Raw genomic sequence first — 47,583 nt, forward strand, 5'->3', positions numbered from 1 at the left:
GCGGGGGGGGCCCCCCCCCCCCCCCCCCCCCCCCCCCCCCCCCCCGGCCCCCCCCCCCCCGGCGCCGGGCGGCCGGGCGGCCCCCCCCCCCCCCCCCCCCCCCACGACAGGCTGCCCCCACTCGGACGAAGCGTGTCTCACGACAAGAAAATCAAGAAGGCGGTTCGACCATGACCACCAGGATCGACGGCACCACCATCGCCCGACGGATCCGCTCGCAGGTCGCACAGGAGGTTGCGGCGGCCGCGGCCACGAGTCCGGGAAGTGTCCCCGGACTGGCGACCGTCCTCGTCGGCGACGATCCGGCCAGCGCCGTGTACGTGGCCGCCAAACGGCGTGCCATCAAGGAAGCCGGCATGCGCGACTTCCACCGCCACCTGCCCCGGCACGCGACCCACGACGAGGTGGCCGCCGTCATCGACGAACTGGCCGCCGACCCGGAAGTCTCCGGCATCCTGCTCCAGCTCCCCTTGCCCCGGCAGCTCGACGAGGCCCGGCTGATCGACCGCATCCCCGTCACCAAGGACGTCGACGGCCTCACCACCGCCAGCCTCGGCCTCCTCGCCCGCGGGGAGCGCGGGTTGCGCCCTTGCACGCCCAGCGGAGTCATCGAACTCCTCGATGCCGAAGGGATACCGCTCAAGGGGGCGAACGTCGCGGTGGCCGGTTGAGGCGAGCTCGTCGGCAAGCCCCTGACCCACCTGCTCCTCCAGCGCGGGGCGACCGTGTCGGTGGCCCACGAGTTCACCGTCGACCTCGCCGCGGTCACCCGCCCCGCCGACATCGTCGTGGTCGCCACAGGCGTCCGCGGGCTCATCGGCCCCGAACATGTCGGACCCGGCGCCGTCGTCATCGACGTCGGCATCCATCGGACACCCTCGGGCCTCGCCGGCGACGTCCGCTCCGGGGAACTCGACGGAATCGCCGGTCGCATCACCCCCGTCCCCGGCGGCGTCGGCCCCATGACCATCGCCATGCTCCTGGCCAACACGCTGCGAGCCGCCCGGTGGAGTTCCGGGCCTGAAGCCGTCGCGGCCTGAGAACCCGCCGGAACGTGGACCCGGCAGTGACGAGCCGCTCGCGGCGAAGGAGGTTCGCCATGGACGAGTTCCCTGCCATGGCACTGCTCGGCGGACATCTCGCCACCGGTCTCGCGGACGTGACCCACGACGCCGCGGCGCTGGACTCCGAGGGCTTCTGGGCTGTAATGGCCGACTTCGAGGGCCGTCTGACGTGCGCCCGCTTCCGCGACGTACGACGGATGGAGGACCACCGATTCTCCACGGTGCCGTGGCGCGGCCCTCGTGCCGACGCGTGGACCTCCTCACTCGACCGCGTCGCCTTCACGAACGGCGTGACTCGTATCCGCGAGCACATCGCCGCCGGTGAGATCTACCAGGCCAACCTGTGCCGAGTCCTGTCCGCCCCGATCGCGCCGGAAGCCGACGTCATGGCACTCTCCGGTCTCCTCGCACACCGCAATCCCGCACCGTACGCAGGTGTCGTCCGCCTGCCGCGGCACGGCATCGAGGTGGCCGCCGCCTCGCCGGAACTCTTCCTGAGGCGCACCGGGACAGATCTGGCGTCGGGGCCCATCAACGGAACCGGCCGTACCGAGGCGGATCTGTTGGAGAAGGACTACGCCGAGAACGTGATGATCGTCGACCTCGTCCGCAACGACTTCGGCCGCGTCTGCGTCCCCGGCACCGTGGCCGTACCCGACCTGTGCGCGGTCGAGAAGCACCCCGGGCTCGTGCACCTGGTGTCCATGGTGCGAGGGCGACTGCGTGACGGTGTGGGCTGGCCCGAGCTGCTGACGGCGACGTTCCCACCCGGTTCGGTCACCGGGGCGCCCAAAGAGAGCGCCCTGGGAATCATCAAGGCCTTGGAGACCTCAGCCCGCGGTCCCTACTGCGGTGGCATCGGCTGGGTAGACGCCGACCACGGTCGCGGTGAACTGGCGGTCGGCATCCGCACCTTCTGGATCGACCGCGGCGAAGGGCTTCTCAAGTTCGGCACCGGAGCGGGCGTCACCTGGGGTTCGGAACCCGAGCGGGAATGGGAGGAGACCGAACTGAAGGCACGTCGGTTGCTGTCCATCGCGAGCGAGGGTGCGGCAGATCGACGTCTCGTCCTGGAGGGCTGAATCGATCTAGCGCGTAGAGTGAAACCCAACGCGCCAAAGGCCGGCCGGAGATCTCTGCCTGCGAGGGCGTGCGGTGTGCACGGCTGACGAGGGGAGTACGCGGGCATGGGCCGTTCGGGCCGAGTGACGTTGACCGACGTGGCCAAGGCGTCCGGTGTGTCGCGGGCGACGGTGAGCTTCGTACTGAACGACGACCCCCGCCAGACGATCTCCGCGGCCACCCGGGAGCGGGTGATGGAGGCCGCCCAGGACCTGGGATACGTCCCGCACGGGATCGCCCGCGCCCTGCGTGAGGGATCTTCGCGCATCGTGGTGCTCAACGTCGACTGGGGCATGGAGGGCAACTTCTCCCGCAGCTATGTCCGAGGCCTGGACGAGGAGCTGGCCGAGCACGACCACATCCTGCTGGTCCGGCACGGGCACTCGATCCCCGAGGCCACGCAGAAGGTCCTGGACACCATCGCGCCGCGGGCGGTGCTCCGGCTCGGCGAGGCCTACATGCGGGGACACGAACCGACCCAGGACGACTGGGAGAACGGGTTCGCCGCCAACGCCGCGCTGCAGATCGGCTACCTCGCCGACCGTGGGCACACCCGGATCGCCCTGGCCATGCCCGACCACGACTTCCCGCTGACCGAGGCCCGGCTCGGATTCGCCCAGGAGGCCGCCCGGCGTCGAGGACTTCCACCCCTGGAGCGCTTCGTCGTGCCGAGGCCGCGGGAGGCCGGCGCGGCCGCCATCGAATCGTTCCTGGCGGCCCACGCCGACGTGACCGCACTGGCGGCCTTCGACGACGACATCGCGCAGCGCAGCCTGGCAGGCCTCCGGGATCTCGGGCTGCGGGTGCCCGAGGACATGGCCGTGATCGGCTTCGACGAGACCGAGCACGGCTCGCTGTCCACGCCCGCGCTCACCACCGTCCACATCGATGCCGAGGTCCTCGGACGGATCGCCGCCCGCAACGCCCTGGGCATCGGCACCGGAGAGCTGGCGCCCGTGCCCGGCCGGATCGTGGCACGCGCGTCAGTGTGACCACCGCGGGCCGTGCGCCGCTCACGGTCCGGTCCGGACCACCGGCCACATCCCCGCGCAGGCGGGATCCTCACCTCCCACGCGAAGAGCAGCGTGCGCAGCTGTCCGATGATCTCGTCCTTCCCTCCGTCACCCAGGATCTCGGCGAGGGCGTCGTCGATGGCGGCGATGCGTGCCCCGGCCGTCCGCGACGCCGGCGAGTCCCGCTTCGGTGAGGTCGTGAAGGATGACGCGCTTGTGCACCGGATGAGGCAGCCGGCGGGGCGATGCGGCTCGGCGAGCCGACCCGGCGCGCACGCGGACGCCCGAGGCCTCCCGGTCGTGGCGCTGGGCACGGACCTGTTGCGTCTGCCGGTACGGCGGCGCGGGCCCCGCCGGTCCTGACCGACCCGGTACCGCACCGAAATTCCGCAGCGCTTGCACCGCGCGACCGATCAACGGTGCGTCATCACTCTCGCCTCGTCCCGAACCGCCTGTTACCGGCCTCCTTAATCGATCTAGCCCCGATGCGGCGCCTCGGACGACGGCCACTCGACTGAGAACGAAATGGACCTTGTCTCACAACAGCGCAGTAGCGGGTGCAGCGGTGCCGACGGAACAGCAGTACGGACGTCCCCGCGTCGCGGTCGTGTCCGTCAGGGGTGTCGTCGGCGGTGACCTCGCCGTGTCCTCCTACCGCTGCTTCACCCCGGGGCCGGTGGCACTGGCGCGACTGGTGTCACCGGCGTGCCGCAGGTGGCGGGCTGAGGACGATTTCCAGGGCGCGAAGGAGATCTGCCACCTCGACAAAGCCCAGGTCACCTGCTGGAACTCCTGGCACCGCTGGAGCGTGATCGCCCTGGTCACCTACGCCTTCCTGGTTGTCACCGTCTGATGGGCTGCACAGAAATCCGCGCCTGATCGCAACGGCCGGCGCTCGCCGCCGCCCGGCTGCCGGTGCCGGCGTGGCGGGAGCGGGGCGGTCGGAACTGATGTACCTGGTGACCCGTCTTGGGCAGGAGGGGCGAGCAGATGGGAAGCCATGGTGGAGGGGAAGGCAGCAGTGGCCCGGTGGACGCGGCGCCGATCTGGGCCGTGGGCTGTGGGGAGAGCGATACGGGAACCGCGGTACCGGCCGGTCTGGCGAGGAGGGCGGGTGCCCGCCGTGCTCGCGGTGCTGACGGCCGGGCTGATGGCCTTCCACCGGGCGGTGCCCAACTCCGTGGGCCGCCTGGGCAGTCTGCTGGAATCGTTCCTCGCGTGGCTGGGCCTGGCGGTCGTGGTGCTGCTCGTCCTGGCCTTGTGCGCCGTTCAGCGACCGCGCTGACGGCGCTGCTGCTGCCGGTGGCGGCCTGGACGCACCTCTTCGGCGGGCTGCTCCTGCCCGGGGCGGAGCCTGGCCCGCACGACCTGGTCGTGGTGCAGCACAACGTGAGCGACGAGAACACCGACCCGGCGGGCACGGCCCGCGCCCTGGCTGACGCCGAGCCCGACCTCATCGCGTTGGAGGAACTGGTGCCCCCGGCGCTGGCGGTGTACGAGAAGACCTTCGCTCCGAGCTACCCGTACCACGCCGTCCGGGGCACCGTCGGACTCTGGTCGAGGCATCCGCTGACCGGCGCCCGGCCGGTGGACATCAAACCCCGAGGAATCGCAGAGACCTGGAGTCGCGGGCTGCGGACCGTGGTCCACACGCCGTACGGCGATATCGCGGCGTACGTCGCGCACCTGCCCTCGGTCCGCATCGGGGCGAGCGGCCTCGCCTCCTCCCGGCGCGACGAGAGCGCCGGCCTGCTGGGCGAGGCCATCACCGCCGAGAAACTGAGAACGGCCCTCCTTCTCGGCGATCTCAACGGCACCGTCGACGACCGTGGGCTGGCCCCGCTGACCTCACGGATGAACACAGCGGAGCAGGGCTTCGCGTTCAGCTTCCCCGCCGCCTTCCCCCTGGCCCGCATCGACCAGGTCATGGCCCGCTCGGCGACCGTCGGCCACATCCGCACCCTGCCCGCCACCCGCAGCGACCACCTGCCGGTCGTCGCTCGGATCACCCTGGGCTGAACCAGTGATCGCGAGGACAACAAGCCTGCCCATGTGACGACTGTCGCGCTTCGGCTCAGGTTGGACCAATCGGGCGGCTCGTGCCGCGCAGGCGGCGGGGCGGCCCTTGCCGGGGCGTCCGGCGGCCCTGCCGACGGCGATCGCCGCACTCAACAGTCGCGTCGATCGACCGGCGCGACCGCGCCCGGCTCACTGCGGCGGTTTCATGCGGAATCCGGGGCCGGGGATGCTTTCGATGTCTTCGGTCTGTACGAGGTGGCCTTGTGCGCAGCGGATCTCGGGGGCGACGTGGGCGCCGCATCCACGGTGTCGCGTCAGCATGGCCGGTCCGTCGGGGTCGGCGCGGTAGCGGTCGCCCCATTGCAGGAGCCCCATCACGGCGGGCACCAGGTCCATGCCCTTGGGGGTGATCACGTACTTGGGCCGGCTGCGCGCGCCGGGTTCCTTGTAGGTCTCGGTGACGAGGATCCCTTCCTCCACGAGCATGCGAAGCCGGGTGGCGAGGAGGTTGCGGGGACAGCCCAGGACGCGTTCGAAGTCACTGAAGCGGGAGGAGCCGTACCAGACCTCGCGCAGGATCAGGATCGTCCACTTCTCGCCCACGACCTCAAGGGTCCGGGCGATCGAACAGTTCGACGTGTCCCTGTCCAGGCGGGGGTCCAAGCCGGTGTCTGCCAGTGCATCACTCAACGCATCCATGCAGTGATACTAACCGCATCTGAGTTTACTTTTCTATACTCAGCCCGTAGCGTCGACACCAGCACACCAACCCCGCCGCGCGCCGAACACGGGCACGGCCCCCTCGCAAGGAGCACCACCATGGCAGTCAGCCAACAGGCGCACGAGTTCGCGGATTTCCTCGCCGGCGTGAGCGCGAAGTCCGGCACGCCGGGTCTCGACCTGGCCGTGATCCGCGACATCGTCGACTCCCATCACAAGGCGTCCACCGAGCCGGAAGGCGTCACCTACGCCGAGGTCGACGCAGGCGGCGTACCCGCCCTGTGGGCCATCCCCGAAGGCGCCGACCCCGACAAGGCGCTGCTCCACTTCCACTTCGGCGGATCCGTCACCGCCTCCATGCACTCCGACCGCAAGGCCGCAGGCCACATCGCCAAGGCAGCCGGCGCCCGCTCCCTTGTCGTCGACTTCCGCCTGGCACCCGAGCACCCGTACCCCGCCCAGCTCGACGACGCGGAGACGGCCTACGGCTGGCTTCTCTCACAGGGCTACGAGCCCCGCAACATCGGCAGCACGGGCCACTCGATCGGCGGCACCCTCGCGGTGATGCTGCCGCTGCGCCTGCTCGCCAAGGGCGAGGCGACCCCGGGCGCGATCGTCAGCATCTCCCCGTGGACCGACCTCACCATCCAAAACCCCTCGGTCGACGAGAACGAGGACAACGACAAGATGCTCAGCAGGGCCACGCTCGAACTCTTCCGCGCCGCCTGGCTGCAGGAACCCGGCGTTGACTTCACCGACCCCGCGATCAGCATCGCGAACGCCGACCTGACCGGCCTGCCCCCTACCACCGTCCACTACGGCGAGTACGAAACCCTCGCCGACGACGGCGCCGACCTCGGCCGCCGACTCGCCGACTTCAAGGTCACCTCCGAAGTCCACGCCATGCCCGAAGGACAGCACTCCTTCATCCTGGGCGCAGGACGCGTGCCCGAGGTGGACCAGGCGATCCAGCAGATGGGCCAGTGGCTCCGCCGGCACCTTGGCAACTGAACGCACCAGCTGCCCGAACAAACGCACCCGCCGTGAAGAAGCCCCCGAAGAAGATCACGCAGAAGGCTGACTGACATGAAGGCATTCGTCGTCGAGAAGTACGGCAAGGACGGCGCACGCGCCGCAGAGGTGCCCGAGCCCGCCGTCGGGGACCGCGACGTACTGGTCAGGGTGAGCGCCACCAGCATCAACCCGCTGGACAAGATGATCCGCGACGGGGAGTTCAAGCAGCTCCTGAAGTACAAGCCTCCGTTCGTGCTCGGCCACGACGTGGCCGGCGTCGTGACGCGGGTCGGCTCAGCCGTACGCGGCTTCAAGGTCGGCGACGAGGTCTACGCCCGTCCGCGCGACCTGCGGATCGGAGGCTTCGCGGAGTTCATCTCGATCGACGAGGACGACGTCGCGCCCAAGCCGGCCTCGCTCACCCTCCAAGAGGCTGCCGCGGTGCCGCTGGTGGCCCTGGCCGCCTGGCAGATCCTCGTCGACCGTGCCGCTGTGAAGCCGGGCCAGAAAGTACTCATCCACGCCGGTGCCGGTGGCCTCGGGTCGACGGCCATCCAGCTGGCCAAGCACCTCGGCGCCACCGTGGCGACGACTGCCGGCACCGCTTCCGAGAAGTTGGTCCGGGGCCTCGGCGCCGACGTGGTCGTCGACTACACCAAGGAGGACTTCTCGAAGGTGCTGTCCGGCTACGACCTGGTGCTGGACTCCCTGGGCGGGGCGAACCTCGAGAAGTCGCTGACCGTGCTGAAGCCCGGCGGCCTGGCCGTCGGTGTCGCCGGCCCGCCGGACGCCGGTTTCGCCAAGCAGCTCGGCGCCCCCTCGTTCATGGGCTTGGTGCTGAACACGCTCAGCCGCAAGGTCCGCAAGCAGGCCAAGGCGCTGGGCGTGCGTTACCAGTTCTTCTTCATGCAGGCCAACGGCTCCCAGCTGCGCGAGCTCGGCGCCCTCTACGACAGCGGAGTTCTCCGCCCCGTCATCGATCGCACCTTCCCGTTCGACCAGACCCTCGAAGCGATGGCGTACGTCGAGCAGGGCCGCACCAAGGCCGGCAAGGTCGTCGTCCAGATGACCTGAGTCGCAGGACCACCTGGCGAGAGTCCGGGCCGAGCCGATGGAAAATCCGGCGACCCGAGGGGACCGCTCGGCTACCGTCGTGCGGGGAGGTGGACGCGTGTCCTGGCCATCTGTGATCATCCTTGTCCCCGCGGAGCGACGCCCGTCGTTTGAAGGGCGAATCCGTTCCCTGGGGCTGGTGCATGATCCCGTGACGGGCGACGAAAAGCTGCACCAGCACGGGTACTCGTACTACATCGACCTCTCGGGCGGCATCCTCTCGGACTACGAGCCGGAGGAACTCGATGAGGTGAGGACCCGGATCGGCGAACCGTACGCGGTCTATGTGTCGTGCCAGTCCATGGACGCGGCCCGGGCCTTCCTCCGCGACGTCCTGCCCGGCGTGGACGGACTTGTCGACACCAACCACCACGAGATCCTGCAGGCGATCGACTTCCTCCCCCTGGTGGACCGTTACCCCGGATGGGACTGGCGTCGCCAACCGAGCACAGACCTCCCATAGCCCGGCTCACGTCGGCGTCCTCTCACCTGCGGGTCCAGATGAGGACGGCGGGCAGGTACGGTACGGCCTGACGGGCGACCTTGATCCGAGCGATGCACCGCTCGACGGCATTCCTGAACCCGAGGTTGCGCCCGCGCAGCGCTCTCCTGCTCGGAAGGCTCGCTGCGGCGGCCGTGGGACTCATCATGTTCGCGCTGCCACCGTCTCCCGACGCATCGCCGGCGCGACTTCGCCGGTCCCGGCGGCCGGTGACCGGCCGGGCCCGGCGAAGTCCCGTGATCAGAAGCTGTTGGATCCCGCGGTGCCGTGCGAGGAGCGGATCCCGACGCAGTCGGGATTGGGGACCGCTACGGAGATGCCGGTGTTCGTGAGGCGCCCGGATCGCGGGTCCACACGGAAGAGGTCGACCGTACTGCTGGCCTCGTTCGCGACGAACAGCCACCGCTCCTCGGGATGCAGGGAGAAACTCCACGGTGTGACGCCGCCACAGGGCAGGCGCTGTGCCTCGGTGAGCAGGCCGGTACCCGGGGCGACCGAGAAGACGACCAGTGAGTTGTCGCCGCGGTTGGAGGTGTAGACGTGGCGGCCGTCCCGGCTGACGGCCAGTTCGGCGGCGCTCGTGGTGCCGGTGTGACCTGGCGCGTTCGTCGTCAGGAGCTGGCGGGACGTCAGCGTGCCCGTTCTCGCGTCCCACCTCAGGACCTCGATGTCGGCGGTCAGCTCGTTGCCCTCGGCGCCATCCGGAGCGCGGCACGTGAGATGCGCGTCGCACCCGACTTCCTGTCACACATCACCCTGACACCTCGGTCAATAGTGTGTATCCGCCACGCGGCAAGGAGATCAGTATGGAATCGCGCCTCGACTACTTCGGCCACCCCCTCGCGGGAAAGGTGTTGAAGCACATCAACTCGGCCGACAGGGTTGTTTCGGACTCGACACTGCCGGCCTCGACCCGGGAACTGGTGAAGATCCGGGTCAGTCAGATCAACGGCTGCGGATTCTGCACCGACATGCACACCAAGGACGCCGGCGCGGCGGGAGAGGCCGTGCAACGCCTCCACCTGGTCGCGGCCTGGCGCGAGGCCAAGGTGTACACCGACTCCGAGCGCGCCGCGTTGGAACTGGCCGAACAGGGCACCCGCATCGCCGATGCGGCCGGGGGTGTCACCGATGAGGCCTGGACGAACGCGGCAAAGTACTTCGACGAGGACCAACTCGTCGCCCTGATCTCCCTCATCGCCGTCATCAACGCCTACAACCGCGTCAACGTCATCAACCGGCAGCCCGCCGGCGACTACCGGCCCGGCCAGTTCGGCTGACCGGCGCTGCCCGGCCCTTGGTCTGCCACGTACGGTCCGACTCCGCTCCGGGCCGTGCGCGGCTCATGTTCCGCCGTGCTGATCCCGGTAGTCCGGTCCCAGTGCCGCGGCGTTGAGGGCTCCGAGCATGCGACGGAGGTGAGTGCGTACCTGTTCCCGCTCCTGGGGCAGGAAGGGTTCCAGGGTCTCCTGCTCGCACGGTTCGAGCGCGGTCTCGCCCCGCAGCGCCAGTGCCTCGCCCGCGGGTGTGACGCACATTTCGATGATCTTCCCGTGAGTGGGGTGGGGACGCCGCTCGACGAGCCCACGCTCGACCAGACTCCGCAGTCCCGCGCCCATGGACTGGGCGGTGACGCCACAGCGGCGGGCGAGTTCGGCACTGGACATCGCCCCGTCCCGGCTCAATCGGACGAGCGCACTGAACTGCGCCTGGGTCAGTCCGAGCGGGCGCAACACCCGTTCGAGGCGCTGCGCGTACGCCTGTGAGAGCTGCCAGATCAGGTAGCCGATGCGCTCACTGGGATCCTTCACCGCCACCGATGCCCTCCACTTGTAAGGTAACTTATAAGCTAGCTTACATGATGAAGGTCGAGGAGCCATGTCCAGCACAGACACCCCAAGTCAAAGTCATCACCCTGACCCCGACCCGGGGCCAGGACGACACCGCCACCATCCAGGAGCACAGTCCGACGCCCCACCAGAACGCCCGGGGCTGACCGGTCCGCAGGCGGTGCTCAAGCCCGTGATCACGGTGCTGACGATCGGTCTCGTCTTCGTCAGCGTCTTCCTCGCGGCCTTCCATACGCCCCAGGCGCACCGCCTGCCGGTGGCCGTCGCCGCATCCGACCGGACGGCGGCGCTTTTCGACGTCCGGCTCCAACGTGTCTCACCGGACGGCTTCCAGGTCGACCGGTACCCGGACAACGCCTCGGCCCGTCGGGCGGTCGAGCATCGCCAGGCCTATGCCGCGCTGTTGGCCGACGACGGCGATCCCAGGATCGTGTACGCGGGTGCCAACGGCCCCGCGGTGTCCGCGCTGGTGGCTCCGCTGGCCAGTCCGTGCGCCCCGGGCTGTCAGCCGGCGGACGGGAAATGGCCCGTGGACGACATCCTTCCGCTCTCGAGCGGGGACAGCCGGGGCCTGTCGGTCTTCTATGCCTCGTTCGGGCTGGTGCTCGCAGGGTTCCTCTTCGGCCAGGTGACCTACCAAGTGGCACCGCGCCTCTCCTTCGGGCAGCGCGTGACCAGTCTGGCGCTGTTCGCGGCCGTCGGCGGCCTGGCGACCGCCCTCATCGCGAGTACGGCCTTCGGGGCCATACCCGGTCCCTTTCTGGGCATCGCGGGCCTTGTGGCGCTGATGGCGGGGGCAGTTGCGGCAGGCACCATCCTCATGATCCGGATCTTCGGTCCGCTCGGGGTTCTGCTCGCGTCGATTTTCATGATCGTGATGGGGAACGCCAGCAGCGGCGGCGTGCTGCCGCCCGAATTTCTGCCTGGTTGGCTGAAGCCCCTCACCTCGGTCATGCCTCCGGGCGTCGGCGTCCGCGCCCTGGACGGGCTTGCCTACTTCCACCACGACGGGCTGGTCAACGGTGTCGTGGTGCTGTCGGTCTGGATCGCTCTGTGCGTCGCGGCGCTGTTCCTGCTCGACCGGATCGCCGCGTCGGCCGCGATCCTGCACGCCGCGCAGCCGTGAGGGCGACCGGGGACGAGTCCGTCGGAACCGCTGAGCGTTCCGGCTGTCCTGATCACACCGTGTTTTCGCGAACTCACACTGCCTGCCCGCGTGCCCTCAATGACAGCTTCAGCTGTCGCGCCCGGACCGACGGTGTCACACATCGGGTGGCTGCCCGGTCCAGTAGGGAGACCCATCCGATGCGGTGCCGTGGTGAGAAAGGTGGATCATGAGGGTTTCCCGTCGCCGAAGACCAGCCTCGTCGGCGCACTTCGGCTTCGACGAGGCGGCGTCGAGCAGGCCGCCCGCCGACCCGGCGTCGGCCGGATTGAGCGCCCTTCCCCGGCCCGTGGCCGTGGTGGTGGGCGCCGGTGGCGTGCTCGGAGCGGCGCATGTCGGTGTCGGATACGCGTTGGAGCAGCGCGGATTCGTCCCCGACCTGATCATCGGAACCTCGGTGGGCGCCCTCAACGGGGCCATCGCGGCCGCCCACCCCGACCGGGCCGCGCCATGGCTGGACCACGTGTGGACCCAGTTGCGTCGCCGTGAGGTGTATCCGCTTGGCTACCTGTCCTCAAGGGCCGGCATCTTCACCGATCGCGGCCTGCGTCGGCTGATCGCGCGGGCTGGGCTGCCCTCACGGATCGAGCAGTTGGCGGTCCCGTTCACCGCGGTGGCCATGGACCTGGCCACCGGGGATCCGGTGCTGCTCGACCACGGAGACCTCGAGTCCGCGCTGCTGGCCAGCGCGGCCATTCCCGGGATGCTGCCCCCCGTGGATCGCGAGGGTCGGACGCTCGTCGACGGCGGGGTGATCGCCTATGTCCCGGTGCTGGCCGCCCAGCAGGCCGGGGCGGCCAGTGTGGTGGTGGTCGCGGCCGGGCCGGAGAGCTCGCCGTTGCGCCCCGCCGATCCGCGCCGACGGGCCGGTGCGGTCGCCGCGCGGGCCGGGCTCCTGCTGTTGCACCACCAGATCGAGCGTGATCTGCGCGAGGTGTCCCGGAACATTCCGACCGTCGTGCTGCCGACCGGCATCGAGACGTGGCCCGCCCCGTGGGACTTCGGCCATTCCCAGCGGCTGATCAGCACCGCCTGCCGCGCGGCGGGGCGCTTTCTGGACGGGCTGAGCATCAACGGGCCGGGGCTGTATCGAGCCGATGATCCTTCGGCGCCGTCCCCCGGCCCGGGCGAGGCGTCAACCTGTTCCACAGTGGGAGTCGACCTGTGAGTACCATCGCGTTCCTCAACATCGGCATGCACGGGCACGTCAACCCGACGCTGCCGGTGGTGGCCGAGCTCGTTCGGCGCGGCCACGCTGTCACCTACCACACCTCGCCCGCGTTCCGTGCGGAGATCGAGGCCACCGGCGCGACCGTGCGCCTCTACCCCGGGGGCGATCAGCCGCTCCCCGATCCGCCCACGCCGGTCACCTGGATGGAGGCGCTCGCGAGCACCGCTGTGCGTTTGCTGCCCGCGGTGCTCACCGATCTGCGCCGCGACCGACCCGACCTGATCGTCCACGACAGTGCCTGTCTGTGGGGCGCGGTCGCCGCCCGCGAGCTGGGGGTGCCGGCGGCCTCGTCGTTCACCACGTTCGCCCTCAACCGACATGTCCCCAGCCCTACCCGTGGCTCCTGGGACCTTCTGACCACGGCAACGGCTCAGCTCCGCGACGTCCGGGGCTACGCGCGGGCTCGCTGGAGACTGCACCGCCGCTTCGACGCGCGTGGGTTGCCCGTGCTCGACTTGGCGAACATCCGCCAGCCGGTCAACCTGGTCTACACCTCACGGGCGTTCCAGCCCGCCGTCGAGGACTTCGACGAGTCGTACCGGTTCGTCGGCCCGAGCATCGGCGCCCGACCGGCCGACCCGTCGTTCCCGGCCGGTCGGTTGCAGGACCCGGTCCTGTACGCCTCGCTGGGCACGGTCTTCAACGCCGACCCACAGTTGCTGCGCAGCCTTGCCACCGCGCTCGCCCCGTTGGGCGGCACCGTGGTCGTCTCCACCGGGCAGACCGATCCCGACACACTCGGGCCACTGCCTTCGAACGTGCTCGCCCGCCGCTTCGTGCCACAGCCGGAGGTGCTGGCCCGCGCGGCGCTGTTCGTCACCCATGGCGGGATGAACAGTGTCAACGAGGCCATGTACGCCGGGGTTCCGCTGCTGGTGATCCCGCAGGGCGCCGACCAGCCGATGGTGGCCCGGCGCGTCGTCGAGCTCGGCGCCGGCCTGTCGATGCCCACCCAGGACGTCGCCAGGGGCTCGGTGCGTGTCCTCGCCCGGCGCCTCCTTCACGAGCCCGGGTTCCGAGCGGCCGCGAGCACCCTGCGGACGTCCCAGCGCGAGGCGGGTGGATATGGGCGCGCCGCGGACGAACTCGAGCGGTACCTGCGGACGGCGGGCCCGGTCGGTCCGCAGACTGCGTCGCTCCGTCACAGCGAGGCCGAGTGATGTCACCCGCCGTCGTCGTCCTGCTCCTGCTCGCCGGGGTGTCGGAGACCGCCGGGCGCATCCTGCCGCTGGTAGCGCGCAGGCCTGGTATGTCGCGGACCTTCGTGGCGGGGTTGCTGCTGCCCGCCGGCCTCGTCGAGGGGGTGGTGTTCGCGCTGTGGCCGCTGACCGCGTGGACGCTGGCCGAGTCGGTCCTCCCCTCTCCGCCACCGGGCACCGGCTTGGTGTGGACACCGGGCCTGGTAGCCCCGCTGGTGCTCGCCGCCGTGCTCGCCTTCCCGTTGCTCGGGCCCCTGCTCCACTTCTTGCTCTTCGTGGGGGTCGGGGCCGGACTGGTCGGCCCGCTGGCCGCGGCGAGCGGACTGGACCGGCCCAGCGCCGCTGGTTGCGTCGCCGTCGCCGGGACCGGGCTCGGTCTCGCCGTAGAGGCCGTTCGGCGTCTTGTCGTGAGGATCAGCGCGAACGCGGCGCGGGAGTCGATCGCGTGAACGCCATCCTGCTCTGGGGCGGCGTGATCGGGCCTGCTCTGCTGGCTGAGGCTCTGCTGGCCCGCTACGAGGTTCTTGCCTACGGCGCCGGCTGGCGGGCCCCGGTCACCGAGCTCCCGGAGGGCGTTCCCTACGCCCGGGGCGCGGCCCCCGACAGTCCCCCCGATGCCTACCTGGTCTACCTCGACGGCATCGGCAAACGCCGCGTCCTGGACAGCCGCGACGGTGGCCAACTGGTCAAGGCCCTGATCGCCGGAGCGCCGGAACTACGGGTGCTGGGACAGGTGCAGCCCTACTCGCCGCTGGCCGACCCCCTTGCCGACCGGCCGGTGTGGGCGTGGCTGCGCCGCCGCATCGGGCTGCTGCTCTTCCTGCACAACGTCGTGCAGACCTTCGTCGCCGCCGACCACCGCTACCGCCCCCTGTACAACCGGGCCGTCGGCTCCCAGATCGCCACCCAGCTCCGGCTCGCCGGCTACCGGCCCGACAGCGGTACACCCGTGGTGCTGCTCAGCTACAGCGGCGGCGCCCAGGTCGCCACCGGTGCGGTCGGAGAGCTGCACACCCAATTGCGCTGCCCGCTCCTGCTGATCACGCTCGGTGGCTTCCACAACGGCGCCAACGACCTCACCCACGCCGAGCACTTGCATCAGCTCACCAGCGCGAGTGACCGGATCGAGCGGGTCGGCACCTGGATCTTCCCGCAGCGCTGGCGGCTGTTCCGGCGTAGTGGATGGAACCGGGCCGTTCGGGCCGGGAAGATCACCGTGCACCGGCTCGACCCGGCCACGCACGTCGGGCCGCGCAGTTACATCAGCCCGACGGCTCGGCTGCCCGACGGCCGCAGCCACCTCGACCGCACCGCCGACACCGTGATCGCGGCCATCCGCGCCCTTCTCCGTGCGACCGCGGCGCCAGGCAAACCGTCGCTTTGAGGAGCCCGGCCAGGGTGCGGGGCGTAGAGCCCGCCACGCTCGGCGACGGAGCCGGGTGGCTGAGGGATCGCGGGCCGCGGATCTCCCGGTGTTCGTCTCCTTCTTGGAGGACGAGCCGACCCGCGCTGATCGCCGTCTCCCGGGTCGGCCTGCCTCAGGAGGCGGCTGCCGAAGCCTTCCCCGACGGGCGGCCGCCCCGGGAGCAGACGACGGCGGCGGCAGGTCAGGTGCCGGCTTTCGCCTGGTGGGCGCCGGCCCGGTCGCCGTCGAGTTCGGCGACCAGGTGGCGCAGGACGGGGCCGTACTCCGGGTGGGCGAGGGCGAACGCCATCTGGGCGACCATGTAGTCGTCCGGGTTGCCGGTGTCGTACCAACGGCCCTGGATGACCTGCCCGTACACCGCGCGGGTGGCGGCGTAGGCATTGATGGCGTGGGTCAGGTAGACCTCGCCGGACCGGTGCTCGTACCAACGGCGGGTCTGCTCACGCAGTTCGTCGATGATGCCGGGGGTGATGACGTAGCCGCCGATGGCCGCGTACGACGACGGTGCGGCAGCGGGCTCGGTTCGTTGTCTCTCGAAGTGAAGACCGCGTGAGTCATGCTGGTGTGACAGATGTCGTCACTCGTGTGACACCTCCCGCTCAGTGTCACAACGATGGTGTGAGTCCTGTCGTATGGAGTGCACATACACGGGGTCGCAGACCCCTCGACGGGAAGGACCAGGATGAGAGTCGTTGTCGCAGGGGCCACAGGGCTGATCGGCGCCAGGACGGTTGCCGGACTCCGTGACCATGGTGTGGACGTCGTGCCCGTCTCACGCCGCCATGGTGTCGACGTGATCACGGGCAGCGGTCTCGACGAGGCCTTGCGCGGTGCCGCGGTGGTGGTGGACGTCACCGACGCGCCCACCCGCACCGAGGAAGCCGGCCTGCGGTTCTTCCGCATCGCGACGGCCAACCTCCTGGCCGCGGCGGTCTCGGCCGGCGTCGAGCATCACGTGGTCCTGTCGGTGGCGGGAGCCGGGCGGCTGCGGTCGGGCTACTTCCTTGCGAAAGAGTTGCAGGAGTATCAGTCAGGGCAGTCCTCGATCCCTCATTCGATCGTGCGTGCCGCGCTCTCCTTCGAGTCCCTCGAGGCCATGGCTGTGGCGGACACCCGCCCGGACGGGGTCCACGTCGCGCCCGCGCTGATCCGACCCCTGGCGACGAACGACGTCGCCGCCGCCGTCGCGCATGTCGCCGTGGGACTGCCTCTGTTGGGCACGCTCGAGGTGGCCGGTCCCGAGGAGTACCGCCTCGACGACCTCACGGCGAAGCTCCTCGCCGCGAAGGGCGACGCCAGAAGTGTCGTCACCGATGTGCGCGCCAGGCTCCTGGCCGCCGAAGTGGGGAGGCGCGCGCTTCTGCCCGGACCGGGCGCACACATCGGTCACACGACCTTCGGCGCGTGGCTCGCGCAGCGCTGACGCGCGCGGGCACGGCGCGGTGGCCCGCGCACATCCCGTCCGGACGGCCGCCGAGGCGCGCTCATGGCCGTGGCCGTGGCCGCCGTCCGCCTGCTCCTCCCGCGCCTCGCCGAAGGGCCACGGGTGCCCCAGGGCTGCCTGAGCCGGCCGAAGCGGGGCGGCGAGACGGTCGAGGCCGACACGCCTCTGCTCGAGGTCTGTGTCGACGAGGGGGGCACCGGGATCCCCTCACCGGTCTCCGGCGTGCCGCTGGAGCCCGGTGAGGGCGGGGACGAGACCGCCGAGGCCGGCGCCGGGCAGGATTGTTTCGGCCGTCACGTGGAGTAGCTCGCACCACACAGGTTGTGCCGGAGCCCGTCCTGCTCACACGACCACCGCAGGCGCACCTGTCCGGAAACGTATTATTATACCGGCCGGAGTGCGCTGAAATGGGAGCTGCCATGGCGAGGAGCGGTTCAAGAGCCGGACTCCTCGGCAGGGACAACGAATGCCGGGCTCTCGAGGACCTCCTGACAGGTGTCAGGGCTGGGCGCAGCGGGGTCCTGGTTCTGCGCGGTGAGGCGGGGATCGGGAAGACCGCACTGCTGAGATACCTCCTCGATCGTGCGGAATGCCGCACGGTCAGGGTTGCCGGCGTCCAGTCCGAGATGGAGCTCTCCTATGCCGGCCTGCACCAGCTCTGCGCTCCTCTGCTGGTCGGCCTCGACCATTTGCCCGAGCCTCAACACGACGCCCTCGGCACTGCGTTCGGGCTCCGGGCCAGCCATGCGCCCGACCGGTTCCTCGTGGGCCTGGCCACTCTGAGCCTCCTGGCCGACGCCGGAGGGAACGAGCCGTTGGTCTGCCTCGTCGACGACGCCCAGTGGCTGGATCGCGCGTCGGCACTGACCTTGGAGTTCGTCGCCCGCCGGCTGCTCGCGGAATCGGTCGTGCTCGTCTTCGCCCTCCGCGAGCCCAGTGCCGACGAGGTCCTCGGCAGCCTTCCCGCGCTGACCGTCACGGGGCTGACCGAGCGCGACTCCCGAACACTCCTCGACTCGGTCGTCACCGGACCGCTCGACCAGCGGGTGCGCGACCGCATCGTCGCCGAGTCGCGCGGTAACCCGCTGGCTCTGCTCGAGCTGCCTCGCGGGTTGCCCGCGGCGGAGCTGGCCGGCGGCTTCGGGCGTCCGGACGCGTCCCCCTTGTCGAGTCAGATCGAGCAGGGATTCCTCCGCCGCGTTCAGTCGCTTCCGGCCGAGACGCGACGTCTGCTGTTCACCGCGGCCGCCGAGCCGGTCGGCGATGTGACGTTGTTGCGGCGTGCGGCCGAGCGGCTGGGTATCGACGCCGACGCAGCCGCGTCGCACGCCGACGCGGCGGAGCTGATCACCCTCGGCACCCGGGTACGGTTCCGGCACCCGCTGGTGCGCTCGGCGGCCTATCGCGCGGCCGGCCCGAGCGACCGGCGAGAGGTGCACAAGGCGCTGGCCGACGCCACCGACGCCCAGCTCGATCCCGATCGTCGGGCCTGGCATCTGGCCGGCGCGGCCTCGGGACCCGACGAGATGGTGGCTGCCGAGTTGGAGCGCTCCGCGGGCCGGGCGCAGGCGCGCGGCGGCATCGCGGCGGCGGCCGCGTTCCTCCAGCGCGCGGCCACGCTGACGCAGGATCCTGCCCGACGCGCGCATCGCGCGGTGGATGCCGCACAGGCCAAGCTCCAAGCCGGGGCGTTCGAGCCGGCGGCTGCCCTCCTTGCCACAGCGGAGGCCGGGCCCCTCGATGAGCGCGGGCGCGCGCGGATCGACGTGCTGCATGCCCAGATCGCGTTCGCCCAGAACCGCGGCAGTGAGGCTCCCCCGCTGCTGCTCGCCGCCGCTCGCCGGTTCGGGCGGCTCGACGTCGCACTCGCCCGTGAGACCTACTTGGACGCCATCGCGGCGGCGATATTCGCCGGCCGCCTGGCGCGCGGCCCAGGCCTGCGGGAGGTGGGCGAGGCTGCCCGCGGCGCGCCGCCGTCGCAGCTTCCGCGGGTGCCCGACATGCTGCTGGATGCCCTCGCCGTGCGTCTCACCGACGGCTATTCGGCTGCGGCGCCGATGATGAAACGAGTCCTCAAAGCGTTCTGTGACGAGGAGATCCCCGCTCAGGAGGCGCGGCGCTGGCTCTGGCTGGCGTCGGTCCTTGCCGCGGATCTGTGGGACGACGAGCGCTGGCACGTGGTCGCGACCCGTCACGTGGCGATCACCCGTGAGGCCGGCGCGCTCAGTGAGCTCCCCGATGCGCTCGATTCCCGCGCCGCCATGCACCTCTTCGCCGGGGAGCTGTCGGCGGCCGCGTCGCTGGTCGAGGAGGTCAAAACCGTGTGTGCGGCGACCGGGAGCAACCCGGTGCGCGTCGGGCCGCTCGGCTTGCCTGTCTGGCGCGGCCGCGAGCGCGAGGCCCGCACGCTGATCGACGCGATATTGAGCGAGGCCGTGCCGCGTGGCCAGGGGGCCGCCGTCACCGTCGCCCACTGGTACCACGCGGTGCTCTGCAACGGTCGCGGCCGATACGCGGAGGCACTGGTCGCGGCGCAGGAGGCAGCCGCCCACCAAAGGGAGTTCAGCACGCCGCGAAGGGCCTTGATCGAGCTGATCGAGGCGGCCGCACGGAGCGGCTCACCCGCTCTGGCGAGCGACGCGCTCCAGCAGCTCTCGGAGACGACACAAGCCAGTGGCACCGACTGGGCACTGGGCGTGGAAGCGCGCTCGCGGGCGCTCCTGAGCGAGGGCGATCGCGCGGAGCAGCTCTACCGTGAGGCGATCGAGCGGCTCGCGCGCACCCGGGTCCGCCTCGAACTCGCCCGCGCACAGCTCCTGTACGGCGAGTGGCTGCGCCGCGAGAACCGCCGTGTCGACGCCCGTGCCCAACTTGGCGTCGCACACGAGATGTTCAGTCAGATGGGGGCCGAGGCGTTCGCCGAACGCGCGCGAAGCGAGCTGCAGGCCACGGGAGCGAAGGTGCGCAGACACACTGTCGCCACGCCCGCGGCCCTCACCCCCCAGGAAGCGCAGATCGCTCGTCTCGCCGGCGAAGGGCTCACGAACCCCGAGATCGGCGCCCGGTTGTTCCTCAGCCCCCACACGGTCGAATGGCACCTCCGCAAGGTGTTCTCGAAGCTCGGCATCTCCTCCCGCAAGGAGATCCACACCACGCAGCTCGAAGGCGAGGCGACCTCCGCCTAGGAGCGAGTGCTGTCTGCGGGGCCTGCTGCTCGACGGGCGGCGCAGGTCGGTTCAGCCGATGGCCGAGCGGCTGCCGGAAGGGAACACGCAGGCTCTGCGGCAGTTCGTGAGCCAGTCGGCGTGGGATCTTTCCAGGGTCAACCGGGGAGGGGACACCTTCACGTCCCGGTGCGGCGGTGTCTACGGTTTGTGGGTTACCCAGAGTATTTCTGCCGGCCAGCGGTATGCCCAGTCGGGCGGGTCGGTCTGGTTGTAGCCGTTGGCTGTTCCGGGTTCGGGCCGCGGCTCGATGAGGTCGTCGATGACGAGACCCGCGCCGCGCAGGACCCTGATCCAGTCGCCGTAGGTGAGCTGATAGCTGACCGCGCCCTGGTCTTCAGCGATGGTGTCCAGCCCGAAGTAGTCCTGGTGCAGCGTCGTGGTCGCGCGGGCGGCGGCTTCGTCGTAGCAGGCTTCGAACCATGGGCTGGCGACGTTGAACACCAGGCGCCCACCGCGGCGCAGGATGCGTGCGGCCTGCGGGACGGCCAGGTGCGGGGGCGCCCAGCTGAGCCCGCCGTAGTCACAGAACACCAGGTCGAAGCTGTCGGCGGCGAACGGGAGGTGTTCGGCGGCGCCTTGCACCAGCGGGTAGCGGGCCGCTCCCATCGCGCTCGCTGCCGCGGCGAGCTGGGCTTCGGACAGGTCGAACCCGACCACGGTGGCGCCCTCGGCGGCGAGCGCCCTGGACCACTGGCCGGCGCCGCAGCCGAGTTCGAGGACCCGCTTGCCGGTGACGTCGCCCAGGGCGTGCAGGTGCGCGTCGGGGATGGCGTACGTGCCCCACAGCCGGGGCGTTGCGCCGATCTGCGGGTCGTGCTCGTGCTGGTAGGCGCTGCTGATCTGGTTCCAGAACCGCCGGTTGGCAGAAATGCTGTCCACGCGCCGACTCAAGCACTGCCTTGCGGGGGCGGTCAACACGGTTGTGGCGCGACCGGGAAGGTTCACCGGTTCACGGGTGCCCTGTCCGGCCGGCGAGGCGATCGGGGGTGGGATCGATCGACCGATCCAGCGTCAGGAGACGAACCCCGGCCCATCGCCGGGCGCTGTCCTGTGCACCGTCTCCTGACCTCACGAGCCGCAGCCGATCGCGGTGACGGCTCCTGAAGCGGCAGGGCAAGCTCCGGCGACTCCCAGCGCCTGTGGCTTGTACTACGTTGTGGACGAGTCCTCCGACACGATCCACGCGGCGCGCACGGCTGCTGTCCGGCGCGCCGGCAGTGACGGTTGCGTACGTCGGGCAGCGGCGCGTCCGTGTCAGTGCCGGTGTTCGCCGGTGATCTCCTTGTACTCCCGCGCGGTCGGCTTGGTTATCTGCGTGCCTTCGCCGTAGAAGCTGCGACTGAGTCTGGCACGCAGGAGCTGCGCAAGGCGCGATCCCGTATCCGGTCCTCCCCCGTTGCCCGAAGGGCCGGGACCGATCGGCTTGTACTGCTCGTGTTGTGTGAGAACGCGCAGTTGTTCCTGGCTGAGCGGCTCGTGCACCTCGACGAACTCGCCGTGCGGCAAACGCTTGATCATGCCGGTCTCGCGGCCGTGCAGCACTTTGTCGCGGTCTTGGCGTTGGAGCCCGAGCGCGCACCGCTTCGTCACGGCGTAAGCGGTGACGGGCACGGCGAAGAGACCGACGCGAACCGCCCACGTCACTGATTCGACCGAGACATGGAAGCGGATGGCGATGATGTCGTTCGCGGCGCCCATCAGCGCCACCAGATAGAAACTGATCCATGCGACACCACATGCCGTTCGCACCGGTCGGTTGCGCGGACGGTCGAGAAGGTGCTGATCGCGGTCGTCATCGGTCACCCAGGACTCGATGAACGGGTATGCGCCCATGGCAAGGAGGAGACCGACGCCGGCCGTGAGCGGGATCAGGTTGTCCAGAGCCAGGGTGTGGCCCCAGAAGTCGATCTCCCAGCCGGGCATGACCCGCAGCAGCCCGTCGGCTATGCCCATGTACCAGTCGGGTTGCGATCCGGCGGAAACCTGGTCGGCACGGTAGGGGCCGTACACCCACACAGGGTTGATCTGTGCGATGGAAGCGATGACGAAGATGACACCGGCGACGAGGAAGAAGAACCCCGCGGACTTCACGGCGCGCACTTTGGGCGGCAGACCCACCACCTTCTTGTCGCTCCGGCCCGGACCTGGATATTGCGTGTGTCGGTGACGAAGGACCAGGAAGAGATGGACGACAAGCAGTCCCACCATCAGGGCAGGAATGAGCAGAACGTGGATGGTATTGAAGCGCGCCACCAGATCGTTTCCTGGGAACTCACCTCCGAAGAGGAACATGGAGAGGTAGGTTCCGACGATCGGGACGGAGAGGATCGTTCCGTTCACGACCGCGAGTCCGGTTCCGGACAGGAGGTCGTCCGGGAGGTCGTATCCCGTCAGCCCTCCGAACATTCCGAGGACCAGCAGCAGGAAACCGAAAACCCAGTTGAGCTCGCGAGGCCTACGGAAGGCGCCAGTGAAGAACACGCGCATCATGTGGACGAGCACGGCGGCGACAAAGACCAGTGCCGCCCAGTGGTGGGCCTGCCGGATCAACAGGCCGCCACGGACGTCGAACGATATGTGCATGGTCGAGTTGAACGCCTCCGACACCAGTTGCCCCTGTAGCGGCGCGTAGCTGCCCTGATACTCCACTTCCTTCATGGACGGGTGGAAGTAGAACGTCAGATAGACACCCGTGACGACGATGATGAGGAAGCTGTAGAGGCAGATCTCTCCCAGCATGAACGACCAATGGTCCGGAAAGGCTCTTCGCGATTTCGCCCTGAGCGGGTTGTGGAGGCCCAGGCGGCCGCCGGCCCATTCGGCAACCCTTTCGCCCTTGGTCACTCCGCGCACATCGTTTTCCTGGCTGCCGTCACCCATCCCTACCACCATTCATGATTCGTTCACGGGGCCCGGCCCGGACGGCCCCGCCCGCGTCGTTCACAGCACGTCCTGGGCGGTGTGCGCCCCATCCGGACCGAGCGGCACGGGGACGGCAGGTCGACCGTCGCCGCCGCGGGCTCATGGACTGCTTCCACCCGTATGACCGGGTACGACGCACGGCTGTGACACGTCTCCCGGTGAGAAGGCATCGGCGTGCTGCGCATCCTCGTCACACTGTTTGACTACGGTCGGCGACGGAACGCATCGTGCGGTGTGTCATGGCAGGTGTAGCCTGTCCCGGGCCGGATGTTGTGAACGCCCTGACACCGGGCGGTCTCAGGACCCGGCCACGGGCTCAGCCGCGGGTGCCGGGACCGTCACGCCACCGTGCCGATCCTGATTCTGGCCGTCCGTCGGGCCTCGAGTCGCCTGATCGCACGACGTTCGCTCTCCGTGGTGCCGCCCCAGATGCCCTCCACCTGCTCCACCCGCACGGCCCAGTCGAGGCACTGCTCCATGACGGGGCAACGGCCGCAGATCGCCTTGGCTTCCTCGATCTGTTCGAGCGTCGGCCCGCTGTGTCCTATCGGGAAGAACAGATCGGGATCTTCCACGTGCAGGCAAGCTGCCCGTTCGCGCCAGTACATGACATGGTCTCCTCGTTCAACAACCATGGGAGAACCTCCAAGATTCGCCGTTCGGCGTGGAGGCCCCGGAACGCGGTCATGGTCCTTCCGGTCCCGGTGAGGGGTACCGGGGCTGTCAGATGAGACCGGGCAACCGGCCCATGTGTGACATACAGCCGCGTTCCGCAGGGCGCGGCGGCGCCCTCACCCTCGTGATCACTGAGGCTGGTGTCACAAGATCCGCGTGAACACGGTCTAACGGATTGAGCCGAGAAACACGTGAGGTGTGGTGCGCGAGAGCTGAGCCATCGACTGTTCTCACCCCCCTTCGGGAGCAGGGGCACGGAAGGTGGCACCCCGCCCGGGCAGAGGGAGGATGCCGTATGGATCACGCTGACGCGGTGCCGATCGCCGAGTTGTTCGAGGAACGTCGGTATCTGCTGGATGTCGCCTCCTGGATGCTGGGCACTCCCGGTGAGGCGGAACGTGTTGTCGATGAGGCCTACCGTCGGTGGTACGGGCAGTCAGAGGCGGCACGTGGGCTGATCACGGCGCCGCGGGCCTGGCTCGCGGAGACCGCGGGCGGGATCTGTCTGAGCCGACTCGCCCTCCCCGACCGGGGTTCGGCCCTCCGGGGGAAGGGCTCCCCCATCGAGGCGGGCGACGCCGAGGAGGCGCAGGCATCGCCGGCGGAGGAGGTGAGCCGGGTTCTGCTGGACGCGCCGGACTCCCTGTCACCGGCCGAACGGGCGGCGTTCGTACTCCATGACGTCTTCGGGATGAGCGCCGACACGGTCGCCGACATCGTGGGACGCACCGAGCCGGAGTGCGCCGAACTCACCGACAGGGCCCGCCGCTGCCTCCGGCTGCAGCGCTCACACCCCACGACACCGCAAGAGCACGACGCGCTCACCCGCACCGTCCGCCGGGCCTGCCTGACCCAGGACGCCTGCCTCCTGGCCTCGGCTCTGTGCCCCGACGCCACCGCGTTCTTCGACGGCGGCGGCAAAGTCAGGGCGCTGACCGGGCCCGTCCACGGCAGCCGGTCCGTCGCCCACAGCCTGCTGACACTCCTGGCCGGCCGCCCCCGCACCACCCTGACCACCCACTCCGTCAACGGCCGCACCGGCCTCGTCGCCCGCTACGACCACCAGGTCGCCTCCGTCATCAGCCTCGACATCGCCGACCACCACGTCACCCAGGTGTGGGTCACCCTCAACCCCGACAAACTGCGCCCCTGGAACCAACCCCCGCGCCCGGTGGCAACAGATCCGGCCAAAGCCCGTCCCAGCGGGACGACGGCCGGTCCTGATCACCTGTGAGAGGCGCTGTCGAAGGCGTGGAGCACACAGCGGTTGGCCGCCGATCCTCCGGTGGCGGCCCGGTGGACCGGTCGGCGGGTGTGCGGCGCCCACTCGCCGTGCGGGCCCTCACACTGCCACCGTCGCACGCCCGCCGATGCCGGGCGGAAAGGCAGTGGAGAAGCGGGAACGTGAAGCGGTGAACGCGGCGATCTTGCTCGGGTTGAACACCCACATCACCTGGTGGATGCCCTCCTTGGAGGCGGCGATGTGCAGCAACGCGATGGGCTCGCCGTGCCGGTGGAGCAGCGCACCCGTACGGCCGTTGGCGTCGACCAACCCGACGTCCACGTCCGGCCACAGTCGCCGATAGACCGCCAGTCGAGCGACGCGTGCACGGCCCAGCACCGGTATACGAGCGCAGGCCCGCATGCCGTTGCCGTCGGACAGACTGACGGCATCGGGGGCGAGAAGGGCTTCCAACGAAGCCACGTTCCCCGTTCGAGCCGCTGAGACGAAGGCGTTCAGAAGCCGCGTGTGCTCCGCGGTGTCCACGCTCTCGCGCTGCTCGTCCGACAGGTGCTTGCGGGCACGGCTCACGATCTTCCGCACATTGACGAGGCTGAGCCGGAGGATCTCAGCGATCTCGGGATAGGCGTAGTCGAAGGCCTCGCGCAGTACGTATGCCGCCCGCTCTGTGGGACTCAGCCTCTCCAACACCAGCAGCAGGGCCATTTCCAGGGCTTCCGCGCGCTGCGCGCCCACCTCCGGGTCCGAGCTCGTGTCGACGGGCTCGGGCAGCCATGGCCCGATGTAGGTCTCCCGGCGCGCCCGCGCCGATTGTGCGACGTTGATGGCCAAGCGCGTCGTGGCACTCGACAGGAAGGCCACCGGGCTCACCACCGCGGAGCGGTCGGTCTTCTGCCACCGCAACCACACTTCCTGGACCACGTCCTCCGCCTCGACCGCACTGCCGAGCACGCGGTAGGCGATTCCGAAGAGACGTCTCCGGTGCTGGACGAAGACAGAGACAGCCTCTTCGAGGTCGCCTGCCATAGGGGACGGTTCGAGGTGCATGATCGTGAGGTCTCCGTTTCTCCGGTTGCGGCTGCCAAGGGGCGCAACCACACTGCTTCCGCGTGGTTGCGGGCGCTCCGACCAACGGCACGGCCTGTTCGGGTACTGCAGCAACTCTGGTCACTGAAAGTCACGTCCGACCCCATCGCATGTGCTTCATAGACCGGGCGGGGCTCGCTCCTGTGACAGAAACCGGAGCAGAAAGGTGTCGTGGGCCATCGTTGGGGAGTCGGCCTCCGGAAAACACACTGTTGTCGTGTGCGCGCGGGCCCGAATCTCATCCGACCCTGCCGCTGCCAGTGTGTTCCGGCAGCCCGAGGCCGCCCTGCTCGAGGTCAGCCTCCGACGCACTGTGTCCGCCGCGCCGCGCATCTGACGTGACCGTGCGATGCGGAATGCCCACTGACAGCTTGCATATGATGTCAGAGGGAACCCGTGTCCGCGTTCGGACCGAGCGTCACCGCACGTGAGCCGGGGCGCTGCGGCGAGGGTTGAGGATGAGAGGAACACATGGTCTCTGTAGCCCGCACAGCGCACAACATCGAGATCACCGCTGAGAGCCTTCAAGGAGACCTGGCCCGCCTGCAGGTCCAGAAGCAGTCGCTGGAAAGGGAACTGGCCGCGGTCGTGGCACATCTCGGCTCGGTGCAGCGGGCCCTCGGCGCTCTCGAAGCCGTGATGCTCGATCCTGCCGCTGCGTTGACGGGTACGGCCGGTGCTTCGGCCGCGCGGCAGGACCAGACCGCGGCCACCGCCGGACCGCGGACCGACAGTGCCTCCGCCGAGCCCGCGGACACGGCGGCGAAGGCGACTGCACCGCGGCGGAAAGCCAAGGGGGGCAAGGGCACGGCACGTACTGTCGCCGCCGGCTCCGGCCCGCACGGGCAGAAGGCGTACGGCCGGCTCACCGAGCAGATCATGGCGTACTTCGCCGAAGTCGGCGATGTCGACGTGCGGGCCCGTGATGTCGCCGCGGCTCTCGGCCGTGACACCGACAGCGGAAGCATCAACGGCATCCGCAGCACCCTTGACCGCATGGTCGGCGCCTCCCGCGTCCAACGGACCGGCCGGGGCCTCTACCGCGCCAACCGTTAGGGCGGCGCTGTCGGTGTGCCGGCGCTGTGCCCGCGTCTGAACCCGGTCGGTCGCCGTGTCGGGGCTGTTTCGAAGGCGGTGCGCAGCGCCGCGGCCACCAGGACCGGCCCGCTTTCGGAACCTGCCTCGGCGGTCGCGGCGGACACTGCGGACGCGCCGACGCGGTGGGCCCGCTCGGCTTCGCTCCGCCGACGGGAGTGGGGATCGGGCACGGCGGGTTCCCGGACTCCCAGGCGCATCACACCAGCGACGACGCCGCGCTCGCCGCTCGCGACACCGGCCCGCACGTCGATCGGTGGCCGGCGTCCGCGGCAAGGACCCGTTCCAACTGTGCGAGGTCGCCGGACTGCGCTGCTACCAAGAACGCCTGGACGAGCCGCCGATGCGCGACCGAATCCACGGGCTGCCTGCGTCGGTTCTGAGCGAGCCGCTCCTGGGCACGGCTGACCTGCTGCCTCGTATTGGCGACGCTGAGACCCAGGATCTCGGAAATCCGGCTGTGCGGGTAGCCGAAGCCCTCTCGCAGGACATACGCGGCACGTTGCCTCGGCGTCAGCGCTGCCATCAGCAGGAGAACCGCTCGCTCTACGGCGTCCTGCCGCTCGGCCGCTGCCTCCGGGGTCGTACGAGTGTCCAGCAGTTCCGGAAGCCAAGGACTGGCGCAGGATTCTCGACGCCTCCAGGCGGACTGGACGACGTTGATCGCCAGCCGGACAGTCGTCGTCCTGAGCAGCGCCGGCGGGTTCGAGACGACCGTACGATCTGTGCCCTGCCACCGAAGCCATGCCTCTTGGATGACGTCTTCGGCCTCGCTCGCGTTCCCGACGATTCGGTTGGCGATCTTGAGCAGTCCGGGTCTGGCACGGTTGAACACCGCCATCGCGTCGTCCAGGTCACCGATCGTCGGGGTGGCCGTGGTACCCGCCGTCTCCCGACCTTGCCTTGCTTCGACGAGGTGTGCGTCCACGATCGGCTCCTGTGCTCCGTGGGTCAGAGGCTCGATGGCCGCTGACAACGAACGTCGCACCGGGGGGCAGCCGATCGCACCCTGGAAGGCCGTGGGCGGCTTCGTGGTCGTGCCGTGGTCGGTCCGTGGCCCAAGCTGCCAGAGCCGCCCTGACCAGCAGCGATACGGGACAGGCGAGTGAACCGCCCGCGCGGCGTCCAGCTCACTCGCCCGCACACGCACACGCACACGCACACGCACACGCACACCGGCAAGGTCGCCGCCCTCTGCTCGACTCGCCGGCGGCGTGGTGCAGGTGGATCCGGGCCCGTCGCGTGTCACATCCGCGCGGCCTACGTGGTCTATGGGGTGACGGACGACAAAGCAGAGGGAACCATGCGAGAGATTCTGATCGTCGGCGGCGGCTACGCGGGCTTCTATACCGCATGGGGCCTGCAGAAGAAGCTGCGGGCGGGCGAGGCGCGGGTCACGGTCGTCGACCCGCGCCCGTACATGACCTATCAGCCCTTCCTGCCGGAGGTGGCGGCCGGCTCGGTGGAGGCGCGTCACGCCGTCGTCTCACTGCGGCGGCATCTGAGTCGTACCCGGCTGATCGCGGGGACCGTGACCGCGATCCGGGACGCGGACCGCACAGTGACCGTCCGCCCGGTGCGCGGAGACGCCTACGAGCTGCGCTACGACGTCCTCGTGGTCACCGCGGGCGCCGTGACCCGCACCTTCCCCATCCCCGGACTGGCGCAGCGGGCCATCGGCCTCAAGCACGTGGAGGAGGCCGTGGCGATCCGGGACCGGCTGATGACCGCGTTCGACCAGGCCGCGTCGCTGCCGCCCGGCCCCGAGCGGCGAAAGCTGCTCACCGTCACGTTCGTGGGAGGCGGGTTCTCCGGCGTCGAGGGCTTCGGTGAGCTGCTGTCCCTGGCGACATCCATGCTCAGGTCGTATCCGGAGCTGACCATGGACGAAGTGTCCTTCCACCTGGTCGAGGCCCGGGGCCGCATCCTGCCCGAGGTGAGCGACAGACCGGGTGCGTGGGTGGTGCGCCACCTGGAACGTCGTGGCGCGCATGTCCACCTGAACACGCAACTGCTGTCCGCCGAGGACGGCCACGTCGTCCTCTCCGACGGCCAGGAGTACGACTCCACGCTGATCGTCTGGGCCGCCGGCAACGCCTCGAACCCGGTCGTGCACAACCACACGGACCTGCCGGTCGACGAGCGCGGGCTGCTCCTGGTCCGCGCCGATCTGCGCGTGGGCACGGACAGCGAGCCGGTGCCGAACGTGTGGGCGGCCGGGGACGACGCGTCCATTCCCGACCTGGCCTCGCCGGTGCCGGGCGCACGCACGGTACCGAACGCCCAGCACGCCGTGCGGCAGGGTCGGCGCCTCGCCAAGAACCTCGTGGCCGACCTGCGCGGGAAGCGAGTCCGGAACTACCGCCACAGCAGCCTGGGCGTGGTGGCGACGCTGGGCCTCGGGCGGGGCGTCTTCCAGTACAAGGGCATCGTCATCAAGGGATTCCCGGCATGGCTGATGCACCGCGGCTATCACGTGCTGGCGGTGCCCAGCTGGGAGCGGAAGATCCGCGTTCTGGCGGTCTGGCTCACGGCGGCTCTCACCGGTCGGGATCTCGTGTCTCTCGCCTCCGTGCAGCACCCGCGGGACGCCTTCGTCACGAGTGGGCGGACTCAGGGCCCGGGTGCCGGCCGTACGAAGGAAGGCAGCACGCCATGACCATGTGGAGTTCTCGTTTCCATCGGGGGTACGCCGTGTCCGCACGTGAGGAGGCCGCCCGCGGCCTCACCGACATCGAGGGCTTCCTGTATCAGCAGGCTCATATGGGAGCGACGCGCCGGCGCGTGGCGGACCTCACCGCGCGCGTGGAGGGGCTCACCCCCGAGCAGAAGCGGGACATCGGGCAGTGGTACGTCGACGCGCAGATACACGTCGCCCACATGGTGACCGACCACATCGCCGAGCGTGTCGAGGCGTTGGAAGCGCAACACCACGTGCGGATCCGGCAATGGCTGCGGGGAACACTTACCGCGATGGCGCTGATCACCCTGGCGATGATCGCGTGCGCCGTGGTGATCCTGGGGTCGTCGCGTTGAGCGGCGATGTCGCCCCGCGCCGTGCCGGGCGGTGTGTGACCGCGTCGGCGTGACGCCCGCTTCACCGTCCCGGGCCGACCTGGGCGACGCGGTCGTTCGCGACGTCGAGGCCGATGACGGCGGCGACCTGGCGACCGTAGCGGGCGACGAGACCGGTCCGGCCGTAGACGGAATGGGTGGCCAGGGGGGGTGCGCGGGCGGTGGGCCAGGAACAATTGCACCTTCCCAGCCGACACGAGCAGTACCTGCCGATCGGCCCCGGAACCGCGGAGGGATCACCGCTCCGCTACCGAGGGTGACGATGCTCAAGGGTGCGGTATCCACAACCAGCCCCTATGCTTCACTCTGCCGCTGGTCAAGCAGGCCATGGCCATTCGGGTGCCGACGGCCGGTGACGCCGAACGCAGTCGGCCCCCGACCGCACCCACCGACGCCCCCGGCATCTGGGCACGACCGCCCCCGATCACGGCCGCAGCGATCCGAAGGACGTACGTAGAACGCCGGTCCATCCTGACCAGGGAGGCTGCCATGACGAGCCGTGGTCCATTGGCCGGACTCCTCGGGCGGCGAGACGAGTGCCGGGTCCTCGACGACCTCCTGACAGGCGCCAGGTCGGGGCGAAGCGGAGTCCTGGTCCTGCGCGGTGAGGCGGGGATCGGGAAGACCGAGCTTTTGAACTACGCCTTCGAGCGCGCCACCGGATGCCGCATCGTCAGGGCTGCCGGCGTCCAGTCCGAGATGGAGCTCTCCTACGCCGGACTGCATCAGCTCTGCGCCCCCCTGCTGGGCGGCGTCGACAATCTTCCCGGGCCTCAACGCGACGCGCTCTCCACGGCGTTCGGGCTGCGTGGTGGTGACGCACCCGACCGGTTCCTCGTGGGCCTGGCCACGCTGAGTCTCCTCGCCGAAGCGGGCGGTGACCAGCCGCTGGTCTGTCTCATCGACGACGCGCAGTGGCTGGATCGCGTGTCGGCGCAGACGTTGGAGTTCGTTGCCCGTCGGCTGCTCGCGGAGTCGGTCGTGCTCGTCTTCGCCGTCCGCGACGCCAACGCCTGCGAGCCGGTTTCCGATCTGCTCGATCTGCCCGATCTGCACGTGCCGGGCCTGACCGAGAGCGACTCCGGAAAACTCCTCGACTCGATCGTTGCCGGTCCGCTCGACCACCGGGTACGCAGCCGCATCGTCGCCGAGACGCGCGGCAACCCGCTGGCCCTGCTCGAACTGCCTCGCGGACTGGCCCCTGTGGACCTGACCGACGGCTTCGTGCGTCCCGACGCACGGCCGTTGTCGCGCCAGATCGAGCAGGGCTTCCTCCGCCGAGTCCGGTCCCTCCCGGCCGAGACGCAACGCCTGCTGTTCACCGCCGCCGCCGAGCCGGTCGGCGACGTGACGCTGTTGAGGCGTGCTGCCGAGCGGCTCGGGATCGTCGTGGACACCGCCGTGGAGCACGCCGAGGCATCGGGGCTGATCACTTTCGGCGCCTGGGTGCGCTTCCGGCATCCGCTGGTGCGCTCGGCGGCCTATCGCGCGGCGGGCCTGGACGGCCGTCGCGAGGTGCACAGAGCGCTGGCGGACGCGACCGATGCCCAGCTCGATCCCGATCGTCGGGCTTGGCATCTGGCGCGTGCGACCGCCGGACCTGACGAGACGGTGGCTGCCGAGCTGGAGCGCTCGGCGGACCGGGCGCGGGCGCGTGGCGGAATCGCCGCGGCGGCGGCCTTTCTCGATCGAGCCGCCGAGCTGACCCCGGACCCCGCACGCCGCGGAGCCAGGGCGTTGGCAGCGGCGCAGGCCAAGTATCACGCCGGCGCGTTCGACGCCGCCCGAGAGCTGGCGGACGCGGCGGAACTGGGTCCCCTCGACGATCTGGGAGCCGCCCGGTCGACCTTGCTGCGCGGTCAGATCCTGTCCGCGTCGAAGAGCGCCGGCGCAGGTCTGCCGCTGCTGCTCGATGCGGCCAAGCGGCTCGAACCGCTTGACGCGAGGCGCGCCCGTGAAACCTACCGCGACGCGATCTACGCGGCTCTCACCGCCGGCCGGCTCCCGAAGGACGGCGTCCTCGCGGTGGCGAAGGCCGTACTGAGCGCACCGAGGCCCGCTGAGCCGACACGCGACGATCTGCTTCTGGCGGGCCTTGCCCAGGTGTCCACGGAGGGCTACGCCGCGGGCACGCCGATGCTGCTGGAGGCGCTGGCCGCGTTCCGCACCGACGAGGTCTCGCGTGAGGAGGGTCTCGGCTGGCTCCCGCTCGCATGCCGCTCGGCTCACAGCACGTGGGACTTCGAGAGCTGGTCCGTGCTCTCGGCGGGGCTGGTCGACCTGGCACGCGAGACGGGAACCCTGTCCGTGCTGCCGTCGGCTCTCCTGCTGCGCCTGTCGAATCGGGTCTTCGCAGGCGACCTCGCCGGCGCCGACTCCCTCGTCGTGGAGGCGACCGCGATCGGCGAGGCGACCGGCAGCAGATTCTTCGCGCACTACGGGGCACTGGTCGTCGAGCCGTGGAAGGGCCGGGAGCCGGAGACCCAGCAGGCGATCGAGGCGATCACCCAAGACCATCTGCTCCAAGGGGAGGGCAAGGTGGTGACCGCGACGCAGTGGGCGGCGGCGGTGCTCTACAACGGCCTCGCCCGATACGAGGAGGCCTACGCGGCCGCCAAGCGCGGTTGCGCGAACCCACAGGAACTCGGCCTGTACCTCCAGTCGATGGTTGAGTTCATCGAGGCGTCAGCTCGACTCGGAAGACCCGAAGACGCGATCGATACGGTCCGGACGATCCATGACATGGCGCGGGCCAGCGGCACCGACTGGGCTCTCGGCACCTCGGCCAGGGTCCGTGCGCTGGTGAGCGACGGGCAGGCCGCCGACGCTCTGTACCGCGAGGCGATCGCGCGGCTCGGCGACACCGAGGTCCGGACGGAGTTCGCACGCGTCCAGCTTCTCTACGGCGAGTGGCTTCGCCGCGAGAACCGCCGCGCGGACGCCCGTGCTCACCTGGCCGCCGCCCACGAAATGCTCAGCCAGATCGGGGCCGAGGCATTCGCGGAGCGTGCGCGGCGCGAGCTGCAGGCCACGGGAGCGAAGGTTCGTAAACGCACCGCGGCGACGGATGAAGCCCTCACTCCGCAGGAGGCGCAGATTGCTCGTCTCGCAGGCGACGGGCTCACGAACCCCGAGATCGGCGCCCAGTTGTTCATCAGCCCCCACACGGTCGAATGGCACCTCCGCAAGGTGTTCTCGAAGCTCGGCATCTCCTCCCGCAGGGAAATCCGCAGCACGCCGCTCGAAGGCGAGGCGACGTCGGCCTGAATGCCCGCCGAGTCGCGGTCCCGGAGGACGCGCCGTCGCCAGGGCGCTCTCTCCTTCACCTGAGTCGCTCACGTTCTCCCTCCGGAAGTCACGTTCTCCCTCCGGAAGTCATGCGGGCGAAAGCCGGTACAGAGCGGCCGAGACGGCTGTCATGCGTCGGTCGACGTCCATGAGCTCCTTCCGCAGTTCGGTGACGCGAGTCTCCAGTTCGGCCGCTTCCGCGGTCAGCGCCACGATCGCGACCGCGATATCGGTTCGCCCTTCCCGGGTTTTGGCCATGGTGCTCCTAGTGCTGTCGCCGCGTTCCCATGGGACGACCGAAGACGCATGTCGATTGCCTGGCGGCGGAATCCGCTGAGCCGTTCCTTGAGAGGCTCGGGTGGCCCGTCCGGGAGGAAAGGGCCACCCGAAACGATGTCTACTTCTGCTGTGCCAGCCAGTCGGCGAACCTCGTGCCGGCGATGTGTGCGTCGGTACCCGGCAGAAGCGTGTTCTCCTGCAGCTCGGCGCCCCAGTACGTCGCCTGCGGGTCGGTGACGATCTTGCGGGGGTCGTTCAGGGCCGTGAGTCCCATGCGAATGAACTCCTCGAGCTGGAACGCCTCGGGACCCGCGACCTCGACCACGCCACCCACCGGGTCCCCGACCGCGGTGCGGCCGACGGCCGCGGCCACGTCGTCGGAGACGATGGGCTGGATCTTGGCGTCGGGCAGATGCACGGTGTCACCCTGGGTGACCCCGTCGGCGAGTCCCTTCGCGAACTCGAAGAACTGGGTGGCGTGCACGATGGAGTAAGGGTTGCCGGACGCCCTGATCAGGTCTTCCTGGGCCTGCTTGGCGCGGAAGTACCCGCTCCCCTGGAGGCGGTCGGTGCCGACCACGGACAGTGCCACGTGATGCGCCACGCCCGCTTCGGTCTCCGCCTTCAGCAGATTGGTCGTCGACGTGTGGAAGAAGTCCATGACGGCCTCGTCCTCGAACGAGGGCGAGTTCGACACGTCGACCACCACCGACGCACCCTGTAGGACCTCGGCCAGCCCCTCGCCCGTCAACGTGTTGACGCCGGTGCTGGGCGCCGCCGCGACCGCCTCGTGTCCGTGCTCGCCGAGCCTGGCGACCACCTTCGAGCCGATGAGCCCGGTTCCACCGATCACTACGACCTTCATGACGGAATTCCTTTCGCGTTTCCCTGATGCCTGCTACCAGTAGAGACCGGGCAGGGGCTCTGTTTGTGACACCCCCTATTCGACGAGTTTTCCCGCGGTCGAGACTTCCTCCATCAGGGAGGAAATCTCTTCGGGAACGGCCGGAATGCTTTCGCGGGTGACACCCGTCGTCGGGGACCACACGAGATTCACCCGTAGTGCGGAATCCAGGCCGGGATAGTCACTGCGGTTGTGGCAGCCGCGCGTCTCGCGACGCTCGAGGGCCGATTCGAGGGTGGCCCGCGCCGCGAGCGCGGCCGACTTGAGGTCGAAGGCGTGGGCGAGATCCTGATAGCCCGCGATGTCCGGGTGGATGCCGACGGCCTCCATACGCTTCTCGATCACCGCGAGTTCCGCCAGTCCGGCGCGCAGGCCGTCCTCGTCGCGTACGACGCCCGCGTGCTCGGTCATGGTGTCGCGGATCGCGCGTTGCAGTGCTCGGACGTTCTCGGCCCCGTCGGCGGCGAGCAGTTCGTCGATCTCCGCGCGGGCCTCCGCGACGGCCGACGCCGACCGCGGCTGCGCCGTGAGCGACTGCGAGTACGCGGCGGCCGCCTGACCGGTGAGGCGGCCGAACACCAACAGCTCGATGAGGCTGTTGCCGCCGAGACGGTTGGCGCCGTGCAGCCCGCTCGACGCCTCACCGATGGCGTACAGGCCACGGACGTCGGTGCTGTGGTCCTCAGGGCGCACCCACACACCGCCCATCGAGTAGTGCGCCGTGGGCGCGATCTCGATCGGATCGCGGGTGATGTCCAGCATCTGCAGGTCCAGCAGAGTCTGATAGACGCGGGGCAGGCGCGTCATGATCGTCTGCCGTGGCAGATGAGAGACGTCGAGCCACACGCCGCCCTTGGGCGTGCCGCGCCCTTCCCTGATCTCCGTGTACGCGGCCAGAGCCACGCGATCACGGGTGGACAGCTCCATGCGCTCGGGGTCGTAGCGGGCCATGAAGCGTTCCCCGAGCGCGTTGCGCAGGACGCCGCCCTCGCCGCGGGCGGCCTCGCTGACCAGGGTGCCGGCGGCGTTCTCCGGTTCGATGATGCCGGACGGGTGGAACTGCACCAGCTCGGCGTCGCGCAGCCTGGCCCCGGCCTCCACGGCCAGGCGGAACGAGTCCCCCGTGTTCTCGTCGCGCCGCGAGGAGGTACGCCGCCAGATGCGGGTGTGACCGCCGGCGGCCAGGACGACCGCGTCCGCGTGGATCAGGTAGCGCCGCCCGCTCGTGAGGTCGAAGCCGTACGCGCCGAACACGGCGCCCTCGTGGACCAGCAGCCGTGTGATGTACACGCCTTCCAGCACGGGGATGTCCAGTTGCTCCGCGCGCCGGATGAGGGTGCGCTGGATCTCCAAGCCGGTGTAGTCGCCGGCGAAAGCGGTCCTGCGGAACTTGTGCGCGCCGAAGAAGCGCTGTGAGATACGGCCGTCCTCCTCCCTGGCGAAGGCCATGCCGTAGCGCTCCAGATCGTCGATGCCCCGGGCGGCGCCCTGCGCGACGATCTCCACGGTGCGGGGATCGGCGAGGAGGTAGCTCTCCTTGAGGGTGTCGGCCGCGTGCTGCTGCCAGCTGTCCTCGGGATCCATGGTGGCCAGGGCCGCGTTGATGCCGCCGGCCGCCAATGCCGTATGGGCGTCCTCCTTGGGGCGTTTGCCGACGGCGAGGACGTCGATGCCGGCCTCGGCCAGTTCGATTGCTGCTCGCAGGCCGGCACCTCCGGTGCCGATCACCAGCACCATGGTGGAAAGACGTTGTTCGGTGACAGCCACGGTCCACTCCGATCGCTTGGGTCTTCACCCAGTACGACCGGACAGTCCGATGATCTGTGACGCCTCGGGGCCGTCCTGGCCCCAGGAGGCCGGCGTGATGGTGGTCGGCGTGACGGTGGCGTCGAGCGCGACCTGTCGCCCGAAGGCTTCCGTCGTCCGAGCGTGTCCTCCCCGAGGACCGCCCGTGGGCCGCGGTCCCGCCGGTCACGGCCACCGGCGTGGTGCGGAGGGAAGCGAAGGCTCCGCGTCGAAGTCCTGCTCGTGACGCGCGCGGCGGCGTCAGGAGGAGAACGTGGTGCCATCCTTCAGGGAGGCCACGTAGGGTGCCAGTTTCTCCGGATTCATGACCCACATGGCCCGCTCGATGCCGCGTTCCGAGATGTCCAGGGTCAGCAGAACCACGGCCGTCCCGCCGGCCGAGACGAGGGCGGCCGGACCGCCGTTGGCCTCGACCCAGTGGACCTCCTTCTGCGGCCAGAAGCGCGGGGCGAAGGCTGCGAGGTACCTGGAGACGTGCACCAGACCGACGACCGGGAACCTGGACGCCCCGCGCAGCCCGTTCCCGTCGGTGTAGCTGACCACGTCGTCGGCGAGGATGCCTTCGAGCACGGCCAGATCGCCGGTCTGTGCCGCGGTGACGAACACCTCCATCAGCCGTCGGTGCTCGGTGGCCTCGACGGGCTTGCGGCGCTCCGACGAGATGTGCTTGCGCGCGCGGCTGACCAGCTGGCGCGTGTTGGCCTCACTGGTCTCCAGCATGTCCGCGATCTGCTGGTAGGGGTAGTCGAAGGCCTCCCTCAGCACGTAGGCGGCCCTTTCCACGGGGTTGAGCCGCTCCAGCAGCAAGAGCACCGCCGTGTCGAGCGCCTCGGCCCGCTCGGCGCCCAACTGCGGATCCGCGCGCGTGTCGACCGGCTCCGGCAGCCAGGGGCCGATGTACGACTCGCGCCGCACCCTGGCGGACTGGGCCACGTTGAGCGCCAGACGGGCGGTGACGGTGGCGAGGAACGCCTTCGGCTCGCGGACGACGTCACGGTCGGCGCCCTGCCACCGCAGCCACGCCTCCTGGAGTACGTCCTCGGCCTCCGTGGTGCTGCCGAGGACTCGGTAGGCGATGCCGAAGAGATGGGGACGTGCCGTCATGAACACGTCCGTCGCCTCGTCGAGGGAGTCCGTGTCGTCCCCGATACCCATGCGTGCCGCCTTCAGTTCCGACCCGTTCTCGCAAGCGCTTGCCCATGGTACGGCGGGTGGCGCACCACCTGGCGGCACAGGTCATGGCCGTACGAGGCACACAGTCGGGGCGGAAGGGTCCGGCCGTTCGGGCAATACGATGAAACGGTTCTTCTCCCGTGCCGCGATCATCATCGCACGGGAGGCACTCCGGAGAATCGGCCGTCGGTGAGCTCACGACGGTCACCCGCGCCAGTCATACCGGTCGCGCGCCCGCACGACCGTCTCCGGACCGATCGCGCCGGCACGTGCCAGTCCGTCCAGGGCCGCGACGACGATCGACTCGGCGTCCACCCGGAAGTAGCGCCGTACGGCGTCCCGGGTGTCCGACAGCCCGAAGCCGTCCGTGCCCAGCGAAGAGTAGTCGTGGCCGACCCACTGGCTGATCTGATCGGGAACCTGGCGCATCCAGTCGCTGACCGCCAGCACCGGCCCGGGCGCGTCCGCCAGCGCCGCCGTCACATAGGGGACGCGCTTTCCTCCCCGCAGCCGCGCCCGGTCGGCTTCCAGCGCGTCGCGGCGTAGCTCCGTCCAGGACGTCACCGACCAGACGTCGGCATGGACGCCCCACTGGGACAGCAGCAACTCCTGGGCGTGCAGCGCCCAGTGGATGGCCGTACCGGAGGCCAGCAGCTGGATCCGTGGTGCTGTCCCGGCGGGCTCGGCTTGCCGGAACAGGTAGATGCCCCGCACGATGCCTTTAGCCAGGCCGCCGAGGCGTAGGTGGATATGTGGCCGCCGAGCCCGAACCGGGCACCGCGGGTCACCATCGCCGCCGCGTTCCAGCGGTTCAGGGCGGTGATCCTGGACTCCATGGCGAGGTCACCGGGATAGGCCGGCTGAGCCGACGCGGGGACGGTGTTGATGTAGTCGGAGGACAGGAGCCCGGGCAGGGACACGCCGGACCGGGCCGCGAACTCGTGCACCCGCCGCATCAGGTACACGGCTCGATCCGGCCCCGCGTTCCGCACGACGGCGTCGAGTGACGCCTGCCATTCGGCGGTCTCCTCGGTGTCCTGGTCGGGTAGTTGATCGAGCTCGCTCATGGCCGTTTCCTGTCGGGGCGTCGGGCGTGGGGTGCAGGGCGTCGGGCGTGGGGTGCAGGGCGGAGGAGACGTTCGGGCGCCGCCGACGTCATCGCCGCGCGAGCCACTCGGAGAAGGTTTCGTGCCCCAGGTGGGCGTCCGCCCCGGGCCGCAGCGCCCACTGCCCGAGCATCGCGCCGAAGAAGGGGGCATGAGCGTCGGAGACCACGTCCGACAGGTAGCCGCGCGCGGCCAGCAGCTTCGCGGTGAGGTCGTCGAGGCGGTGCTCCTGCGGACCGGCGACCTCCAGAACACCGAACAGCGGTACTCCCACAGCGACATGGGCGATCTCGGCGGCGACATCGTCGGCCGACACCGGGCGGATCAGTACGGGCGCGACATGGACGGTGTCTCCGTACGCCGCCGAGCGCGCCGTGTACTCCACCGACTCGAAGAACGGCGTGGTACGCACGATCGAGTAGGGCAGGGGCGAACGCCGCACCTGTTCCTCCTGCAGTGCCTTCGCACGGAAGTAGCCCGCCCGCAGGCGTTCGGCCCCCACAACCGACAGGATCACGTGATGCGCCGCGCCCGCATTCGCCGCTGTCTCCAGCAGGTTGTGGGTCGCCGTGCCGAAGAACTCCAGGCTCTCCAGCTCCCCGCGGGAGGTCGTGTCGGTGACGTCCACCACCACGTCGGCGCCGCGTAGGGCCTCGGTGAGGCCCTCTCCGGTCGTGACGTCGACGCCGTCGTGGCGCGACAGGCGCACGACCTCCACACCGTGGTCCCGGAGCCTGGCGACCGTCCTGGAACCGATCAGACCGGTGGCTCCTGCTACAACGACTCGCATTTCGGGCCCCTTCCTGTCGAGGGGCCGGTGACCCCCCGGATGGCTTCGTGAGGCTGCGGCGACGTCGGTCCCTCACACCGTCTAGGACAGGGCTGCCCTCGATGTTGTGACACTGATGTGGCCGCGGGTGTCACACATCCGTGCGGAGCCCGGTCATCACCACGAAGGCCATGGCGCGGCCATGGCAGGGTGAATCCAAGGGAGGCCGACCCATGTCGGACACGGACGCGACGCAGGAGACCGGACCGCAGACCCACTCGGAGGGATGGAAGACGGCGGCGAGGATGCTGCAGGACACCGCACCGCTCACCGTCCCCGAGGGCGCGTCGGCGATGACCATTTTCGTCGAGTGGGAGCCCGGAGACCCGGGAAGCCCGCCCCACCGCCACTCGGGACCGGCGTTCGGCTACGTCGTCGAGGGCGCCGTCCGTTTCGAGCTGGAGGGCGAGCCCGAGCGTGTGATCGAGGCGGGCGGGACGTTCTGGGAGCCGGGCGGCGACCCGATCCACTATCAGGACGGCAACGCGCTGACCGACGCGCGCACCCGGTTCGTCGTGACAATGCTGTGCGCGCCGGGCAAGCCCATGCTCGAACTGGTCGAGGAGGAGGAACTGGCCCAGCGGGCCCATCTCCGCGCCCCGCGCCCCACCGACTGACTGTCCGCTGCCGGCCCCGTACGAGGCGGTTGCCAACGGGGGTTGTCCGCTCCGTGGGAGAACGCGGTGAGGCATGAGCGCCACTGATGTCGTCCACGGCATGCTGACAGCGCTGTTCGCGGCCTCGGCCGTGCACGCTCTGCGGCAGGTCGTGCCGCCACGACGCCTCGGGCGGCACGAACGAGGCGACCGGCTCCTGCACATCGTCATGGCGTCGGCCATGGCGGTGATGCCGTGGCACCGGGTCAGCGAAGTGCCGCCGCCGGGGCAGACGGTCTTCTTCGCCACCCTGGCACTGTGGTTCCCGTTGACCTCGGTCCTGAGCCACCGCGGCACCCGACTGGCCTGCGTCGTACGGAGGTCGCCCTACGCGGTCGGCATGGTCGCCATGGCGTGGATGCCGGTGAGGCACGACGGCCTCACGGACGCGCGGACCGGCGACGCGATCACCGGTGCCCTGACGCTCTGTCTCCTGGCCTACGCTCTCGGGTCGCTGACCCGGGACATGCCCGGACTGCGCGGAGCCCCGGGCCAGATGGGCGTCTCCACCGGCATCGGCGGCCCTTGCGACCACTTCTGGCACGGATCGACGGCCATGGGCACGGCCATCATGCTGCTCATGCACCACTGACACCGGACCGGATGAGCGACTTCCGCGGTCCCCGCGCGTACCGCCCGACGGTACGGGCGGGCGGTGATGCCTGCCCGTACGCCGTCGGACACTGGGCGTTCCTGCATCGCCACCGCTTCCGGCTCGAGCACGATCCGCGCATGGCGCCGGCCGTACGGGGGCTCGACCGCCTGAGCGACCTCGACGAACTGCTGGAACAGGGGCGGCTGCAGGAGCGGCCGGGCGGGGACGGGCCGCCCTGATGACCACTCCCACCGGGGCGCCCGCGGGACCGCCGGTGCCCGTCGGGGCAGCTCGGCCTGCCCCGACGGCTCCTGACGGACGGGCCCCGCCCCCGTAGCGTCGAGCGGTGAGCATTTGGACTTCCCTCGAACCTTCCTCGGCCACCGTGGATCCCGGTGGCAGCACGACCGTGCGGCTGCGGCTGCGCAACACCGGTGACGTGGTCGACGAGTACCGCTTCGAACCCATCGGTGACATCGCGCCCTGGACCACGGTGGAGCCCGGCTCTTTGCGGCTGTACCCGGGGACGACGGGGACGGTGGAGCTGACGTTCGCGCCGCCGCGCACGTCCGACGCGACAGCCGGCCCGAACCCGTACGCGGTGCGGATCACCCCGACCGAGCATCCGGAGGCGACCGCCGTTCCCGAGGGGAACCTGACGATCGCCCCCTTCACGGAGGTGCGGGCCGAGCTGGTCCCGCCGACGGTGAAGGGCCGTTTCCGGGGGCGGCCGAAGCTGGCCGTCGACAACCTCGGCAACACGAAGGTGACCGGGTCGCTGAGCGGCAGCGACCACGGCGACCAACTGTCGTACGACCTCCAGCCGGGCAGCTTCCAGATCGAGCCCGGCCGGGCCGCGTTCGTGAACGCCACGCTGAAGCCGCGGCAGATCATCTGGTTCGGGTCCAAGACGGAGCGGCCGTACACCCTCGCGGTGAAACGGTCGGGGGTGACGCCGCTCACGGTCGAGGGCACCTATGTGCAGCGGAGTTTCCTGCCCGGCTGGCTGGCCAGGACGCTCGGGATCTTCCTGGCGCTCGCGATCGCCCTCGTGATGGTGTGGATCGCCTACAAGCCCAGGGTCGCCAGCTCCGCCCGGGAGTTGCAGGAGGTCGCCGTCAGCACGCTGTCGCCCTCCCCCTCGGCGCCGCAGGCGCCGCCTTCGGCGCCTGCCGTGTCCTCGGCGCCCGCCGAGTCGGCCCCGGCGGCCGCGTCACCCTCGGCGCAGGCCGGCGGAGGCGGCGGCGGCTCCGCGGCTCCGCCGGCCAAGAAGAAGACCCCGAGCGTGCTGCCCGCGTCCGACGTCATGCTGCGCGACACGACCACCAAGATGTGCGCCGACCTCCCCGCCGCCGACGACACCGACTCGGCGGGCCGGGTGGTGCAGGACACCTGCGACGAGAACACCGCCGACACCCAGCGGTGGAACCTGGAGGTGGGGTACCCGAAGCTCGGACCCGGCGGCTCGGCCCTCTTCCAGATCCGCAACGTCAAGGACCAGCTGTGCGTGGATCTGGCGGACTACGGCGCCAAGCCCATCAGGTCGCCGATCCTGGAGTACACCTGCGCCGGAACGACCTCCGACAACCAGCTGTGGTGGCTCGACAAACAGGACAGCGGCGCCTACTGGATCCGCAACTACGCCAGTAACAACGCATGCCTGGACGTCGCCGGATACAGCACCGGCGGCAAGGGAACCGACCTCACGCTGTTCACCTGCTCCAACACCGACGACCAGGAGTGGCAGATCATCCACCCCTCCGATTCCTGAGCGGCGGCCCGCCCGCTCCCGTCGACGGCGTCCGCCCGTCCGACGAGGGAGAGCCCGCGAGCACGGCCGCGTCCCGGCTCCGGAAACTGCGGCCCGGCTCGGGGTATGCGGGAGCGGATCCGGGTGAGAGGTGGAGGGACATGAGCAGACAGTTCGTAGGGATGATCACGGGGGCCCTGCCCGCCCCCGGCGGCCCGGTACGCCGTCGGGGGCGGGCGGCGGCCCTCGAAGCGCGCACGTCCGGCGGCGCCCCGGCACCCGGGCCCTCCGGCGCCGCCATGTCCGCCGACCCGTACACGGGCCAGGCACGCCGCACCCTCCGGCCCCGGCTGCCCGCCGCCTGGTGGTCGGCGCTGCGGCGTACGCCGGTGTCCCTGTGGAACGACGACATCACGGACTACGCGGCGGCGCTGACGTACTACGCGATCCTGGCCGTGCTCCCCGCGATGCTGGTGACCGTCCTCGCGTTCGGGCTGATCAGCCCGGAAACGGCCGAGGAATTCGTCACCCACGTCACCGCCTACGCCCCGGCCGAGTCCGGCGCCGACCTGCACGCCGTGCTGTCCCGTGCGCTGGGCGCCGACAGCACGGCCTGGCCGCTGCTGGTGGCCGGCGCGACCAGTGCGCTGTGGTCGGCCTCCAGCTATCTCGCCGTCTTCCGCCGCGCCCTGCACCACATGCACCGGGTCGAGGACCGGCGCTCGCCCTGGCGCAAGGCGCCCCGGATCCTGCTGACCGCCCTCGCCCTGCTGGGGCTGCTCCTCGCCGGTTCCCTGGTCCTGTTGCTGACCGGTCCGCTGGCCGAGGCGGCGGGCCGGATCATCGGCGTGGACGCCACCGTGACCTGGGCCTGGAACGTGCTGCGCTGGCCGCTGTTGCTCTGTCTGGTCGCCCTCCTGGTCGTGGTCGTCTTCCACACCGGTCCGGCCCCGGCCCGTCTGCGCCGGCACAGTCTGCCCGGCGGCGCTCTGGCGGCCGCACTGTGGCTCGCGGTCTCCGCGGGCTTCGCCTGGTACGCCTCCGGCCTGAACGCGTACAGCAGGCTCTACGGCTCGCTCGCGGGCGTCGTCGTCTTCCTCGTCTGGCTGTGGCTGTCCAACCTCGCCCTGCTGACCGGGGCTCAGTTCGCCGCGGAACTCTCCGGTTCGCGCGGTCGGGATCAGGACCCGGGGACGCCGTCCCCTGTGCCGTAGTAGCACTACCTGGGTCCGCCTCCTCCGCCACGCATTGCGCACCTGGGCCCGCCTCCGCCACGCACTCGGCATCGAGGACACCCCGCCGGGCACCAACCGCCGGTGCCCGGCCTGCGTCGCGCCGTCAGCCGGTGGGCATCAGGACGGTGTCGATGATGTACACGTGGGCGTTGGCGGTCTTGACGTTGCCGCAGACCACCTTGGCGGAGTCGTCGACGGTGTAGGACTCGCCCGAGCCCGAGGTGGTCACCTTCGACTTCTCCAGCGTGTCGAAGGAGCCGTTCTCCAGGTCCTTCGGGGCCAGCTTCCGGCCCACCACGTGGTAGGTGAGGATCTTCGTCAGCTGGGCCTTGTCGTTCAGGACCTTGTCCAGGGTGGCCTTGGGGATCTTGGCGAAGGCGTCGTTGGTCGGGGCGAACACGGTGATGTCCTGGGCGTTGTTGAGGGTGTCGACCAGGCCGGCCTTCTTCACCGCGGTCACCAGCGTGGACAGGGCCGGGTTGTTGGACGCCGCGGTGGCCACCGGGTCCTGGGCCATCCCGTCGAACGAGCCGGACCCGCTCGTGGGCACCGTCGAGCAGGCCGGACCGAACGGCTGGTCCGCCGTGGCGGCGCTGCCGGAGCCTCCCATGCCGTCGTCGGAGGCGGTCGCCGAGGTCGACGCACGGCCGGCGGAGTCCGCGTCGCCGGAGTCGCTGCCGTTGTCCGAGCAGGCGCTCAGCGCCAGCGGCAGAACGGCGGCAGCGGCCACGGTCATCGCGACACGGCGGATACGGGTGTTCATGGTGTTTCTCCTGAGGGTCGACGCGGCGAGCGCCGCGTTCCTATGGGGTGGGGAAAGGTGGCTCGGGGGGTCAGTCGACGGTGACGACGACGGAGTGCCGGCCGGTGGCGCCGTCGGGGACGGTGCGGGCGCGTTCCTCGGTCTGCACCGCGCCGGTGCGGTCGGTGGCGCGCACGGTGAGGGTGTGGCCGCCCCTGGTGGCCTGCCAGGAGTAGGACCACTGGCGCCAGGTGTCGCGGGAGTCCTCGGCCGCGAGGTGGGCCTGTCGCCAGGGGCCGTCGTCGACGCGGACCTCGACCTTGTCGATACCGCGATGCTGGGCCCAGGCGACGCCGGCGACCATGACGGCGCCGGCCGTGGGGCGGGCGAAGGGCCTGGGGGTGTCGATGCGGGACTGGGTCTTGATCGGAGCCCTGCGGGCCCAGTCGCGTTCGACCCAGTAGGGGTCGTAGGCGTCGAACGTGGTGAGCTCGATGTCCTCGATCCACTTGCAGGCGGAGACGTAGCCGTAGAGGCCGGGCACCACCATGCGGACCGGGAAACCGTGCGCGAAGGGAAGCGGTTCGCCGTTCATGCCGACGGCGAGCAGCGCGTCGCGGCCGTCCATGACGTCCTCGACCGGGCCGCCGATCGTCATGCCGTCCACCGACCGGGCCACCAGCTGATCGGCGGGCCCTCCCCCGGAGGGGGGCGTGACCCCGCACTCGGCCAGCAGGTCGGCCAGGCGTACGCCGACCCAGCGGGCGTTGCCCACGTACGGGCCGCCGACCTCGTTCGACACGCAGGTCAGCGTGATGTCACGCTCGATCAGCTCCCGCCGCAGCAGGTCGTCGAAGGACAGCGTGACCGGGCGGGCGACCCCTCGGCCGTGGATGCGCAGCCGCCAGGTGGTCGCGTCCACCTGGGGCACCACCAGCGCGGTGTCCACGCGGTAGAAGTCCTTGTTCGGGGTCGTGAAGGAGCTGACCCCGGGGATCCGCGACCGCGCGCCCCTGGGCACCGCGGGGGCGGGCGAGGCCGGGGCGGGCAGGACCAGGGCCTTGCGGGAGGCGACCGCGTCACGGCCGCTCGACGAGTTCAGGACCCGGCCGAGCGCTCCGGCCCCGGCGGACGCGACGGCGGCGGCGCTCGCCGCGAGGACGAACCCACGCCGGTCCCACCCCGGCCCCTGGAACGTGTCGCCTTGCGTGGCGACGGGCCGGCTCGGCGCCGGCCGCCGGGTCTTCAGGCGGCCGGCGAGAAGGAACAGGAGACCGGCCCCGACGACCGCACCCGCGGCGGAGGGGAGCGCGTCGGTGAGCCCCGTGGAATCCGGGCGCCCGATCGCCGCTGCCGCGCCCACGGCGCCGAAGAAGACCATTCCGGCGGATCCGCTCCGCCGCCGGGTCAGCGCGAGAACGCCCAAGGCGAGGGCGATCAGCGCGAGTACGGCAAGGATCCCGAGCTGGAGAACGAGTTTGTCGTCGGTGCCGAAATTCCTGACGGCCCAGTCCTTGACGGCCGCGGGCGTGCGGTCGATCGCCGCACCGCCGACCGCGACGACCGGTCCGGCCTGCGGACGCACCCACGCCGACACCAGTTCGGCGACGGCGAGCGCGGCGAATCCCGCGACGGCCCCACTGAGCGCGCCGAGCGCCGGCCGCAGCCAACTGCGGGCATTTCGTGGTTGCTTCTCGCCGTCCGTCACGTGGGGAATCCGGGCCTGAACGCGGAACGGATTGGTCGATCACCCGATCGGACGGCATTTCTTCCCAGACCAATCCGCGCCCGACCTTCGCAACGGATGAAACGCGGCCGTCGCCGCCCGGTGCGTCAATGCCGCTCGTCCACCGCGCCGTTCGACGCCCGCGAACCGCTCGGCGACGCGACGGCCAGACGCACGAGAAGGCGGCTCGGGGCGGGGGCCGGGAGCCCGCCGTCGGGCCTGGAAAAGTTACCGACCGGTCGGTATCGTGCCGGTCATGACCACCGTCGCTCCGGACCCGCGCGCGGGTCGCCACTGTCACAGCACACTCAACTCGCTGCACGCGACGCACTACTTCTCCCCGGACGTGGGCCGGGAGCTGGGCGCGCTCGGCGTCACCCACCCGCGGGCCGTCAACTTCGCCGTGCGGGCGGCCGCGCTCGGGCCCGTCGGGGCCGGCGCGGTGACGGCGACGTTCTACAACTACAAGCACACGCTCGTCGCCCGGTACGTGCCCGCGGTATGGGAGTCGGCCTCGCCCGATCAGGTGCTGGCGGCCCGCACGCGAGCCGTCGACACGACGCTGCGGCGCCAGCTGGGCGAGAACGTGATCGCGTCCACGGAGATGGCGGAGGCGGCACGGCTCACCCTGCGCGCCACCGAGGCCTGTTCGCGCGGCGCCCGGCCCCTGTACTCGGCCCACGCCGACCTGCCGGTCCCCGAGGAGCCGCACCTCGCGTACTGGCACGCGGCCACGCTGCTGCGCGAACACCGGGGCGACGGGCACCTCGCCGTGCTGATGGCCGCGGGACTCGACGGCCTGGAGGCCATGGTGACCCACACGGCGACCGGCAAGGGCATGTCGCCCAAGTGGGTGCTCGACACCCGCGGCTGGAGCCGGGAGGACTGGGACGCGGCGGTCGGCCGGCTGCGGGAGCGCGGCCTGCTGGACGGGAACGGTGAACTGACCGAGCAGGGCCGCGCGCTGCGCCAGGAGATCGAGCGGGAGACCGACCGGCTGGACCGCGCCCCGTACGCGCACCTGGGCGCGGACGGCGTGGCCCGGCTGACCGAGCTGGGCGCGGGCTTCGTGCGCATCGCGCTCGCCGCCGGCGCCTTCCCGGCGGACCTGCTCGCCAAGCACTGACCTTCCGAGGACGGCCCGGACAGCGGGCAGGCGCGCCGCCGACAGCCGGAGCGGCGCGAGGAGCGGGCGGCGCGAGGAGCGGGCGGCGCGAGGAGCGGGCGGCGCGAGGAGCGGGCGGCGCGAGGAGCGGGCGGCGCGAGGAGCGGGCGGCGCGAGGAGCGGG

The 47,583-nt window shown here is 70.4% G+C and carries 41 protein-coding genes and 5 pseudogenes; 29 read left to right on the plus strand and 17 right to left on the minus strand.

From position 1 onward, the window contains the following. Positions 1-170 precede the first annotated feature (170 nt). The 5 genes and pseudogenes from ACIRPU_RS18775 to ACIRPU_RS18795 all read left to right on the plus strand — a co-directional run bounded on the left by ACIRPU_RS18775 (position 171) and on the right by ACIRPU_RS18795 (position 5,218). Positions 171-1,040: pseudogene (locus ACIRPU_RS18775) on the plus strand (bifunctional 5,10-methylenetetrahydrofolate dehydrogenase/5,10-methenyltetrahydrofolate cyclohydrolase). 59 nt (positions 1,041-1,099) lie between these two features. Then, positions 1,100-2,146: a chorismate-binding protein gene (locus ACIRPU_RS18780; RefSeq protein WP_403868259.1), complete on the plus strand. Its 1,047-nt coding sequence runs from the start codon at positions 1,100-1,102 to the stop codon at positions 2,144-2,146. Positions 2,147-2,251: 105 nt separating this feature from the next. Further along, positions 2,252-3,178: a LacI family DNA-binding transcriptional regulator gene (locus ACIRPU_RS18785; RefSeq protein ID WP_403868262.1), complete on the plus strand. Its 927-nt coding sequence runs from the start codon at positions 2,252-2,254 to the stop codon at positions 3,176-3,178. A gap of 586 nt (positions 3,179-3,764) precedes the next feature. Beyond that, complete coding sequence (locus ACIRPU_RS18790) at positions 3,765-4,052, plus strand: hypothetical protein (RefSeq protein ID WP_403868265.1); 288 nt, start codon at positions 3,765-3,767, stop codon at positions 4,050-4,052. 297 nt (positions 4,053-4,349) lie between these two features. Continuing rightward, positions 4,350-5,218 (plus strand): annotated as a pseudogene (locus ACIRPU_RS18795) (endonuclease/exonuclease/phosphatase family protein). A 189-nt stretch (positions 5,219-5,407) separates the two neighbouring features. Here the strand turns inward: ACIRPU_RS18795 and ACIRPU_RS18800 are convergent. Further along, positions 5,408-5,821 (minus strand): winged helix-turn-helix transcriptional regulator, encoded by a 414-nt coding sequence (locus ACIRPU_RS18800; protein WP_403868268.1) that lies wholly within the window; start codon positions 5,819-5,821, stop codon positions 5,408-5,410. 216 nt (positions 5,822-6,037) lie between these two features. Here ACIRPU_RS18800 and ACIRPU_RS18805 point away from each other — a divergent pair, with 216 nt between their 5' ends. The 3 genes from ACIRPU_RS18805 to ACIRPU_RS18815 all read left to right on the plus strand — a co-directional run bounded on the left by ACIRPU_RS18805 (position 6,038) and on the right by ACIRPU_RS18815 (position 8,528). After that, on the plus strand, positions 6,038-6,949 hold the full coding sequence (locus tag ACIRPU_RS18805; RefSeq protein WP_403868270.1) for an alpha/beta hydrolase fold domain-containing protein: 912 nt from the start codon (positions 6,038-6,040) through the stop codon (positions 6,947-6,949). A 75-nt stretch (positions 6,950-7,024) separates the two neighbouring features. Further along, positions 7,025-8,026 (plus strand): NADP-dependent oxidoreductase, encoded by a 1,002-nt coding sequence (locus tag ACIRPU_RS18810; RefSeq protein ID WP_403868273.1) that lies wholly within the window; start codon positions 7,025-7,027, stop codon positions 8,024-8,026. A gap of 190 nt (positions 8,027-8,216) precedes the next feature. Continuing rightward, positions 8,217-8,528: a hypothetical protein gene (locus tag ACIRPU_RS18815; RefSeq protein ID WP_403868276.1), complete on the plus strand. Its 312-nt coding sequence runs from the start codon at positions 8,217-8,219 to the stop codon at positions 8,526-8,528. A 279-nt stretch (positions 8,529-8,807) separates the two neighbouring features. Here ACIRPU_RS18815 and ACIRPU_RS18820 read toward each other — a convergent pair whose 3' ends face one another. Continuing rightward, positions 8,808-9,248 carry a lactonase family protein gene (locus tag ACIRPU_RS18820; protein ID WP_403868740.1) on the minus strand — a complete coding sequence of 147 codons (441 nt, stop codon included), beginning with the start codon at positions 9,246-9,248 and terminating at the stop codon, positions 8,808-8,810. Between the two features lie 125 nt (positions 9,249-9,373). Between ACIRPU_RS18820 and ACIRPU_RS18825 the strand changes: the two genes are divergently transcribed. After that, entirely contained in the window at positions 9,374-9,847 is a 474-nt protein-coding gene (locus ACIRPU_RS18825) for a carboxymuconolactone decarboxylase family protein (protein ID WP_403868279.1), read from the plus strand. A 63-nt stretch (positions 9,848-9,910) separates the two neighbouring features. Here ACIRPU_RS18825 and ACIRPU_RS18830 read toward each other — a convergent pair whose 3' ends face one another. Continuing rightward, positions 9,911-10,384, minus strand: coding sequence for a MarR family winged helix-turn-helix transcriptional regulator (locus ACIRPU_RS18830; protein WP_403868282.1), 474 nt, complete (start codon positions 10,382-10,384; stop codon positions 9,911-9,913). A 205-nt stretch (positions 10,385-10,589) separates the two neighbouring features. Between ACIRPU_RS18830 and ACIRPU_RS18835 the strand changes: the two genes are divergently transcribed. The 5 genes from ACIRPU_RS18835 to ACIRPU_RS18855 all read left to right on the plus strand — a co-directional run bounded on the left by ACIRPU_RS18835 (position 10,590) and on the right by ACIRPU_RS18855 (position 15,396). Further along, complete coding sequence (locus ACIRPU_RS18835) at positions 10,590-11,543, plus strand: ABC transporter permease (protein WP_403868284.1); 954 nt, start codon at positions 10,590-10,592, stop codon at positions 11,541-11,543. Between the two features lie 208 nt (positions 11,544-11,751). Beyond that, on the plus strand, positions 11,752-12,750 hold the full coding sequence (locus ACIRPU_RS18840; RefSeq protein ID WP_403868286.1) for a patatin-like phospholipase family protein: 999 nt from the start codon (positions 11,752-11,754) through the stop codon (positions 12,748-12,750). After that, positions 12,747-13,973: a macrolide family glycosyltransferase gene (locus tag ACIRPU_RS18845; protein WP_403868289.1), complete on the plus strand. Its 1,227-nt coding sequence runs from the start codon at positions 12,747-12,749 to the stop codon at positions 13,971-13,973. Before ACIRPU_RS18840 ends, ACIRPU_RS18845 begins: the two co-directional genes overlap by 4 nt. After that, the gene (locus tag ACIRPU_RS18850) at positions 13,973-14,461 is read left to right on the plus strand and encodes a hypothetical protein (RefSeq protein ID WP_403868292.1); all 489 of its coding nucleotides are present in this window, start codon (positions 13,973-13,975) and stop codon (positions 14,459-14,461) included. The genes ACIRPU_RS18845 and ACIRPU_RS18850 overlap by 1 nt, the downstream gene beginning before the upstream one ends. Next, the gene (locus ACIRPU_RS18855; RefSeq protein ID WP_403868295.1) at positions 14,458-15,396 is read left to right on the plus strand and encodes a hypothetical protein; all 939 of its coding nucleotides are present in this window, start codon (positions 14,458-14,460) and stop codon (positions 15,394-15,396) included. Before ACIRPU_RS18850 ends, ACIRPU_RS18855 begins: the two co-directional genes overlap by 4 nt. 223 nt (positions 15,397-15,619) lie before the next feature. On the opposite strand, the pseudogene ACIRPU_RS18860 reads toward ACIRPU_RS18855, so the two are convergent. Beyond that, a pseudogene (locus tag ACIRPU_RS18860) lies at positions 15,620-15,967 on the minus strand (sugar phosphate nucleotidyltransferase); the annotation flags it as partial. A gap of 153 nt (positions 15,968-16,120) precedes the next feature. On the opposite strand from ACIRPU_RS18860, the gene ACIRPU_RS18865 reads away from it, so the two are divergent. From ACIRPU_RS18865 to ACIRPU_RS18880, 4 genes and pseudogenes are all read left to right on the plus strand, one after another. Then, positions 16,121-16,861 carry an SDR family oxidoreductase gene (locus ACIRPU_RS18865; protein ID WP_403868298.1) on the plus strand — a complete coding sequence of 247 codons (741 nt, stop codon included), beginning with the start codon at positions 16,121-16,123 and terminating at the stop codon, positions 16,859-16,861. A gap of 63 nt (positions 16,862-16,924) precedes the next feature. Then, on the plus strand, positions 16,925-17,188 hold the full coding sequence (locus ACIRPU_RS18870; protein WP_403868301.1) for a hypothetical protein: 264 nt from the start codon (positions 16,925-16,927) through the stop codon (positions 17,186-17,188). 113 nt (positions 17,189-17,301) lie between these two features. Continuing rightward, complete coding sequence (locus ACIRPU_RS18875; protein WP_403868304.1) at positions 17,302-20,067, plus strand: ATP-binding protein; 2,766 nt, start codon at positions 17,302-17,304, stop codon at positions 20,065-20,067. Continuing rightward, positions 20,066-20,212 (plus strand): annotated as a pseudogene (locus ACIRPU_RS18880) (transposase); the annotation flags it as partial. The gene ACIRPU_RS18875 and the pseudogene ACIRPU_RS18880, both read left to right, overlap by 2 nt. 35 nt (positions 20,213-20,247) lie before the next feature. Here ACIRPU_RS18880 and ACIRPU_RS18885 read toward each other — a convergent pair. The 3 genes from ACIRPU_RS18885 to ACIRPU_RS18895 all read right to left on the minus strand — a co-directional run bounded on the left by ACIRPU_RS18885 (position 20,248) and on the right by ACIRPU_RS18895 (position 23,639). Further along, complete coding sequence (locus tag ACIRPU_RS18885) at positions 20,248-20,988, minus strand: class I SAM-dependent methyltransferase (RefSeq protein ID WP_403868307.1); 741 nt, start codon at positions 20,986-20,988, stop codon at positions 20,248-20,250. 375 nt (positions 20,989-21,363) lie between these two features. Continuing rightward, positions 21,364-22,989: a cytochrome bc complex cytochrome b subunit gene (locus ACIRPU_RS18890; protein ID WP_403868309.1), complete on the minus strand. Its 1,626-nt coding sequence runs from the start codon at positions 22,987-22,989 to the stop codon at positions 21,364-21,366. Positions 22,990-23,369: 380 nt separating this feature from the next. Further along, positions 23,370-23,639 carry a WhiB family transcriptional regulator gene (locus ACIRPU_RS18895; protein ID WP_403868312.1) on the minus strand — a complete coding sequence of 90 codons (270 nt, stop codon included), beginning with the start codon at positions 23,637-23,639 and terminating at the stop codon, positions 23,370-23,372. Between the two features lie 362 nt (positions 23,640-24,001). On the opposite strand from ACIRPU_RS18895, the gene ACIRPU_RS18900 reads away from it, so the two are divergent. After that, positions 24,002-24,940 (plus strand): sigma factor-like helix-turn-helix DNA-binding protein, encoded by a 939-nt coding sequence (locus tag ACIRPU_RS18900; RefSeq protein ID WP_403868315.1) that lies wholly within the window; start codon positions 24,002-24,004, stop codon positions 24,938-24,940. A gap of 108 nt (positions 24,941-25,048) precedes the next feature. On the opposite strand, the gene ACIRPU_RS18905 is transcribed toward ACIRPU_RS18900, so the two are convergent. Further along, positions 25,049-25,975 carry an RNA polymerase sigma-70 factor gene (locus ACIRPU_RS18905; RefSeq protein WP_403868318.1) on the minus strand — a complete coding sequence of 309 codons (927 nt, stop codon included), beginning with the start codon at positions 25,973-25,975 and terminating at the stop codon, positions 25,049-25,051. 531 nt (positions 25,976-26,506) lie between these two features. On the opposite strand from ACIRPU_RS18905, the gene ACIRPU_RS18910 reads away from it, so the two are divergent. Then, the gene (locus ACIRPU_RS18910; protein WP_403868321.1) at positions 26,507-27,091 is read left to right on the plus strand and encodes a hypothetical protein; all 585 of its coding nucleotides are present in this window, start codon (positions 26,507-26,509) and stop codon (positions 27,089-27,091) included. A gap of 238 nt (positions 27,092-27,329) precedes the next feature. Here the strand turns inward: ACIRPU_RS18910 and ACIRPU_RS18915 are convergent, their stop codons facing one another. Continuing rightward, on the minus strand, positions 27,330-28,058 hold the full coding sequence (locus ACIRPU_RS18915; protein WP_403868324.1) for a sigma-70 family RNA polymerase sigma factor: 729 nt from the start codon (positions 28,056-28,058) through the stop codon (positions 27,330-27,332). 375 nt (positions 28,059-28,433) lie between these two features. Between ACIRPU_RS18915 and ACIRPU_RS18920 the strand changes: the two genes are divergently transcribed. The 3 genes from ACIRPU_RS18920 to ACIRPU_RS18930 all read left to right on the plus strand — a co-directional run bounded on the left by ACIRPU_RS18920 (position 28,434) and on the right by ACIRPU_RS18930 (position 33,472). Continuing rightward, on the plus strand, positions 28,434-29,789 hold the full coding sequence (locus tag ACIRPU_RS18920) for an NAD(P)/FAD-dependent oxidoreductase (RefSeq protein WP_403868327.1): 1,356 nt from the start codon (positions 28,434-28,436) through the stop codon (positions 29,787-29,789). 35 nt (positions 29,790-29,824) lie between these two features. After that, positions 29,825-30,166, plus strand: a complete 342-nt coding sequence (locus ACIRPU_RS18925; RefSeq protein ID WP_403868329.1) for a hypothetical protein — start codon at positions 29,825-29,827, stop codon at positions 30,164-30,166. 528 nt (positions 30,167-30,694) lie between these two features. Then, positions 30,695-33,472 (plus strand): AAA family ATPase, encoded by a 2,778-nt coding sequence (locus tag ACIRPU_RS18930; protein ID WP_403868331.1) that lies wholly within the window; start codon positions 30,695-30,697, stop codon positions 33,470-33,472. Positions 33,473-33,580: 108 nt separating this feature from the next. Here the strand turns inward: ACIRPU_RS18930 and ACIRPU_RS18935 are convergent, their stop codons facing one another. The 6 genes and pseudogenes from ACIRPU_RS18935 to ACIRPU_RS18960 form a co-directional block, all read right to left on the minus strand. Next, the gene (locus ACIRPU_RS18935; protein WP_403868334.1) at positions 33,581-33,751 is read right to left on the minus strand and encodes a hypothetical protein; all 171 of its coding nucleotides are present in this window, start codon (positions 33,749-33,751) and stop codon (positions 33,581-33,583) included. Between the two features lie 139 nt (positions 33,752-33,890). Then, entirely contained in the window at positions 33,891-34,637 is a 747-nt protein-coding gene (locus ACIRPU_RS18940) for an SDR family oxidoreductase (protein ID WP_403868337.1), read from the minus strand. 75 nt (positions 34,638-34,712) lie between these two features. After that, positions 34,713-36,413, minus strand: coding sequence for an L-aspartate oxidase (locus tag ACIRPU_RS18945; RefSeq protein WP_403868743.1), 1,701 nt, complete (start codon positions 36,411-36,413; stop codon positions 34,713-34,715). A gap of 309 nt (positions 36,414-36,722) precedes the next feature. Then, positions 36,723-37,637 carry an RNA polymerase sigma-70 factor gene (locus tag ACIRPU_RS18950; protein WP_403868339.1) on the minus strand — a complete coding sequence of 305 codons (915 nt, stop codon included), beginning with the start codon at positions 37,635-37,637 and terminating at the stop codon, positions 36,723-36,725. Between the two features lie 222 nt (positions 37,638-37,859). After that, positions 37,860-38,387: pseudogene (locus ACIRPU_RS18955) on the minus strand (transketolase-like TK C-terminal-containing protein); the annotation flags it as partial. Between the two features lie 423 nt (positions 38,388-38,810). Then, positions 38,811-39,551: an SDR family oxidoreductase gene (locus ACIRPU_RS18960; protein ID WP_403868342.1), complete on the minus strand. Its 741-nt coding sequence runs from the start codon at positions 39,549-39,551 to the stop codon at positions 38,811-38,813. Between the two features lie 212 nt (positions 39,552-39,763). Here ACIRPU_RS18960 and ACIRPU_RS18965 point away from each other — a divergent pair, with 212 nt between their 5' ends. The 5 genes from ACIRPU_RS18965 to ACIRPU_RS18985 all read left to right on the plus strand — a co-directional run bounded on the left by ACIRPU_RS18965 (position 39,764) and on the right by ACIRPU_RS18985 (position 43,805). Then, positions 39,764-40,207 carry a cupin domain-containing protein gene (locus ACIRPU_RS18965; RefSeq protein ID WP_403868345.1) on the plus strand — a complete coding sequence of 148 codons (444 nt, stop codon included), beginning with the start codon at positions 39,764-39,766 and terminating at the stop codon, positions 40,205-40,207. Between the two features lie 73 nt (positions 40,208-40,280). Then, entirely contained in the window at positions 40,281-40,838 is a 558-nt protein-coding gene (locus ACIRPU_RS18970; protein WP_403868348.1) for a DUF5134 domain-containing protein, read from the plus strand. Between the two features lie 11 nt (positions 40,839-40,849). Then, on the plus strand, positions 40,850-41,080 hold the full coding sequence (locus ACIRPU_RS18975) for a hypothetical protein (protein WP_403868351.1): 231 nt from the start codon (positions 40,850-40,852) through the stop codon (positions 41,078-41,080). Between the two features lie 107 nt (positions 41,081-41,187). Then, entirely contained in the window at positions 41,188-42,612 is a 1,425-nt protein-coding gene (locus ACIRPU_RS18980) for an RICIN domain-containing protein (protein ID WP_403868354.1), read from the plus strand. 278 nt (positions 42,613-42,890) lie between these two features. Beyond that, positions 42,891-43,805, plus strand: coding sequence for a YihY/virulence factor BrkB family protein (locus tag ACIRPU_RS18985; protein ID WP_403868746.1), 915 nt, complete (start codon positions 42,891-42,893; stop codon positions 43,803-43,805). Positions 43,806-43,929: 124 nt separating this feature from the next. On the opposite strand, the gene ACIRPU_RS18990 is transcribed toward ACIRPU_RS18985, so the two are convergent. Both ACIRPU_RS18990 and ACIRPU_RS18995 read right to left on the minus strand, forming a co-directional pair. Then, positions 43,930-44,589, minus strand: coding sequence for a fasciclin domain-containing protein (locus tag ACIRPU_RS18990; protein WP_403868357.1), 660 nt, complete (start codon positions 44,587-44,589; stop codon positions 43,930-43,932). Between the two features lie 70 nt (positions 44,590-44,659). Beyond that, the gene (locus tag ACIRPU_RS18995) at positions 44,660-46,276 is read right to left on the minus strand and encodes a molybdopterin-dependent oxidoreductase (protein WP_403868360.1); all 1,617 of its coding nucleotides are present in this window, start codon (positions 46,274-46,276) and stop codon (positions 44,660-44,662) included. A gap of 274 nt (positions 46,277-46,550) precedes the next feature. Here ACIRPU_RS18995 and ACIRPU_RS19000 point away from each other — a divergent pair, with 274 nt between their 5' ends. Then, positions 46,551-47,420, plus strand: coding sequence for a hypothetical protein (locus ACIRPU_RS19000; RefSeq protein ID WP_403868363.1), 870 nt, complete (start codon positions 46,551-46,553; stop codon positions 47,418-47,420). Positions 47,421-47,583 lie beyond the last annotated feature (163 nt).

The organism is Streptomyces sp. NPDC102259 (genome assembly GCF_044766465.1).
Lineage (GTDB): Bacteria > Actinomycetota > Actinomycetes > Streptomycetales > Streptomycetaceae > Streptomyces.

Coding starts and splice junctions, on each gene's coding strand:
- ACIRPU_RS18780 (WP_403868259.1), top strand. CDS start 1,100: ATGGACGAGTTCCCTGCCATGGCACTGCTCGGCGGACATCTCGCCACC.
- ACIRPU_RS18785 (WP_403868262.1), top strand. CDS start 2,252: ATGGGCCGTTCGGGCCGAGTGACGTTGACCGACGTGGCCAAGGCGTCC.
- ACIRPU_RS18805 (WP_403868270.1), top strand. CDS start 6,038: ATGGCAGTCAGCCAACAGGCGCACGAGTTCGCGGATTTCCTCGCCGGC.
- ACIRPU_RS18810 (WP_403868273.1), top strand. CDS start 7,025: ATGAAGGCATTCGTCGTCGAGAAGTACGGCAAGGACGGCGCACGCGCC.
- ACIRPU_RS18825 (WP_403868279.1), top strand. CDS start 9,374: ATGGAATCGCGCCTCGACTACTTCGGCCACCCCCTCGCGGGAAAGGTG.
- ACIRPU_RS18840 (WP_403868286.1), top strand. CDS start 11,752: ATGAGGGTTTCCCGTCGCCGAAGACCAGCCTCGTCGGCGCACTTCGGC.
- ACIRPU_RS18850 (WP_403868292.1), top strand. CDS start 13,973: ATGTCACCCGCCGTCGTCGTCCTGCTCCTGCTCGCCGGGGTGTCGGAG.
- ACIRPU_RS18865 (WP_403868298.1), top strand. CDS start 16,121: ATGAGAGTCGTTGTCGCAGGGGCCACAGGGCTGATCGGCGCCAGGACG.
- ACIRPU_RS18870 (WP_403868301.1), top strand. CDS start 16,925: ATGGCCGTGGCCGTGGCCGCCGTCCGCCTGCTCCTCCCGCGCCTCGCC.
- ACIRPU_RS18875 (WP_403868304.1), top strand. CDS start 17,302: ATGGCGAGGAGCGGTTCAAGAGCCGGACTCCTCGGCAGGGACAACGAA.
- ACIRPU_RS18890 (WP_403868309.1), bottom strand. CDS start 22,989: ATGGGTGACGGCAGCCAGGAAAACGATGTGCGCGGAGTGACCAAGGGC.
- ACIRPU_RS18895 (WP_403868312.1), bottom strand. CDS start 23,639: ATGTACTGGCGCGAACGGGCAGCTTGCCTGCACGTGGAAGATCCCGAT.
- ACIRPU_RS18900 (WP_403868315.1), top strand. CDS start 24,002: ATGGATCACGCTGACGCGGTGCCGATCGCCGAGTTGTTCGAGGAACGT.
- ACIRPU_RS18905 (WP_403868318.1), bottom strand. CDS start 25,975: ATGGCAGGCGACCTCGAAGAGGCTGTCTCTGTCTTCGTCCAGCACCGG.
- ACIRPU_RS18910 (WP_403868321.1), top strand. CDS start 26,507: ATGGTCTCTGTAGCCCGCACAGCGCACAACATCGAGATCACCGCTGAG.
- ACIRPU_RS18920 (WP_403868327.1), top strand. CDS start 28,434: ATGCGAGAGATTCTGATCGTCGGCGGCGGCTACGCGGGCTTCTATACC.
- ACIRPU_RS18930 (WP_403868331.1), top strand. CDS start 30,695: ATGACGAGCCGTGGTCCATTGGCCGGACTCCTCGGGCGGCGAGACGAG.
- ACIRPU_RS18935 (WP_403868334.1), bottom strand. CDS start 33,751: ATGGCCAAAACCCGGGAAGGGCGAACCGATATCGCGGTCGCGATCGTG.
- ACIRPU_RS18940 (WP_403868337.1), bottom strand. CDS start 34,637: ATGAAGGTCGTAGTGATCGGTGGAACCGGGCTCATCGGCTCGAAGGTG.
- ACIRPU_RS18945 (WP_403868743.1), bottom strand. CDS start 36,413: ATGGTGCTGGTGATCGGCACCGGAGGTGCCGGCCTGCGAGCAGCAATC.
- ACIRPU_RS18950 (WP_403868339.1), bottom strand. CDS start 37,637: ATGGGTATCGGGGACGACACGGACTCCCTCGACGAGGCGACGGACGTG.
- ACIRPU_RS18960 (WP_403868342.1), bottom strand. CDS start 39,551: ATGCGAGTCGTTGTAGCAGGAGCCACCGGTCTGATCGGTTCCAGGACG.
- ACIRPU_RS18965 (WP_403868345.1), top strand. CDS start 39,764: ATGTCGGACACGGACGCGACGCAGGAGACCGGACCGCAGACCCACTCG.
- ACIRPU_RS18970 (WP_403868348.1), top strand. CDS start 40,281: ATGAGCGCCACTGATGTCGTCCACGGCATGCTGACAGCGCTGTTCGCG.
- ACIRPU_RS18975 (WP_403868351.1), top strand. CDS start 40,850: ATGAGCGACTTCCGCGGTCCCCGCGCGTACCGCCCGACGGTACGGGCG.
- ACIRPU_RS18985 (WP_403868746.1), top strand. CDS start 42,891: ATGTCCGCCGACCCGTACACGGGCCAGGCACGCCGCACCCTCCGGCCC.
- ACIRPU_RS18990 (WP_403868357.1), bottom strand. CDS start 44,589: ATGAACACCCGTATCCGCCGTGTCGCGATGACCGTGGCCGCTGCCGCC.
- ACIRPU_RS19000 (WP_403868363.1), top strand. CDS start 46,551: ATGACCACCGTCGCTCCGGACCCGCGCGCGGGTCGCCACTGTCACAGC.